This window comes from Bradyrhizobium embrapense, assembly GCF_001189235.2.
GTDB lineage: Bacteria > Pseudomonadota > Alphaproteobacteria > Rhizobiales > Xanthobacteraceae > Bradyrhizobium > Bradyrhizobium embrapense.
In genome coordinates, this window is record NZ_LFIP02000003.1 from 735,736 (window position 1) to 793,173 (window position 57,438).

The following is a 57,438-nucleotide window of genomic DNA, read 5'->3' on the forward strand; positions in this document are numbered from 1 at the left end:
TTCCTCTTTCCGCTCTCAGCCTAGCGCGAAACGACGGTTTGCCGCGAGCCTCGGATCATTGGCATCCGGGCCGGTGCATTTGCTGCACGGCAGCAAGCGCGTCGCAAAACATTCATACGCGGCCTATACTTGGTCGCTCCGTTGATGTTGAAATCGGCATTGCATCCCTCTCCCAGACCGGAGCCTCTCATGAAGACCGTCCGCCTTGTCCTTGCGTTGCTGGCGCTGACGCTGCTCGCGCCGTGGCAATCCGCCAGGGCGGCCGACGTGATCTGCTACAATTGCCCGCCGGAATGGGCCGATTGGGCCTCGATGCTGAAGGCGATCAAGGCGGACCTCAACTACGATATCCCGCATGACAACAAGAATTCCGGCCAGGCGCTGGCCCAGATCCTGGCAGAGAAGAGCAACCCGGTCGGCGATATCGGCTATTTCGGCGTGACCTTCGGCATGAAGGCCAAGGCCCAGGACGCACTCGAGCCCTACAAGCCCGTGCATTGGGATCAGGTCCCGGCCGGTCTCAAGGATCCCGACGGCTACTGGACCACGATCCACTCCGGCACGCTCGGCCTGTTCGTGAACAAGGACGCGCTCGGCGGCAAGCCGGTGCCGGCCTGCTGGAAGGACCTCCTGAAACCCGACTACAAGGGCATGGTCGGTTACCTCGACCCGTCGTCCGCCGCGGTGGGTTATGTCGGCGCAGTCGCCGTCAATCTCGCGCTGGGCGGTTCGCCGACCAATTTCGATCCGGCGATCACCTTCTTCAAGGAGCTGCGCAAGAACGATCCGATCGTGCCCAAGCAGACGTCGTACGCCCGCGTCGTGTCGGGTGAGATGCCGATCCTGTTCGATTACGACTTCAACGCCTATCGCGCGAAATATTCCGAGAAGGGCAACTTCGAGTTCGTCATTCCCTGCGAGGGCTCGGTGGTGTTTCCCTATGTCGTTGGTCTCGTGAAGAACGCGCCGGACAAGGAGAAGGCCAAGAAGGTGATGGACTATCTCTTGTCCGACAAGGGGCAGGCGATCTGGACCAATGCCTATCTGCGCCCCTCGCGCCCGATCGAGCTGCCGGCTGCCGTGAAGGGCAAATTCCTCCCTGACACCGACTATGCCCGCGCCAAGAGCGTCGACTGGGGCGAGATGGAAAACGTGCAAAAAGGCTTCGTCGACCGCTATCTCGCCGAAGTCCGCTGAGGCAATATGGTTCCCTTCGACGGGGCACCATTCTTCCGATGTCGCAAAGATCCTTCGTCTGGTTCTGTCTGCTGCCGCTTGCGGTCGTGACCACGGCGTTCTTCCTGTTGCCGATGGCACGGCTGGTGGTCGCGGGCGCCGAAGGGCCGCACGGGCTCGCCGGCTATCTCGCCATCCTCACCGAAGGGCGCTATCGCGCGACGCTGATCAACACCGTCTTGCTGGCCGCCGCAACGACGGTCGTCACGCTGATCGTGGCGACGATTGCCGGAATGTTCCTGCAACGGCACCGCTTCCCCGGGCGGGCCGTGCTGATCGCGATGCTGACCTTTCCGCTGGCCTTTCCCGGCGTGGTGGTCGGCTTCATGATCATCCTGCTGGCGGGCCGGCAAGGGCTGATCGGCGATCTCTCGAACCGGATCTTCGGCGAGAAGCTCGTGTTCGCCTATTCGATCTACGGGCTTTTCCTCGGTTATCTCTACTTCTCGATCCCGCGCGTGATCCTCACCATCATGGCGGCCGTGCAGAAGCTCGACGTCGGGCTCGAGGAGGCTGCACGTTCGCTCGGCGCAAGCCCATGGGCGGTGCAGCGTGACGTCGTGCTGCCGGCGCTGGCGCCGGCCTTCGTCGCGTCCGGCGCGATCGCGTTTGCGACCGCGATGGGCGCCTTCGGTACTGCCTTCACGCTGGCGACGAACATCGACGTGCTGCCGATGCTGATTTACACCGAGTTCACGCTGGCTGCCAACTTTGCGACCTCGGCCGCGCTGTCGGTGGGGCTTGGCCTGATCACCTGGCTCATCCTTGCGCTGGCCCGCACGTTCAGCGGCAGCGCGGTCGCGGCGGCCGGGTGACGCATGCGCGATCGCCTGATCTTTACCGGCCAGTTCATCTTCACGCTATTCGTCGCGGCATTCCTGGTGGTGCCCGCAGGGCTCTCGATCTCCGCCGGCGTCACCGTGAATTACTTCCGGGGCATCCAGTCCGGCGTGACCCTGCAATGGGTCGCGCAGGTCTGGGAGCTCTATGCCGGCACCATTCTCCTCTCGTTCGTGATCGCCTTTGCGACACTTGCCGTCACGCTGCTTGCCGGCGTTCCCGCGGCCTACGCGCTGCACGCGCGGGGAGGCCGACTCGCCCGTATCGTCGAGGAAATCATCACGCTGCCGCTGGCGATCCCCGGGCTTGCGATCGCGCTTGCGCTGCTGCTCACTTACGGGAGCTTTGGCGACTTTCGCCGCTCCTGGCTGTTCATCCTGGTCGGCCATGTGATTTTCACCATGCCGTTCATGGTGCGATCGGTGATGGCGGTGTTTGCCACCGTGGACATCAAGACGCTCGACGAGGGCGCCGCCTCGCTGGGGGCGTCGCCATGGCGGCGCTTCTGCGATGTCATCGTGCCGAACGCGCTGCCAGGGATCCTTGCCGGCGCGCTGATGGTGGTGACGCTGTCGCTCGGCGAATTCAACCTGACCTGGATGCTGCATACGCCGTTGACGAAGACGCTGCCGATCGGACTTGCCGACAGCTACGCCTCGATGCGGCTCGAGGTGGCCTCGGCGTATACGCTGATCTTCTTCGTGATGATCATCCCGCTGCTGGTTGCGATGCAGCTGCTGGCCGACAGGGACAACAAGCGATGAACACGGCGGGGCACGGTGCGGCGGTGCAGATCGAGGCATGCGGCAAGACCTTTGCCGACGGCACGCGTGCGCTCGATCCTGCGACCCTCGACATCGCACGCGGCGAGACGCTGGTGCTGCTCGGTCCATCCGGCTGCGGGAAGACCACGATGCTGCGCATCATCGCAGGCCTCGAATTGCCGGATGCGGGCGGCAAGGTGCTGTTCGATGGCAAGGATATGACCTCGGTTCCGATCGAGCGGCGCAATGTCGGCATGGTGTTTCAGTCCTACGCCCTGTTCCCCAACATGACGGTCGCGGACAATATCGCCTACGGCCTGAAGATCCGGGGTGTTGCCAAAGACGAGCGGGCCGCGCGCGTTGCCGAGCTGGTTGCCCTCACGAACATCACGGGGTTGGAGAACCGGCGCATCGAGCAGCTTTCTGGCGGCCAGCGCCAGCGTGTGGCACTGGCGCGTGCGGTCGCGATCCGGCCGGGCATCTTGCTGCTCGACGAGCCCTTGACCGCGCTCGACGCCGCCTTGCGGGACCGGCTGCGGAGCGAGCTCAACCGGCTGTTGCGCGCGCTCGGAATCACGACGATCTACGTCACCCACGACCAGGCCGAAGCCATGGAATTGGGTGACCGCATTGTCGTGATGCGGAAGGGGGCGATCGCCCAGATCGGCACGCCGCGCGAGGTCTACTTCGCGCCCAGGGACCGCTTCGTGGCGGAATTCATCGGAGCGGCGAATATAGTGGAAGCTCCTATCGACAACGGCGAATTGATCCTGCCCGGCGGACGATTGCCGATCAGGGACGGCGCCACGGGGGCGAACGCGACCGTCATGATCCGCCCCGAAACCATTCGTGTGACGGACGCCGAGGCGGCGGTGCTCTCGGGAGTAATCGATTCCATCAGCTTCGTCGGCGACCGGCAGCGAATTGTCGTGAGTGGTGCATCGAGCAAGCCGCTCAATGTCGACGCGCCCAACACAATCCTGGCCAAGGTTGGCGATCGAATCGGGCTATCTATCGCACCCGATGCGCTTCGCATGCTGCCGTCCGAACCCTGAGATACATCGATGCCGTCGAAACCCGTCCTGATCGCGCAGATCTCCGACCTCCATATCAAGCCGCCGGGAGCGCTGGCCTATGGCCGGGTCGACACCGCGAAGGCGCTCGAACGTTGCGTGGCGGCGCTCGGCGCATTCGAGCCGGCGCCCGATTTCGTCGTCATCTCCGGCGACCTCGTCGACACGCCGTCGGTCGAGGAATACGACTATCTCAAGCGATTGCTCGCGCCGCTGCGGCTGCCGTTTGCCGGCATTCCCGGCAATCACGACTCGCGCCGGTGGATGCGCGAAGCGTTTCCGGCCGCGCCCTATGTTCACCCGACTGGCCCGCTCGACCAGAAGATCGCGGTGAGTGGCCTCGATCTCCTGCTGCTTGATTCAAGCGTAGCCGGCAAGCCGCACGGCATGCTCGAGCCGTCCACGCTGCAATGGCTGGACGCAGCGCTGGCGACGGCGGCAGGCCGGCCGGCGCTGCTTTTCCTGCATCACCCGCCATTCAAGGGCGGCATCTGGCATATGGACCGGCAAGACCTCTTCAATGCCGACGCATTGGCCGACATCGTCAGGCGTCACCCGCGCGTTCGGTTGATCGCGTGCGGGCACGTCCATCGTGCGATGCTGACCACTTTCGCCGGCATCCCCGTGACCATATGCCCAGCCCCGAACCATGCGGTCGACCTGGACCTCGGACAGCTCCGCGAGCCGTCGTTCAAGGTGGAACCGCCCGCATTTCATTTGCACACATGGTTTCCCGGGCCGGACTTTGGACAGCTGGTCACGCACCAGATCCCCATCGGTCAGTTCGACGGGCCGCATCCGTTCTTCGGGCCGGACGGCAAGCTGCTGTGAGGGAGCCGCGTCGCCCCCCTCACACGAACGGGTTTTGCAGGCGGGATTGCCGCTGGTGGGCGGGGGTTTCCAGATCGAAGGCAACCGCCGGCTACAATTGAGCGTTGCAACTAGGCACATATTTATTCCAAATTGTACCTTGGATGCCTTCCAGCCCGATCTCACCGGCCCGGACCTTTTGTTGCTGTAGGCCCCCGGTGGGGCTATAGTCGTTTCCGCTTTCATTGATCACTGGCTTGTCGGTGCCGCGCTGCTGGCGCGCCGGCTCAACGCAACACAATCAGTCTGGATCACAATGACCGGTGCGCTGCCCATAGAACGAACTGCCGGCGCGCCGTTGTTTTCGAACAACAAGCTGTCGGTGCTGCGCAAGCATCCTTACTTTGTCGATCTCGAGCCCGAAGCATTCGATCAGCTCTGCCGCTATGCCAAGCACGTCACGCTGAAGCGCGGAACGACGATCTTCTCCAAGGGCGATCCGGGCACCAGCCTGATTGCGGTGATCTCGGGCACGGTGAAAATCAGCATCTCGTCGCCGGACGGTCGCAACGCGATCCTGAACCTGATCGAAGCAGGAGAGATATTCGGCGAGATCGCGCTGCTCGACGGTCTGTCGCGGACCGCCGATGCTACCGCCAACACCAATTGCGAGTTGTTCGTCATCGACCGGCGCGAGTTCATTCCGTTCGTGCGCAGCCAGCCGACGCTTGCGATGAAGTTCATCGAGCTGCTGTGCGCGAGGTTGCGCTGGACCAGCGACCAGGTCGAGCAGGTGATCCTGCAGGATCTGCCGGGCCGTCTGGCGAGCGCGCTGCTGCGCCTGAGCGACAAGCACAAGCCGCAGGGGCGCACCATCTCGATTACCCAGCAGGAGATCAGCGAGATGGTCGGGATGACCCGCGAGAGCATCAACAAGCAGCTCCGCGCGTGGGCGACACGCGGTTGGGTCAGGCTTGAGCACGGTGCGATCGTCGTGCTGAAGCCCGAGTCGCTGCAGGCCCTGGTCGAGGCCGGGGCTGATGACGGCGAGTAGCCGCTATCTGGTCGGCGCGGTCGCACCGGCGTTTCACGAAATGGTGAATCGGACAAGGCCTGTGAGATCATTCACATCGGCCGTGCGTGCCCTGCGGTAAGTGACGCTTCGGTGGAGCACACTCGCACTGTGGAGAAATCCATGCAGGGCTCTTTCGACAACCGGGAACAGGACACGCGGCAGCAGGATCCGGAGAGCAACTACGGGAGCTTCGGCATCAAGCTGATCGCTCTCCCGGTGCTCGTGGTCGTTGCATTGATCGGGATGTTGGTCAGCCACCCCGCCGCGGTCAAATGGATATCGGACGCGGCGCAAGCGGAATTCGCCGGAACCGGCGCCGTAGATGCCGATCCGTCGACCAAGATCGCACAGCCGGCGCCCACGGCGCAGCCGCGCAATGAGACGCGGACGGTGAAGACCAACTGATCGTTGGCATCCTCGTCACGCCGCAACCCCGAGCAGCTTGGCCGCGGTCCGGCCGAGAACGTTGGCCTTGTCATCGTCGCTCAGCGATGCGCAGGCGAAGATGTGGTCGGCCGGCGCCAGCTGCCACGGATAGGGATAGTCGCTTCCCAGCACGATCTGGCCGGCGCCAACCTGCGCGGCAAGGTGCCGGATCGCCTCGGGCGTGAAGATCAGCGAGTCGAAATAAATCTGCTTGAGGTATTCGGTCGGCGCCTTCTGCAGCTTGATCTTCGGATCGCATCCCTTCGGTCCGACCAGGCAGGGGTGGTCCGAACGATCGGCGTAAGAGGGAAGATAGCCGCCGCCATGCGCGGCGATGATCTTCAGTCCCGGGAAGCGGTCGAGCGTGCCCTCGAAGATCAAATGGGAGAGCGCGATCGTGGTCTCGAGCGGATTGCCGATGGTGTTGCCGAGCCAGCCATTGCCCGAGAGCCGCTTGCCAAGCTCGGGCACGCCCTGCGGATGGATGAACAGGGGGACGCCGAGCTCCTCCGCCTTGGCCCACACGGGATGAAACCTGGAATCGGAGAATTCGACGCCGTCGACCACGCCGCCGATCGCCGCGCCCTTCAGCCCCTGCTTCTTCACTGCCGTCTCCAGCTCCTGCACGGCAAGGTCGGGTGCCTGCAACGTCAGCGAGGCGAAGGCTGCGAACCGCTCGGGCTTCGAAGCGCACAGCTCGGCGAGCTTTTCATTCTGGACCTTCACGATCTTGCCGGCGAGATCGCGATCGCGCTCGTACCAGAATGGATTGATCGAGAGCACCTCCATATCGACGGCCTGTGCGTCCATTGCTGCGAGGCGCTTGTCGATCTCGATGAACGCTTCCGCGGCGCCGTTGACCGGCGGTAGTTGATATTTTCCGGCGTCTGCGCCAAGCAGCGCGCCCGCCTCGCGGAAGTGGCAATGCGCGTGAATGTCGATCGTCTTGATGCGCTTGCCGTCGACGGTGACCGGCAATTTCTGGCGCGATGCTTGCGCATTCGCGTTGTGGACGAGCCCGCAGCCGCAGAACACGATGCCTGCCGCCGCCGTCGCTCCCGCTTTCAGGAAATCCCGCCTTGTGGTCATGACGATCGCCTCCCTGGTCTTTTGTTATGGACGGCAGCCTAGGGATGCCGGCGAGCGGTCGCAAGACCACACGCCGTGCGTGTAGCGCAGTGTTGATCTGCAAGATGCCGTTTGCCTCAGTGCAGCACCTGAAGTTGGCGCGGCAGCCATAGCGAGATTTCCGGCAGATAGGTCACGCACATCAGGACAAAGAACATCACCGCGTAGAACGGCCAGATCTTGCGCATGACCTGCTCGATCGTGACCTTGCCGACCGCGCATCCGACGAAGAGAATTGCACCGACCGGCGGATGGCACAGGCCGATGCCGAGATTGAGCAGCATGATCATGCCGAAATGGACCGGGTCGACGCCGAAGTTCTTCATGACCGGCAACAGGATCGGCGTGGCGATCAAGATCGACGGCGCCATGTCGACGAGCGTGCCGAGCACCAGCAGCAGGACGTTGATCAGGAGCAGGATGACGTACTTGTTATCCGAGATCGACAGGAAGAAGGCCGTCATCTTGGCCGGCATCTGCGTCAGCGCCATGATGTAGCCGACGCTGGAGGCGCAGGCGATCAGCGTCATCACCATCGCGACAGTGCGCAGCGTGCGATGCAGCAGCACCGGCAGGTCGCGCCAGCGATAGTCGCGATAGATGAACATCGTGACGAAGAAGGCCCAGATGCAGGCGATCGCCCCGGCTTCGATGGCGGTGAAGATGCCGCCGAGGATGCCGCCCAGGATGATGACGAGGGTGATGAGACCCCAGGACGCATCGATGGCGATCCGGATCGCGTCCTTGGCTGGCACGGTCTGGCCGTGCGGGTGCTCGTCGCGATAGGCGACGGCGAGGCACAGGATGATCAGCGAAAAGCCGAGCAACAGCCCGGGGAACACGCCGGCCATGAAGAGGGCGCTGATCGAGATCGTTCCGCCGGTTGCGAGCGAGTAGAGCACCGCATTGTGGCTCGGCGGCACCAGCAGCGCCTGCACCGACGAGGTGATCGTCAGGTTGGTCGCGAACACGCGCGGATAGCCGTTCCTTTCCATCTGCGGGATCATTACCGAACCGATGGCGGACGTATCGGCGACGGCCGATCCGGAGATGCCGCTCAGGAATGTCGTCGCAAGCACGTTGACGATCGAAAGGCCGCCGCGCAGCCGGGTCAGTCCAACCAATACGTCGGCAAACGCGACCAGGCGGCGGGCCATGCCGCCCTCCGCCATGATCGCGCCGGCCAGCACGAAGAACGGGATCGTCAGCATCGCGACCTTGCTGACGCCGTCGGAAATCTTCAGCATCACCGCTTCCAGGGGAATGCCGATCCACAGAGCGCCGACGATCGCCGCCATCGCCAGCGAGTAGGCGATCGGCATGCCGATCACGAAGCAGAGCAGCATTGTCGCGAGCAGAATGAGGATATCCATCGGGGCCTCCCGCGATCAGTCGGCGGATACGTCGCGGTGCGCTGCGATCGGATCAGGCGGGGCACCCAGGAAAATCCGCTCGATGATGAACAGCAGCAGGCAAGCGCCGCCGATCGGAATCGGAAGATAGGTGACGCCGACCGAAAGCGACGGGAAGTCGGCAATCGTGTTGTACCAGGTCACCTCGACGAGCCGGGCGCCCCAGATGATCATGAATAGCGCGATCAGCCCCATCAACAGCTGGACGGCAAGGTCAGTCAGCTTGCGGAGCGGGTCAGGCAGCTTGTTGGCAAAATATGCGACGTTCATGTGCAGATTGAGCCGATAACCGGCGGCCGCACCGATGAACGTCACGACGATGGTGAGCAGCACCGCGAGAGGTTCGGGCCAGGATGCCGCGCTGTTCAGGACATAGCGGGTGAACACCGCCCAGGGGATGACGGCCGAGATCAGGATCAGCGCCGCAGAGCCCGTAATGACGCAGGCAAGATACAGATAGTCCATCGCGCGGCGATATGATCCGGCCATGTCCATTTCCTGTGAGAAGACGATTTCCTGTGTGAGGCAGTGTCAGGCAGACTGGATACGTCCGATCATGTCCTGATACTTCGGGCCATATTTGCCCCATACCGGCTTGACCGCGTTCTGGAATGGCGCCTTGTCGGCGATCTCGATGATCTCGCACCCGGCAGCCTTCGCTTTTTCCATCGCCTGCTGCTCATAGGTGTTCCAAAGCCCGCGCTCTTCCATCTGCGCCTCGCGGGCAAGCTTCTTGATCAGCGTCTGGTCATCGGCTGATAGCGCGGACCATGCGCGCTTCGAGAACACCAGCACCTCGGGAACGATCAGATGCTCGGTCAGCGAAAAGTGCTTCGCGGCGGTGTAGTGATTGCTGAAGACGTAGCTCGGCGGATTGTTCTCGGCGCCGTCGATCACGCCGGTCTGCAGCGCGCTGAACACCTGATCGTAGCCCATCGCGACACCGTTGCCGCCGAGCGCGTTCATCATGTCGATGAAGATCGGATTGCCGATGACGCGGAACTTGAGGCCTTTGATGTCGGCGATCGTCTTGATCGCGTGCTTGGTGTTGTACAGGCTACGCGCTCCGGAATTCATCCAGCACAGCGCGACCAGTCCAGCATTCGTGCTTGCCGTGATCTTGTCCAGCAGCTCCTGGCCGATCGGGCCGTCCATCATCCGCTCGGCATGCGCCATGTTCTTGAACAGGAAGGGCATGTTGACGACGTTGATGTCGTCGACGATCGGGCCGATCGAGCCGGCGCTGACGCGCAGCATCTGGATCGCGCCGATCTGGGTCTGCTCGATGGTTTCCTTCTCGCCGCCGAGTTGCATCGAGGGGAACATCTGCAGGGACAGCCGGCCGTTGGTCGCCGCCGCCAGCTTCTTGCCGAGGTTTTCCGTCGCGACCACGGTTGGATAGCCGGGCGGCTGGACGTCCGACGCCTTGAAGATCGCTTTCGACTGGGCGAGGGCGGTCTGCGCCGAGGTCGCAACCACCGCGCCAAGGCCCGCGCCGATCTTGATGACGTCGCGACGGTTGAGCCCGGCGCCGCGGTGCTGCGATCGATCCGTACGATTCATGCCATGCCTCCCAAAAATGCTTCGCAAATTACCTTGGCCGGAGTCCGGCCGCGGTCATGCCGGCTGACTTTGCGCTTCGAAGAACTCCGGATTGTTGTGCTGGGTCGCAGAGATGTCGGCCAGAAGGCGTTCGAGATGTCTGGCCATTGCGGCTCCGGCCGATGCCGGGTCGCGCGCCTCGATCGCGGCCATCACGGCCTCATGCTCGGCGATGACTTCGGCCATCCGCCCGCGCTGCGGCAGAGTCAGCCATCGGAAGCGATCCACGTGAACCTTAACCTGCAGGATCAGCTTCCAAATGCCGGGATGTCCGGCGATTTCGGCAATAGTGGCGTGAAAGGCCTCGTCGGCCTGATGGAATGCTTCGCGGTCGGCGGCCATCTCGGCCTCGCGCTGGCGTTGGAGGATCGCGTGCAGGCTGAGGATCTGGCTGGCGCTAGCGCGCTCGGTTGCCATGCGGGTCGTGGTTTCCTCCAGCGACCTGCGGACGATAATCGCCTCCGGAAGCGCGGCGAGCGGAATGCGAGATACGAAGATGCCCGATTGCGGGAAGATCTCGACCAGACCTTCGTCCGACAGGCGCAGGATGGCTTCCCGCACCGGGGTCCTGCTGACGCCATATGCGCGCGCGATCTCGGCCTCGACGATCGGATCGCCGGGCCTGCGCTGCAGCGAGACCAGTTCGGCACGCAGCTCGGCGTAGATCCGCGCCGCTGCCGTTGCGGTCCGCGGACGGCCGGTCCGTCGAGGGCCGGCGGGGTTGCGGGGCTCCGGTTTTTTCGGGGCGCGGGCGGGCATTCGTACTCCCAGAACTAATATATTAGTATATGAACTCGTTGCCGAAGGCAAACCAGCGCTCCCGAGTGGCTCTGAAGCCATCCGCCCCTCATTGCGAGGAGCGACAGCGATGAAGCAATCCGCCTCTCCTCGAGCGGGGAAGCGGATTGCATCGCCGCGCTCGCATGACGGGGTGGATCGACTCGCTCTGAGGAGCAGCCAACGTCGGGCGCAAAGATCGTCTACGATTTCTGGATAATCGAATAATGCCGCTGATTTGCCCGACGAGTCAAGCTGCCGCGTCCGTGGTCGCCGCATCCGCGGGCAGCCGGCGGCTACTGTGCATGGGGTTGTTTTCGATATTTTGATGTGCCGCTGGGCGACAGGCTATTGCTCGGATCTCGCTCCAGGTTGTGCCTACGATACTGCTCCGGAGACAAACCCGGCTTCGCTGCGCAGAACCAGTCCCTCCAGCAATGCCGCGACACACATCAAGGCGTACCGAAAGCCCGCCATTGATCGTCTCCCCCAACTTTTGTCTTCTTTCTTGACCAGAAGTCTAGCTGCAACCTGAAGCATCTGTCGGCGACAGACATCGTCTTCGTCCATCGGAATAAGGGCGCAACGACGGTGTGCTCAAACTTCGCCATCGCGCGCGGGGAATCCAATGAGGAAACATCCTGGGCCATCGCGCCGCGATCTGCTGAAGGGCGCCGGTGCTGTGCTGGCAGGGACCGCGTTTTCAACGCGCGTGATGGCCGCCGCGCCACCTGCGGAACCGGTGACGCCAGCGCTGATCGAGGCGGCGAAGAAAGAGGGACAGGTCGTCTATTACACTTCGACCGATCTGCCGGTCGCCGAGAAACTCGCGAAGGCGTTCGAGGCGAAGTACGCGGGGATCACCGTGCGTGTCGAACGCACCGGCGCGGAGCGTGTGTTCCAGCGGGTGGGCCAGGAATATGCCAGCAACATTCACGCGGTCGACGTCGTCAATTCCTCCGATGCCGCGCATTTCATCGTGTGGAAGCGCGACGGCATCCTGGCACCCTATGTCCCGGAGGAGGTCGCGAAATACTATCCGGACGAGCATCGCGATGCGGATGGCCAATTCGCAAGCTTCCGGGTCTGGCTTTCGATCATCGCCTACAACACCAATCTCGTGAAGGCCGAAGAGGCGCCGAAGAGCTTTGCCGATCTGCTCGATCCGAAATGGAAGGGCAAGATCGTGAAGGCGCACCCCGGCTATAGCGGCACCATCATGACCGCGACCTATCAGATGCAGCGCGATCTCGGCTGGAGTTTCTTCGAGCAGCTCGCAAAGCAGAACATCATGCAGGTGCAGTCCTCGACCGATCCGCCGAAGAAGCTCGACCTCGGCGAGCGCGCGGTGATGGCCGACGGCAACGAGTACAACATCTTTCAGCTGAAGGAGATGGGCCGCCCGGTCGAGCCGGTCTACGCCAGTGAAGGATCGCCGATCATTGTCGGCCCCAACGGCATCTTCAAGGACTGTCCGCATCCGAATGCGGCAAGGCTGTTTCAATCGTTCGCGCTCGGGCGCGAGGGCCAGCAGCTCAACGTCGAGATCGGCGGCCTCAGGTCGGTCCACGCGCAGGCCCAGGAGAAGGCCGGGCGCAAGCCGCTCAAGGACATCAAGACGATGAAGGACGACCCGGCGGCGGTGGAGCGGGAAGGGGAATCGATCAAGGCGCGCTAAACCCGCATCTTTCGCGTTTGACGGACGGAGTGGGCCGATGGCGAAGCATCTGGGCGTTTGCCGCATGGCTTATGCGCGGTTTTCGCCCGAACTAGGTCAATAATGCCCCTCGGCGGAGCGGATTTTTGATGTTACCAATTTGACATGAACCAGCATGCCAAGATCGACATCCGCCATTCCACCTGTCCGCACGATTGCCCCTCCGCATGTGCGCTCGACGTCGAGGTGATCGAGGGACGCTCGATCGGCAGGGTGCGTGGCTCGAAACGGCAGACCTATACGGCCGGCGTGGTCTGCGCCAAGGTCGCGCGTTATGCCGAGCGGATTCACCATGCCGAACGGCTGATGTATCCGCTGCGCCGGACCGGCCCGAAGGGCTCCGGCCAGTTCGCGCGGATTTCCTGGGACGAGGCGCTGGACGAGATCGCGGCGCGTTTCGACGCTGCCGAGCGGGAGTTCGGCGCCGAGTCGGTCTGGCCGTATTACTACGCCGGCACCATGGGGCTCGTGATGCGCGACGGCCTCAACCGGCTGTCGCATGTGAAGAAGTATTCACGCTTCTACGGCACGATCTGCTCGACCATCGCGCGCATCGGCTTCGCCGCCGGGACCGGCAAGATCGCCGGCGTCGATCCCCGCGAGATGGGCGTCTCCGACCTCGTCGTGATCTGGGGCACCAATCCGGTGAACACCCAGGTCAACGTGATGACGCATGCATCGCGCGCGCGGAAGGAGCGCGGCGCGAAGATCGCTGCGGTCGACGTCTACAACAACGAGACCATGAAGCAGGCCGATATCAAGATCCTGCTGCGGCCGGGCACCGACGGTGCCTTCGCCTGCGCCGTGATGCACGTGTTGTTCCGCGAGGGGTTTGCCGATCGCGATTATCTCGCCCGCTATACCGACTGCCCCGACGAGCTGGAAGCGCATCTGATGACGCGCACGCCGGAATGGGCGTCGGCGATCTCGGGCGTGCCGGTCGGGGAGATCGAGGCGTTCGCGCGCCTTGTCGGACAGACTCCGCGCTCGTTCTTCCGTCTTGGCTACGGGTTTACTCGCAGCCGTAACGGCGCCGCGCAGATGCATGCCGCGCTGTGCATTCCCGCGGTGACCGGCGCCTGGCAATATGAGGGCGGCGGCGCGTTCTTCAACAATGCCGGCATCTGGCGCTTCGACGAATCGATCATCGAAGGCCACGACGCGATCGATCCCACGACGCGCGTGCTCGACCAGTCGCAGATCGGCCGCATCCTGACCGGCGATGCCGAGGCGCTGAAAGGCGGCGGGCCGGTCAAGGCGATGCTGATCCAGAATACCAATCCGATGACGGTGGCGCCCGAGCAGGCGCTGGTGCGCCAGGGATTCGCCCGTGAGGACCTGTTCGTCGCGGTACACGAGCAGTTCATGACCGAGACGGCGCAGATGGCCGACATCGTGCTGCCGGCGACGATGTTCATGGAGCACGACGACCTCTATTACGGCGGCGGACATCAGCACATCTCGGTCGGCCCGAAGCTGATCGATCCGCCCGGCGAGTGCCGCTCCAATCACGAGGTGCTGCAGGCCCTCGGCCGCCGGCTCAATGCGGTGCATCCCGGCTTCGACATGACGCCGCGGCAGCTGATAGACGCAACTTTGAAGAAGAGCGGGCACGGCGATATCGAGACGTTGGAGGCCGACATCTGGCGCGATCTGCAGCCGGATTTCCGCACCTCGCATTATCTCGACGGCTTCGCCCATGCCGACAAGAAATTCCACTTCAAGGTCGATTGGGGCAAGGTTCCGGTCGGCGCCGGCGGGCTGATGGGCGCGTGGGACAAGATGCCCTCGCTGCCCGACCACTGGACCATCATCGAGGAGGCGGATGCGCAGCATCCGTTCCGGCTCGCGACGTCGCCCTCGCGCAGCTTCCTCAACACCAGCTTCAACGAGACGCCGTCGTCGCAGGCCCGCGAGGGCGCGCCGACCGTGATGATCCACCCCGACGATGCGGCTGCTCTCTCGATCGCCGACGGGGAGGCCGTCACGCTCGGCAACACGCGCGGCGAGACCACGCTGACCGCAAAACTGTTCGACGGCGTTCGCCGCGGCGTGCTGATCGCCGAGTCGATCCATCCGAACAAGTCCCACATCGGCGGGCGCGGCATCAACATGCTGACCGGGGCGGAGGCCGTCGCGCCGCTTGGCGGCGCCGCGTTCCACGACAACAAGGTCTGGATCAGGAAGGCGGCCGCCGCCGCATAATCCTGCTTGCAGTCGGCGCCGATCCAGCCGCAAATGTCGGCTGGCAACGGCGCACCGGCAAAAACAGGCAGGAAACATGACCGACAACAGCGTTCTTCTCGAGAAGCGCGGGCAGGCGTTCTGGATCACGATCAACCGCCCGGACAAGCGCAACGCACTCAACGCCGGCGTGATCGCGGGCATCGCCAGGGGTTATCGCGAGGCGCATGACGACAAGGACGTGCGCGTCATCGTGCTGACGGGCGCGGGCGACAAGGCATTCTGCGCCGGCGCAGATTTGCAGAACAGCGGCGCGGCATTCTCGATGGATTTCTCGCGCCCCAATGTCGACTATGCCGATCTGTTGCGGCTGTCGCAGAACGCGACCAAGCCCGCGATCGCGCGGGTCGGCGGCGTCTGCATGGCCGGCGGCATGGGCCTGCTGTGCATGACCGACATTGCGGTCGCCGCCGATGGCGTGATCTTCGGCCTGCCGGAGGTGAAGGTCGGCGTGTTTCCGATGCAGGTGCTGAGCCTGCTGCAGTCGATCGCCCCCGCACGCCTCATCAACGAATGGGCGCTGACCGGCGAGCCGTTCGATGCCAAGGCGGCACAGGCCGCGGGTCTTCTCAACTACGTCGTGCCGGCCGCCGAGCTCGACGCCAAGGTCGATTGGCTGATCGGCCGTATCGTCGACAAGTCGCCGACGGCGATCCGTCGCGGCAAATACGCGATGCGGGCGATCGCCTCGATGTCGTTCGACGAAAGCATCGCCTACACCGAAAGCCAGATCGCGCTGCTCGCGATGACCGAAGACGCCAAGGAAGGCCTCAAGGCCTTCGGCGAGAAGCGCAAGCCGACCTGGACGGGGCGGTGAGGCATCACGGTGCCGCTTCACCTCGCTGCATTCGGCCGCTCAGGTGACGGAATTGGCTTGCTCAGTGTCATCACCCGCGCATGCGCATGCGGGTGATCCAGTATTCCAGTGACAGTCGTGCTTGAGCCGATAGGACAAAGCTTCACGCCCTCTCGGGCCGGCAGTATCAAAATATCGAAAAACAACCCCATGCAAAGTAGCCGACGGCGGCCGGCGCTCGACATGGCAACTTGACACGTCGGGCAAATCAGCAACATAATTCCATTATTCCGAAGTCGCGCAGGCGCAACTTGCCCCAACCCTCTCCCCCGGAGAACGGGGTGAGGGAGCGCGATGCCCATCGCACGCTAGCCCGCGTTGGCCTTCAGGCCGGCGGCTTCGATGCCGGGCACGGCACACATTCGTCATTGTCTGAGGTGTCTCTGCTGACGCGTACACCGAAAGCCAGATCGCGCTGCTGGCGATGACCGAGGACGCCAAGGAAGGCCTCAAGGCGTTCGGCGAGACGCGCAAGCCGACCTGGACGCGACACTAGGCAGGATCATACTGCTCCTTCGAGGGCGGTTACCCGCTCTGGAAATCCCAAACCAATTTGATAAGGACCCTGTATCGACCCGCTAGAAAGAGGTGGCTTGGCCAATTACCGCATTCCCGCCAGCCGGCGTCGCTTGAAGATTGACGCCGCCGTCAATAAGCTGGATCGACGAGTACGCCGGACCGTTGATCGTCTGCGGTGGCGACACGCACTGCGAAAAGGTAGTGCCGAGATCGATCCCAGAGTTCAAGAAGTACTGAAGCGGACTGCCCGCGGGGGCGCCCACCGGATTTCCGGTGCACACTCGCCCGTCAGTCTGCAGAATGTCAATTGTTTGTTTGCCGACTCCTACGAGCAACTTGCTCAATTGGCTGTTGATTGGCCCGAACGCGCCGCCAATGGTTGAATGGAGATAGAGGCCGCCAGAGGTCCAATAAACGACGAATTCTCCTTGACGCAAGCTCGTCACCCCGACAATTCCGGAATAAGAAACTACGGTCTCGCCGCTTGACGAGATGATCGAGAGCAATCCCGATGAATAGACGACGTACAGTCCCTGGCCGCTCATTCCCGTCGCAATTGCCTTCACCCCGGTGCGCAGCTCTGTCCATCCAGTGGCCGTCGTCTCTACATACAGACGACCGTCGGATGTCAATTCGTAGACGGCCGCACCACCCTGGCTACTCGCAATCTGTACGACCCCACTATTGGACGCCAAAACCCAGCCTGACGGCGCACGCTGCCAAAGCGCACCGGCATTCGTCAGCTGAAACATTGATGATGGTCCTGGCCCCGCTGCGATCGCGGCAACGCCGCTATCCGCCAATGTGATTCCGGTACCATCAACTTGCCACAGCAAGCCGGCCCCTGTCTTGTAGAAGTAGTCACTCGACGGTCCTGGCACGACCGTGTCCACGAAAGTAGGGCTTCCAGCATCGACCACCCATTGATTTTCCGTCGGATCGCTCGCGAATGCGGTCAGCAAGGAATACATCAGGAACTTCCCGCCCTGATAGTGACCGCCATTCGTACTCGTGAGCGAGCCGACTACCGTCGCAGGAAAGCTCGGGATCGACGACGCTATGGGACGAAGGCTGATGCCATTCACGATCTGATTGGAAGAAACAAGAGTCCCGTTCAAGTGGTTCTTAAGTGTTGTACTAGCGATGACATTAGCAGTGGGGTCGAGGAGCATGTTCGGCCCGACACCCGTCACAAAAAACTGGGCGTGATTGCCGACGGGGTTTGGGGTCGTCGGATCGGACCGCCATCCCACGGTGTGAATCTTTATCCCGGGGGGTGGGGTCATTCCTGAGGCTTGATAAATCCAGTAGTAAAGACGTATGGCCAGCGACACGTATTGGCTGCAAGACAGCACATAGTCGCCACTCTGCGACACGTAGCTGTTGTTCAGAAGGTTCGATGCAGAGCCTGCGGCGCGCGAACTGCCGTAGGATGCGGACTCATAAGAGAAGGCGGTCGCCACAATCAGCTTGAGGCCGTCAGGCGTCAGCGAGCCCCAAAGGGAGCTGTTGTTGGCCTTCAGGAATGTACTGAGCGCGTTCACGCATTGGGTATTCGAAGCGCCGGGAGCGCCCACCATCTGCGCGAACACGGCGGGGCTCTGCCGTATCGCACTTACCCAAGCCGGATCGAACGACCGGTTCATGGTTCCGGCCGGATCCCAACTCGTCGGACCCGCTCCGGGAAATCTGCAAGGATCGGAACTAAGAGCGTGTGCTGGGCTCACAACGATGAAAGCAAACAGCAGAGTATACAACACGAAGCCAATGTGGAATCGCGCTCTGGCAACAGGCGCCATCTTGCGCAAGACACAGCGGGAATCTTTCCGGTTCATTTTCACTGTCCTGTAAGTCTCCGCTTGTCGTACGTGCGTGCCAAGCCGCTCGTTGCTGCTACCCAAATCGGAATTTGGTCGGGACAAAAGAACCGAGTTTTAGAGAGAGGGATTTCAATCACAAATACGCGTGCCAAAACCATCATACACAACGTTAGGTTAGCCTACGCAAATGTCAGTTCCACGACACCTCGACAAGGAGAGTCCGAGGTCACGTGTCGTCGGCCACGATCAGCGTGCCCCGATGCTGCGAACTGCGGGGAGCAGCAACAACTCGGCCATCTCGATGGAGGCCCAATAAGTGGCTTGAACGCACCGAAGCATTCTTAGTGGCAATGGTCATCTGAGATGTCATCACCGCGTCACAACATTGGAGTGATGATATCAGTTGTATCAATTATAGATAGAAGTGCAATTCGGCTGGAATGAGGAGGTCTGAAGCCTCCCAGAATCGTTGGGTCGATACGGTAGCGAACAGCGTTGCTTGTTCCTTGAGACAGGAGCGTTGACACCGCTGCCGAACAGGTTGGGCAATATGACAAGAGCAGTGATCACGATCTTCGAACGAGACGGTTTGCGGGCTACCGCGGTGACTTCCGGCTTGGTTGGCATCGTCATCGTGGAAGATGGAATCCATCTATGCGCAAACTGATCTTGATACTTGCCGCGTGGCTGGCTCTCGCACCTGCCTTTGCAGCCCAGACCAACTGGAGCAACACCTGCACGACGTGGCATTTCAATCCAAACAATGTCCGCGATCCAACCATCGTGTTCAATAATACGAGCTTGCCGAATTGGGGCGTGTGCCCCGGTTATGACGGCACTCCCTACGAATTTCATCCATGCAACTTCAAGCCGAACACAACACCGGCGATTTGTTCGGATGGAACAGGTCCTAAGGATGCCTGCGCGAACACATGGACACAAATCCCGCTCTGGCCTCAGTTCAATATTCCCGCCACAGCGAAGGAGGTCATCCTGACCGGTAACTCCTACATCACTGGTCCGAACCAGTGGACCGCGACGGTCTACGCCTGGTTTCGCGCTCCGGGTTCGACATGGGCGCTCTCACCGATCTTCGATGGCGGCTACATGTCGACATTGGTCGTCCATGCGCCGGTCGGTCTGGTGAACGGTGTTCCGAACATTGAGATGGCGTGGAGAGCCGAGGGCGCGACGCTCGCACCGGCACCAAATCCAGATACGGTCGCGCTCGTGATGATTTTGTCCGGGTGGTGCGAATAGGAAAGCAGCAACGAGACAATTTTCGTTCGGCCCTCCTGGAACACCACGATGATGCCAGCTGTCGGCATCATCGACAGCATCAGCTCCCCAAGGCCCGCTGACTCCAAAGACCGCAGGAGCGAAGTGGAGCGGATTAGCCCGCGTTGGCCTTCAGGCCGGCGGCTTCGATGCCGGCTACGGCGCAGATCTCGTCATTGTCCGAGGTGTCGCCGCTGACGCCGACGGCGCCGAGCAGGGTCGCGCCGTCCATGATCAGCACGCCGCCGGGCACCGGCACCAGCCGGCCCTGCGCCAGCGTATTCACGCTGTCGATGAAATAGGCCTGCTCCTGCGCGCGCTGGAACAGCGCCCGCGATCCCATGCCGAGCGCCAGCGCGCCATAGGCCTTGCCGTGGGCGATCTCGGCGCGCATCAGGCTGGTGCCGTCCTGCGCGGCCGTCACCTTTACCGCGCCACGCGCGTCGAGGATGGTGACCACCAGCGGCTTCAGCTTCTTCTCGACGCCCTTGGCGAGCGCGGCGTCCAGAATCTTGCGGGCAGTATCGAGCGTGAGCTCAGCCATGGGCCTGTTCCTTTTTCGGTAACGATTGGTCAGAATGCGATGTCGCACGTTTCAGGCTCATCGCCAATACGCTGGCGACATGCAGCGGCGTGCGGCCGCTGCCGTCCTTGATCTGGTGCCGGCATGAGGTGCCGTCGGCCACGATCAGCGTGTCCTGATCGGCGCTGCGCACTGCAGGGAGCAGCGACAGCTCGGCCATCTCGATCGAGGCCTGATAGGTCTCCGCCCCATAGCCGAACGCGCCGGCCATGCCGCAGCAGCTCGAATCGATGGTCTTGACGTCGAGGCCCGGCACCAGCCGAAGCACCTTCTCCACCGGCTTGAACGCGCCGAAGGACTTTTGGTGGCAATGACCGTGCACGACGGCTTTGCCAGCAACAGCGCCGAGCGGCAGCGCGAGGCGGCCCGCCTCTGCCTCGCGCACCAGGAATTCCTCGAACAGCAGGGCGTGGGCGCTGACGCTCTTCGCGGTGTCATCCGAGCGCAGCGACAGCAGCTCGTCGCGCAGGGTCAGCAGGCAGCTCGGCTCGAGGCCGATGATCGGCACGCCGCGCGCCGCGAACGGCGCGCAGGTCGAAACCAGCCGGTCGAGCTCGGCGCGCGCCTGCACGACCAGCCCGGCCGACAGGAACGTGCGTCCGCAGCATGGCGGACGGCCGCCGTCCGGTGACTTCGGGAGATGCACGCGATAGCCGCCGGCGATCAGGACCTCGACCGCGGCGTCGAGATTTTCCCGCTCATAGCCGCGGTTGAACGTATCGGCGAACAGCACCACTTCGCGCCCCTCAGGCGGCCCCAGTACCTCGGAGTCCGGCTGGAAAATGTCGCGGCGAAACGCTGGCAGCGCGCGCTGCGCACTGATGCCGGCGAATTTCTCGAACAGCGTGCGCAGCAGCGGGCTCTTGTTGCGCCAGTTCGCGAGCGGCGCAAAGCGCGAGGCGAGATCGACATAGCGCGGCAAATAACCGACCAGCCGGTCGCGCAGCGACAGGCCGTGCGTCGCGGCGCGGGCCGCCAGCACCTCGATCTTCATCTTGGCCATGTCGACGCCGGTCGGGCATTCGTGACGGCACGCCTTGCAGGACACGCAGAGTTTCAGCGTGTCCATCATCTCGTCGGAGGACAGTGCATCCGGTCCGAGCTGGCCGGAGATCGCCAGCCGCAACGTGTTGGCGCGGCCGCGAGTGACGTCCTTCTCGTTGCGCGTCGCACGATAAGATGGGCACATCACGCCGCCTTCGAGCTTGCGGCAGGCGCCGTTGTTGTTGCACATCTCGACCGCGCCCTGGAAACCGCCGCCGGCGCCGGGATAGGCCGACCAGTCCAGCACGGTCTTCATTTCGCCGACGCGATAGTCCGGCGAGAAACGAAACAGCGAACGATCGTCCATCCTGGGCGGATCGACGATCTTGCCAGGGTTGAGCGTATTGGACGGGTCGAAGCGCTGCTTGACCTCGCGGAAGTCGGCGACGATGCGCGCGCCGAACATGGTCTCGTGGAATTCCGAGCGCACCAGGCCGTCGCCATGCTCGCCGGAATGCGAGCCCTTGTATTCGCGCACCATTGCGAAGGCTTCCTCGGCAATGGCGCGCATTGCCTTGACGTCCTTCTCGAGCTTCAGATTGAGCACCGGGCGCACATGCAGGCAGCCTTCGGACGCGTGCGCGTACATGGTGCCGCGCGTGCCGTGTCTGGCGAACACGGTGTTGAGCCGTTCGGTGTAGTCGGCGAGGTGCGGCAGCGGCACCGCGCAATCCTCGACGAAGGAGACCGGCTTGCCCTCCTGCTTCATCGACATCATGACGTTGAGCCCGGCGGCGCGGAAATCGGCAATGCCGGTCTGCAGCGCCGGCTCGACGATCTCGACCACGCCGCCCCATTTGCGCTGCGGCTTGTCCCAGCCGAAGCCGAGGTCGCCCATCAGCTGTCCGAGTTGCTTCAGGCGGGCGAGGTTGTCGGCCTGGTCTTCCTCGGCGAACTCGACCACCAGGATCGCGTCCGGATCGCCACGCACCGCCGCGGAAATGATCGGCTGGAACATCGCGATCTCGCGGCCGAGCGCGATCATGGTGCGATCGACCAGCTCCACAGCAATGGGCCGCAGCTTCACCAGATGCTGGGCTGCATCCATCGCCTCGTAGAAGCTGCCGAAATGGCAGACGCCGAGCGCCTTGTTGCGGATCACAGGCCACAGCTTCAGCTCGACCTGCGTGGTGAAGGCGAGCGTGCCTTCCGAGCCGATCAGAAGATGCGCCATGTTGTTCGGCGCGTTGCGTGGCACCAGCGCGTCGAGGTTATAGCCGCCGACGCGGCGCTGCACCTTGGGGAATTTGTCCGCGATCTCGGCCGCCTCGCGTTCGCCGAGGTCGAGCATGTCGCGGAACAGCTGCGATCCGCGATCGGAGGCATTGATCCGCGTCAGGTCGCGCGGCACCTCGCCGAAATGCAGCAGCGTGCCGTCGGCGAGTGCCGCATCCATCGACAGCGTGTTGTCGCGCATGGTGCCATAGCGCAGCGAACGGCCGCCGCAGGAATTGTTGCCGGCCATGCCGCCGATCGTGGCGCGCGATGCGGTCGAGACGTCGACCGGAAACCACAGCCCATGCTTCCTGAGCTGGCGGTTGAGATCGTCGAGCACGATACCGGGCTCGACCACGCAGGTGCGGTTCTCGACGTCGAGCGAGAGGATGCGGTTCAAGTGCTTGGACAGGTCGACCACGATGCCGTCATTGACGGTCTGGCCGCATTGCGACGTGCCGCCGCCCCTCGGGGTGACGATCCGCCCGGCGTCGCGGGCGATCGCCAGCGTCCGCAGCGCCTCGTCGACGGTGCGCGGCACCACCACGCCGGCGGGCATGATCTGGTAGAACGAGGCGTCCGTCGCGTAGCGGCCGCGGTTGAAGGCATCGAAAAACACGTCGCCGGTCAATTCGGACCGCAGGCGCTGTTCGAGCGAGGTGGCGTTCTTCATCCCTGATCCGATGTGATCCGCGGCGCAACCAGAATTGCCCCGGGATTATGCATTCGATTGCGCCGAGAATTACATTATGAATTCAAAATGAGCAACTAGCTGCGTTGTGGCGCCGTCTCCCGGGCGCTGTCCGGTCCTTCGGCGAGGTGCTCGATGGCGGCGCTCCGCTTGTTACGCAGATGGGCGAACAGGATGTCGCTGAGCTCGCTGCCGGCGCGGCGGCGCAGCGCATCGAGGATCGCCTCGTGCTCGCGCATTGCCTCGGCCCAACGCTGTCGCTTGCGGGCGAAATTGGCGGAATAGCGTACACGGCGGATCCGGCCAGCGAAGTTGGCGTAGGTCGTCTTCAGCGTCGCGTTGCGCGCAGCCGCGACGATGCTCTCGTGAATTTGCTGATTGGTCTGGAAATAGCCGTGCATGTCGCGGTGCAGATAGTGGCCGTACATCTCGTAGTGCAGCCGCTCGATCGCGGCGATTTCCTCATCCGTGATGCTCTCGCAGGCCAGCCGTCCGGCGAGGCTCTCCAGTCCGGCCATGACGTCGAACAGTTCCTCGAGGTCGCGCGGGCTGAGCTGGCGCACCCGGGCGCCGCGGTTGGGCAACAGCTCGATCAAGCCTTCGGCCGCCAGCACCTTGAGCGCCTCGCGCAGCGGCGTCCTGGAGATTCGCAGCATTTCGCAGAGCTGGCGTTCCGGAACGCGACCGCCCTCGGGAATGTTGCCTTCCACCACATAGTCGCGGAGCCGCAGCAGGATCTCGCCGTGCAGCGATGCCTCCTGGCGGTCGTTGCCGGCGGCGGGCTGAGTGATCGGAACCCCGGTTTCGGGAATCGCAGATTTCATATTCTGAACAATAATTTGCCGACGCGGCGGCGTCGATCTCCGCAATCGAATACCAAAATTGGATTGAAAATACAAAAAATGAATGCAAAATGATTGACGAAGAGGCCGAAATCCGGCGATTGGGAGGTTCTCATGCATCAAGGACGCCATTTCCTGCAGATTCCGGGACCGAGCCCGGTTCCGGATCGCATTCTGCGCGCGATGGACATGCCGGTCATCGACCACCGCAGCGCGGAGTTTGCCGAGCTCGGTCGCACGGTGCTCGAGGGCAGCGCCAAGATCTTCCAGACCGCAGGCCCGGTGGTGATCTTCCCGTCGTCGGGCACCGGCGCCTGGGAAGCTGCGATCGTCAACACGCTGTCGCCCGGGGACAAGGTCCTGATGGTCGAGACCGGTCACTTCGCCACGTTGTGGCGGCAGCTCGCCGGCCGCTTCGGTATCGAGGTCGAATTCATTGCCGGCGACTGGCGTCGCGGCGCCGACCCGGCGTTGATCGAGGCAAGGCTTGCCGCGGACACCGCGCACAGCATCAAGGCGGTGATGGTCGTCCACAACGAGACCTCGACCGGCGCGACCAGCCGGATCGCCGACATCCGTGCCGCGATCGACCGCACCAACCATCCGGCGCTCCTGATGGTCGACACCATTTCATCGCTGGGCTCGGTCGACTACCGGCACGACGAGTGGAAGGTCGATGTCAGCGTCAGCTGCTCGCAGAAGGGTTTCATGCTGCCGCCCGGCCTCGGCTTCAACGCGATCTCGGAAAAGGCCCGCGCCGCGTCCCGCAGCAACAAGATGCCGCGCTCCTATTTCGATTGGGAGGAGATGCTGAAGCCGAACGCCAAGGGCTTCTTCCCCTATACGCCGGCGACGAACCTGCTCTACGGGCTGCGCGAGGCGATCGCGATGCTGCTGGAAGAGGGGCTCGACAACGTGTTTGCCCGCCATCGGCGCCTCGCCGCTGCGACGCGCGCGGCTGTCAATCAATGGGGCCTCGAGAATCTCTGCCAGGAGCCGTCGGAGTTCTCGCCGGTGCTGACCGCGGTGTTGATGCCGCCCGGCCATGATGCCGACCAATTCCGCAAGGTCGTACTCGACAATTTCAACATGTCGCTCGGTTCAGGCCTGTCGAAGGTCGCCGGCAAGGTGTTCCGCATCGGTCATCTCGGCGAATGCAACGAGCTGACCTTGCTTGGCGCGCTCACCGGCGTCGAGATGGGGCTGTCGGTTGCCGGCGTGCCGCATCGTGCGGGCGGCGTCGAGGCGGCGATGCGGCTGCTCGAGCAGCGCGATCAGCGCAACGCGTCGCATCTGAAAGTGGTCGGCACCTAGCGACCAACAACCAAGAAAATCGCGGATCAGGGAAGGGGAGGGATATGAGGCTTCGGTTCAAGGCCACCCATGTCGTGTTGGCCATGCTCTGCGTGATGTATTTCATCACCTATGTGGACCGCGTCAACATCGGCACCGCGGCCAGCGAGATCCAGAAGGAACTCGGTCTGTCGAACACCGAGCTCGGCCTGGTGTTCTCCGCCTTCGCCTATCCGTATCTGCTGTTCCAGGTGATCGGCGGCTGGGTCGGCGATCGCTTCGGGCCACGTCAGACCTTGTTCTGGTGCGGCATGATATGGGCCGCGGCGACCATCATGACCGGCTTTGTCCACGGACTCGCCGCGCTGTTCATCGCACGCTTCGCGCTCGGCTTCGGCGAAGGCGCGACGTTCCCGACCGCGACGCGCGCCATGCAGTACTGGACGCCGGCGAACCGCCGCGGCTTCGCGCAAGGCCTGACCCACGCGTTCGCACGTCTCGGCAACGCGGTGACCCCGCCGGTGGTCGCGCTCCTGATCCTCTGGCTGACCTGGCGCGGCGCCTTCGTCGCGCTTGGCATCGTCAGTCTCATCTGGGGCGTCGCATGGGTCTGGTACTTCCGCAACGAGCCGGCCGACCACGGCTCCATCACTACGGCCGAGCTTGCGACCTTGCCGCCGCGGCCGAAAGGCGAGCGGCCGAAGGTGCCGTGGGGCCCGCTGTTGCAGCGGATGTGGCCGGTGACGCTGACCTACTTCTGCTACGGCTGGTGCCTGTGGCTCTACCTCAATTGGCTGCCGCTGTTCTTCAAGAACAACTACAGCCTCGATCTGAAGAACTCGGCGCTGTTCGCATCCGGCGTGTTCTTTGCCGGCGTCGTCGGCGACAGCATCGGCGGCGTGATCTCCGACCGCATCCTCGAACGGTCAGGCAATGTGCGGCTGGCGCGGCTCAGCGTCACGATCGTGGGATTTGCGGGCGCGCTGCTGTCGCTGATGCCGATCCTGTTCGTTCACGACATCACCGTGGTCGCGCTCTGCCTGTCGGCTGGCTTCTTCTGTGCCGAACTGGTGATCGGCCCGATGTGGTCGATTCCGATGGACATCGCGCCGAAATATTCCGGCACCGCGGCCGGGCTCATGAACACCGGCTCGGCGTTTGCGGCGATCGTCTCGCCGCTGGTTGCCGGCTTCGTCATCGACGCCACCGGCAACTGGTACCTGCCGTTCCTGATGTCGATGGCCCTCTTGCTGGTCGGTGGTTTCTCGGCGTTCCTGATGCACCCCGAGCGGCCGTTCGAGGAGGGTAGCGAACCGTTGGTATCGGGCAAGGTGTTGGCCGCCGAATGAGCGGCCGCCGGCCCCGGCGGAGCGCCGTCAGATATGCATGACGGCCCCCCGCCGGCCCTGGGACAAACCCGGCGAATAGTGATATGCGAGCGCCTTACCAAGACCAAGGCAAGACCGGGAAAGACGCTCATGACCGTGCATACTGGAAGGCATTTTCTGCAGATTCCGGGACCGACCAACGTGCCGGACAGGGTCTTGCGGGCCATGGATATGCCGACCATGGACCATCGCGGTGCCGAATTCGCCGAGATCGGCTTTGCCGTGATGTCGGCGATGCAGCGGGTGTTCCGCACCAAGCAGCCCGTGATCATCTATCCCTCGTCGGGGACCGGCGCCTGGGAGGCTGCGATCGTCAACACGCTGCAGCCGGGCGACAAGGTCCTGATGTGCGAGACCGGGCAATTCGCGGTGCTGTGGCACGGCATCGCCGACAAGTTCAAGCTCGACGTCGATTTCATCCCGGGCGACTGGCGCCATGGCGCCGACCTCGAGCAGATCGAGGCGCGGCTCGCCGCCGACAAGGCGCACAAGATCAAGGCCGTCTGCGTGGTCCATAACGAGACCTCGACCGCCTGCGTCACCTATCCGCTCAACGTCCGCAAGATCCTCGACACGCTGAAGCATCCGGCGCTCTTGATGGTCGACACCATCTCCGGCCTCGGCTCGCTCGAATATGAGCACGATGCCTGGGGCATCGACGTCTCGATCGCCGGCTCCCAGAAGGGCCTGATGCTGCCGCCCGGCCTCGGCTTCAACGCGGTGTCGGAGAAGGCGCTTGCGGTGGCCAAGGCCAATCCCGGGATGCGCTCCTATTGGGACTGGCAGGAGGTCATCAACATCAACAAGGCCGGCACCTGGCCGTATACCCCCGCCACCAACCTGCTGTTCGGCCTGCGCGAGGCCGTGAAGATGCTGGAGGAGGAGGGGCTGGACAACGTCTTCGCCCGCCACAAGCGCCACAGCGAAGCGACGCGCGCCGCGATCAAGGTCTGGGGTCTGGAGACGCAGTGTCAGGAGCAGGGCGCGCATTCGCCGGCGCTGACCGCGGTGCGGGTGCCCGACGGCCACGACGCCGACCACTTCCGCAAGGTCGTGCTGGAAAATTTCGACATGTCGCTCGGCACCGGCCTCAACAAGGTCAAGGGCAAGGTGTTCCGGATCGGACACATCGGCCACTTCAACGATTTGATGCTGATGGGCACGCTGTCTGGCGTCGAGATGGGTCTCGATCTGGCCAAGGTTCCGCATCGCAGCGGCGGTGTGCTGGCGGCGATGGAAGTTCTGAAGGGACGTGACGCCGCGCAGGCGTCGAAAGCCGTTGCTTGAATGGGCTGCCCAAAACCTGATCGCAAACAACAGAAGGAGCGAGACATGAACGCGCCCGTCGCACCGACCGAAGACCTGATCTACTCCGTCGCGGACGGGATCGCGCGCATCACGTTCAACCGGCCGCAGGCCCGCAACGCGCTGACCTTTGCGATGTACGAGCAGATGGCCGCGATCTGCGAGAACATCAATCAGGATCATTCCATCAAGGCGCTGATCCTGACCGGGGCCGGTGACAAGGCGTTCGCCTCCGGCACCGACATCTCGCAATTCCGCGCGTTCAAGACCGCGCAGGATGCGCTGGACTACGAGGCGCGGATCGACCGCGTGCTGGGGACGCTCGAACAGTGCCGCGTGCCCGTCATTGCGGCGATCGCAGGTGCGTGCACCGGCGGCGGCGCCGGCATTGCCGCATGCTGCGATATCCGCATCGGCACCGAGGCGACGCGGATCGGCTTCCCGATCGCACGCACGCTCGGCAACTGTCTGTCGATGTCCAACATCTCGCGGCTGGTCTCGCTGATCGGTCCGGCGCGGACCAAGGACCTGATCTTCAAGGCGCGCCTGGTCGAGGCGCCGGAAGCGCTGGCGCTCGGCCTCTTGAACGAGGTCGTCCCCGACGTGGAGACGCTGCAGCGCCGCGCCACCGAGACCGCGCAACTCGTCGCCGGCCATGCGCCGATCACGCTCGAAGTCACCAAGGAGGCAGTGCGCCGCATCCGCCGCACGCTGTCGCGCGACGAGGGCGAAGACCTGATCCTGCGCGCCTATATGAGCGAAGACTTCCGCGAGGGCATGGACGCTTTCCTCAACAAGCGCGCGCCGAACTTCAAGGGCAAGTAACGGCTCGGCTGCGGGTCGGCTACGCGGGCTCTTTCTGTCGTCATTCCGGGGCGCGCTATGCCCCAACCACCGCTGTCATCGCCGGGCTTGACCGGGCGTATCCGCCTAGATCGCCCGGTCAAGCCGGGCGATGACAGCGTTTGTCAATGCGAGCAGAGCGAAGCACCCACCTCATTCCAAAGTCATAGGTCATGCGGCAGTTCGGCGGCTTGAACTCACCTGCATTCTCGGCACAATGATACGAACCCGCCACCTCGACGGTTTTGCCAAGCCGAACAAATAGATAGGGAAGAAGAACGTGGGACAGATTGTGAAAGCCACGGCTACCATCGCGGCCTTGCTGATGAGCGCGCCGGCGTTTGCCGGCTGGGAGCCGAGCAAGCCGGTCGAGATCGTGGTTGCGGCCGGCGCCGGTGGTGCTTCCGACCAGATGGCGCGCATGATGCAGGCGGCGATCCAGAAGAACAATCTGATGAAGCAGCCGATGGTGGTGTCGCTGAAGGGCGGCGCGTCGGGTGCGGAAGCGCTGATGTACATGAAGTCCAGCGAGGGCGATCCCAACAAGGTGCTGATCGCCTATTCGCTGATCTATATGCTGCCGCTGTCGGCCAAGATTCCGTTCAACTGGCGCGACCTCACACCGGTGTCGGTGATCGCGCTCGACCAGTTCGTGCTGTGGGACAATGCCAACGGCCCGAAGACCGTGAAGGAGTTCATCGATGCTGCGAAGGCGGCGAGCGCGCCGTTCAAGATGGGCGGCACCGGCTCCAAGCGCGAGGATCACGTGCTGACCGTGTTCATGGAGCAGAAGACCGGCGCGAAATTCTCCTATCTGCCCTACAAGTCGGGCGGCGAGGCCGCGACCCAGCTGGTCGGCGGCCACACCGAGTCCAACGTCAACAATCCGAGCGAGAACCTCGAGGTCTGGCGCGCCGGCCAGGTCCGCGCGCTCTGCGTGTTCGACAAGGAGCGGATTTCCTACAAGACCAACGTCACCGACACGCAATCCTGGAACGATATCCCGACCTGCAGGGAAGAGGGGCTGGACGTGCAGTATCTGATGCTGCGCGCGATGTTCCTGCCGGGCAAGGTCACGCAGGAGCAGCAGGCGTTCTATGTCGACCTGTTCCAGAAGGTGACGCAGACTGCTGAATACAAGGACTACATGGAGAAGCAGGCCTTGAAGCCGATCTTCCTCACCGGCAAGGATATGGTTGAGTTCCTCGAGGATGACGACAAGCAGAATGCCTCGCTGATGAACGCGGCGGGCTTCGTCGCGAAATAGCGGTCGCGGTTTGCTTACCCTCTCGCCTGAATCGGCTTGCAAGCGGCAGCGGCGCAGTGATTATTGCGCCGCAGTATGGCCGAACGTCCGGCGAGCCCGATCGGGCTGGGTCACCCCTCCGTCGCCGTTACGGGACCGCAAGGAGCGATCATGACCAAAGCCGTTCTCGGGATCATCGGCGGATCCGGCATCTACGATCTGCCGGGACTGGAAAATGTCCGCGAGGAGGCGATCGCGAGTCCCTGGGGCGAACCGTCCGCGCCGCTGCGCCGTGGCGAGATGGCGGGATTGCCGATCGTGTTCCTGCCGCGACACGGCCAGGGGCATGCGCTGTCGCCGTCCGACATCAATTATCGCGCCAATATCGATGTCCTCAAGCGATCGGGGGTCACCGACCTGGTGGCGCTGTCGGCGTGCGGTTCGTTCAAGGAGGAGCTGCCGCCGGGCACGTTTGTGCTGGTCGATCAGTTCGTCGATCGCACCTACAGGCGCGAGAGCTCGTTCTTCGGCAAAGGCTGCGTCGCGCATGTGTCGATGGCGCATCCGGTCTCGCCGCTGCTGGTCAAGCATCTCGCCGCCGCGGCCGAAGCCGAAGCCATCGCGTTCGCGCGCGGCGGCACTTATCTCTGCATGGAAGGGCCGCAATTCTCCTCGCTCGCCGAAAGCCTGACCTACAAGGCGCAGGGCTATTCGGTGATCGGCATGACCAACATGCCCGAAGCCAAGCTCGCCCGCGAGGCCGAGATCTGCTACGCCAGCGTAGCGATGGTCACCGATTTCGATTGCTGGCATCCGGCGCATGATGCCGTGACGGTGCAGGATATCATCCGCGTGTTGAATTCGAACGCCGAGAAGGCCAAGGCGCTCGTCGCGCGTCTGGGGCGGGATTTCCCGCGCGAGCATGAGCCTTGTCCGATCGGTTCGGATCGCGCGCTGGATACGGCCCTGATCACGGCGCCCGCGGCCCGCGATCCGCAGCTGCTTGCCAGGCTCGATGCCGTCGCCGGAAGGGTGTTACGCGCATGAAAGTCGATGGACGCCATTTCCGCAGCATCTGGCTCGAGCCCGACGGCTGGTCGGTCGGCGCGATCGATCAGCGCCGGCTGCCGCATGAGTTTATCATTGCAAAGATCACGACGGCGGACGAGGCCGGCGAGGCGATCAGCTCGATGCTGGTGCGCGGCGCGCCGTTGATTGGCGCGACTGCCGCCTACGGCATGGCGCTGGCGATGCGGGCCGATGCCTCCGATGCGGCGCTCGAGCGTACCGGCAAGATGCTGGCCGCGACCCGGCCGACCGCGATCAATCTGAAGTGGGCTGTTGATGAGATGCAGCGCGCGCTCGCGCCGCTCGCAGCATCAGTCCGCACGGAAGCGGCCTATGCCCGCGCCCGCGAGATCGCCGACGAAGACGTCGAGATCAACCGCGAGATCGGCCGGCACGGCCTCGGCCTGATCGAAAAAATCGCCGCGACCAAGCAGCCGGGCGAGCCGGTGAACGTCCTGACGCATTGCAATGCCGGCTGGCTTGCAACCGTCGATTGGGGAACGGCGACCTCACCAATCTACCAGGCGCATGATCGCGGCATTGCGGTCCATGTCTGGGTCGACGAGACGCGGCCGCGCAATCAGGGCGCTTCGCTCACCGCCTGGGAACTCGGTCACCACGGCGTGCCGCACACCGTGATCCCCGACAACACCGGCGGCCATCTGATGCAGCATCGCATGGTGGACCTTGCGATCGTCGGCACCGACCGCGTCGCCGCCAATGGCGACGTCTGCAACAAGATCGGGACCTATCTGAAGGCGCTCGCGGCACACGACAACGGCGTGCCGTTCTATGTCGCGCTGCCGTCGCCGACCATCGACTTTCGTATCGATGATGGCATCAAACAGATTCCGATCGAGCAACGCGCGGCCAGCGAGGTAACGCACCTCACCGGGAAGACGGCGGATGGACGGATCGAGACCGTCCGCGTGGTTCCGGACGGCTCAACCGTTGCCAATTTCGGCTTCGATGTCACGCCGGCGCGTCTGGTGACGGGGTTGATCACCGAGCGCGGCGTGCTCGCCGCTAATCGCGCTGCACTTGCGAGCGCCTTTCCCGAACGTTGCGGGCGTTAGCTGAAGGCCGCATTGACGGTGAAAGGTTCAGCACGCTATCCCAATCGTTGCCCTCGCAACCCAGACCGTCCAGTCCATGTCCAATACCGAACTTGAGATCGTCGTCGACGATCCGACCGCGCCTGAAGAGAACTCGCCCGCCGTCGTCTCTACCGGCGCCGTCGACGTTATCGTTTCGCTGCTGCTGCTCGCGCTCTCCCTGGTGCTCGGCTGGGATAATTGGCGCACCGGTGCGTCATGGGATTCGACCGGGCCGCAGCCGGGCTATTTTCCGTTCTACCTCTCGGTGATTCTCGGCGCCGCCAGCCTCTATGGCCTCGGCGCCGCCTTCGTCTCACGCCGGGAAGCTGCCGAAACCTTCGTCACCCGCGCCCAGTTTCGCCGGGTGATGGCGGTGTTCGTGCCGACCTTCCTGTTTTGCCTCGCCACCCAGTATCTAGGCCTCTACGTCGCGAGCTTTCTGTTGATCGCCGGGTTCATGCGCCTCGTCGGCAAGATCGCGCTGTGGAAGTCACTCCTCACCGCCTTCATCTTCACCGCCGCGATGTTCGTGACCTTCGACGTCGCCTTCGACGTCATCATGCCGAAGGGCCCGCTCGAAGCGGCCTTCGGCTACTGAGCTAACCGAGGGATTTCGAGACATGGAAGCCTTCGGTCTCCTGCTGCACGGCTTTACCGTCCTCCTGACCTGGAAGACGCTGCTGTTGATGATGGTCGGCCTCGTGCTCGGCATCTTCGTCGGCGTGCTGCCCGGGCTCGGCGGTCCCAACGGGGTCGCGATCCTGTTGCCGCTCACCTTCACGATGGATCCGACATCCGCCATCGTGATGCTGTCGTGCATCTATTGGGGCGCGCTGTTCGGCGGCGCCATCACCTCGATCCTGTTCAACATCCCCGGTGAAGCCTGGTCGGTCGCGACCACCTTCGACGGCTATCCGATGGCGCAGCAGGGCAGGGCTGCCGAAGCGCTCACCGCGGCATTCACCTCGTCCTTCATCGGTTCGCTGGTCGCGGTGCTGCTGATTACCTTCCTGGCGCCGATGATCTCTTCGTTCGCGCTGAAATTCGGCCCGCCGGAATTCTTTGCCGTTTATCTCCTGACGTTCTGTTCGTTCGTCGGCCTCGGCCGCGAGGCCAAGCACAAGACCGTGATCTCGATGTCGCTCGGACTGCTGCTTGCGGGCGTCGGCATGGATACGGTGTCCGGGCAGCTGCGCATGACGTTCGGCTCGGCGGAGCTCTTGCGCGGCATCAACTTCCTCGTCGCTGTCATCGGCCTGTTCGGCATCAGCGAGATCCTGCTGACGATGGAGGAGCGCCTGGCGCTGCGCGGACACGCCGCCGGTATCAGCCTGCGCGTCGTGCTGTCGGTGTGGAAGGAGCTGCCGAAGTACTGGGTGACGCTACTGCGCTCGTCGGTGATCGGCTGCTGGCTCGGGATCACGCCGGGTGGCGCGATCGCGGCTTCCTTCATGGGCTACAACCTCGCCAAGCGCTTTTCCAAGGATCAGGAGAGTTTTGGCAAGGGCCGCATCGAGGGCGTGTTCGCGCCGGAGACCGCCGCCCACGCCTCGGGCACCTCGGCGCTGCTGCCGATGCTCGCGCTCGGCATTCCCGGTTCAGGCACCGCGGCGATCCTGCTCGGCGGCCTGATGGTGTGGGGCCTCAACCCGGGCCCGCTGCTGTTCGTCGAGCACAAGGATTTCGTCTGGGGCCTGATCGCCTCGATGTATCTCGGCAACGTCGTCGGCCTCGTGCTGGTGTTGACCACGGTGCCGATCTTCGCCTCGATCCTGCGCGTGCCGTTCGCAGCTGTCGCGCCGATGATCGTGGTGTCCTGCGCGATCGGCGCCTACGCGATCCAGAATGCGCTGTTCGACATCTGGCTGATGCTGGGCTTCGGTGTGGTCGGCTACGTCTTCAAGAAGATCGCCATCCCGCTCGCGCCGTTCACGCTCGCCTTGGTGCTCGGCAGCCGTGCCGAGGACGCGTTCCGCCTTTCGATGATCGGCTCCGGCGGCGACATGAAGGTGTTCTGGTCGAACGGCCTCGTCGGCAGCATCACGACCCTGGCGATCGTGCTGCTGTTCTGGCCGGTGATTGATCGGGCCTTTGCCGGCGTCGCGCGTCTGGTGCGACCAGCAAAGGCGTGAGGCCTTACAGCGTTTTCGGGCGAAGTGGATACCGGTTCGCGCGAAGAAAACGCGTCAGGACCAGAATCTCTAGACCACCTTGCGCTGACGCAGTTCGGCGATCTCGTCCTGGCCGAAGCCGAATTCGGCCAGCACTTCCTCGGTCTGCTCGCCGAATTCCGGTGGGCGCGCCGCCATCTTGCTCGGCGTCCGCGACAGCGTCACGGGCTGGCTGACCAGCTGGATGTGCCGGTTCTCGTCATTGGGAACGTGCTGGGCCATGCCGAGATGCTTGACCTGGGCATCCTGGAACATCTGGTCGATCGAGTAGATCGGCCCGCACGGCACGCCGGCTTCATTGAGCTCGCGGACCCAGGTCTCGGTCGACTTCTTTTCGGTCAGCGCGTTGATTCGTGCGTTCAGCGCGTCGCGGTTCTTCGAGCGCGCCGGTGCGGTCGCGTAGTCGGGATTGGTGATCAGGTCGGGTGCGCCGATCGCCTGGGCGCAGCGCTCCCAGATCCGCCCGCCCGTGGTGGCGATATTGATGTAGCCGTCGGAGGTCTTGAACACGCCGGTCGGGATCGAGGTCGGATGGTTGTTGCCGGCCTGCGTGGCGACTTCCTTTTCCATCAGCCAGCGCGCGGCCTGGAAATCCAGCATGAAGATCTGGGCCTGCAGCAGCGAGGTCTGCACCCATTGGCCTTCGTCGGACACGTCGCGCTCGAGCAGCGCGGTGAGGATGCCGAGCGCGCAGAACAGGCCCGCGGTCAGGTCGGCGACGGGAATGCCGACCCGCATCGGGCCGCCGCCGGGCGCGCCGGTCACCGACATCAGGCCGCCCATGCCCTGGGCGATCTGATCGAAGCCCGGGCGCTTGTGATAGGGACCGTCCTGGCCGAAGCCGGAGATGCTGCCATAGACAATCTTCGGATTGATCTTGCGGATACTCTCATAATCGATGCCGAGCTTGGCCTTCACGTCCGGCCGAAAGTTCTCGACGATGACGTCGGCCTGCTCGGCCAGCCGCTTGAAGACCTCGAGCCCCTTGGGGTCCTTCAGGTTCAGCGTCATCGCGCGCTTGTTGCGATGCAGGTTCTGGAAGTCGGAGCCGCCGCGCGGCCCGCCCGGCTGCTCACCGCCGCCGTCCTCCAGCAGCGCATCGATCTTGATCACATTGGCACCCCAGTCGGCGAGCTGGCGCACGCAGGTCGGCCCGGACCGGACCCGGGTCAAATCCAGCACGGTGAAGCGGGACAGGGCTTGGGATGCACGTGGAAAGGGCATTGAGACACCTCTTGTTTGGCGGGCCGCTCTGGGGCTACTGCCTATCTGCCTTAGACAATTTGGCTGACCTTTCCAACTGTTACCCGGACGACAAACCGGGATGGAAACAAACAGGCATGGTTCCGCGGCGACCGTCACCTGCCTCGGCTGCCGTTCAGGCTTGCCCACACCAGCTTGCAGGCCCCGCCATCCGCCAACCCTCGACAATCAGTTCGCCGGCTGCTAGCCCGTCGCCATCCGAAATGAGTTTTTGCCCTTATGGAAGAGGCACTTGAGGCGCATCAAGGCGACGGACCGAAAGCGGGCGTGGCGGTGAAGAAGGGTCCATCCCATCTGCTCGGGAATTCGGCATGGAACGCGACGGCGTTCGCGGTCGCGGTGCTGCTCAATCTTGCGATTCTGCCATTCGTGATCTCCCGGCTCGGCCTCGCCGCGTTCGGGGTTGCGGGTCTGGTCACTGCCTGCGTCGCCCCTGCGCTGATGTTCAGCAATGCGCTTGGCCTCTCGACGACGCGCGAGCTCGCGCAACGGTTGGGACAGTCCGATCGCAGCGAGGCACGGCGTTTCTTCGCGACCGCGCTTGCGCTCGCCATCGCCGTGGGCGGCCTGATCTCGGCATTGCTCATCCTTGCTGGACCGCCGCTCGCGCGATTGGGATTTCACCTCGGTGGTCCGGCGTCCGACGACCTGGGGCTCGCCTTTGCGTTGGCCGGTGTCGGCTGGCTGTTCCAGTGTCTGTTCGCGGTCTTTCTCTCGCTGTTCACGGCGCGCCAGGATTATCGGCGGATCGCGTCGATCAGCATCACCGGCACGGTAGTGACGACGATGTCGATGTTGCTGCTGATCCCTCATGCGCCGCGTGCCTCGACCTTCCTCGGCTGCCAGGCCCTGGGTTTCGCGATGAATTTTCTGATGGCCTCTGCCTGGTCGCGGCATGTAATGAGCGACTGGCTGGCACGGCCCGCGCTTGATCGCAGCGCGCTGCGCGCGCTCGTGAAACTCGGCGGCTGGCAGATCGCGGCACAAAGCGGCGCGCTGTTCGCCGGGCAGGCGGACCGCTATCTGCTCGGCGCGCTGCTGCAGCCGCAATTCGTCGGCTTCTACAGCGTCGCGCAGCGGCTGGAGGAGGCGGTCTATATCGGCGTCTTGAAGATCGGCGAGATCCTGTTCCCGTTCTTCAGCACGCTGCAGAAGGAGGATGACGATCGCAAGGTCGACTTGCTGCTCCGCTCCTCCTGGATTCTCAACGTGCTGGCCGCGAGCGCGCTCGGCGGCCTGATTCCGGTCGCCGGCGCGCTGCTGTATCGATGGACCGGCGCCGAGGTCGCCGCAGAGGCGCAGCTGGTGCTCGTGGTGCTTGCGATCAGCGGAATATTGGGGTCGAGCGCCAACGTGTTCGCGTTCTATCTGCTCTCGCAGGGACGCTCCAGTTTCAACGCGTTGATCTCGCTCGTCACCGGCATCTTCACGCTGGCGACCAGCGCCATTGCGTTGCCGTATTTCGGCTGGCAGGCGGCCGGCTGGAGCTCCTGCGTCGGGATGGTCGCCCAGATGGTCGTCACGGTGCTGCTGCTGCGGCGAACCTTCAGGCTCTCGGCCATGTGGTCACGGATGCTGCATTTCGTCTTGATCCCGCTCGGCACCGGCATCGCCGTTGCGCTGGTGCTGCGCGCGCAGCTCGGCCATGCGCCGTTCGACCAGGCGCCGTCATGGTGGTATGTGGTGTCGCTCTACGGCGCGTCGGCGGCCGCGATCTTTGTGGCCGCCGTCGCCGTGTCGCAGCTTGGTCCCTACCGCGCCGTCTGCTGGCGGGATCTTCGCGTCATCATCGCTCGCTTCTTGCCCTTCAAGGCCGCCTAGACATGTGTGGTATCGCAGGCATCGTCAATCTGCGCGGCGGCCCCGTGGACCCGGCCGACATCTCGCGCCTCACCAGCCTGATTGCGCATCGCGGTCCGTTCGGCGAGGGCACCTGGTTCAACGCCAAGCGGAACGTCGCCTTCGGCCATCGCCGGCTCGCCATCATCGATCCCGGCGAGGGCGGCTATCAGCCGATGGTGTCGGGCGATGGCCGCCACGTGATCGTCTACAACGGCGAGATCTACAACTTCCTCGAATTGCGCCGCGAACTCGAGGCGAAGGGCGCGGTCTTCCGCAGCCAGTCCGACACCGAAGTGATCCTCGCCGCCTGGCAGGCGTGGGGCGAGGACATGCTGCTGCGCTTCAACGGCATGTGGGCGCTGGCGATCTACGACACGGCCACGGATGAACTGTTCCTGGCGCGCGATCGGTTCGGCATCAAGCCGCTGCTGTACGCGCTGTCTCCCGAGCGGTTCGTGTTCGCCTCCGAGCAGCGGGCGCTGGCGCGGAGCGGGCTGGTTGAGACGTCGCTCGATATCGAGGTGGCGCGGCGGCTGTTGCTTGACCCGTTCGGCATCGAGGGCAGCGAACGGACTGTGTTCGCGCAACTGCGTCGCCTGCAGGGCGGCCACTGCATGTGGTTGCGCGGGGGGCGTGTGCAGGTCCGCCGCTGGTGGCGGACCGTGGATCATCTGCCCGAGATCCCTGATGCTGAATCCGAACGTGTCGCGCGCTTTCGCGACCTGTTTCAGGATTCCGTGGCCCTGCGCATGCGCAGCGACGTTCCGATCGGGACCTGCCTGTCCGGCGGCTTCGATTCGTCCGCCGTGATCTGCGCGATGGCGAGCCACGAGAAGGCCGGCATGGGACCGCGCGACTCGACCGCCTGGCGGCACGCCTTTGTCGCGACCTTTCCCGGAGCCAGCAATGACGAGCGGCCGATGGCGGAGCAAGCGGCCGCGTGGGCGGATGTGGCGCCGAGCTTTCTCGAGATCGGGCGCGCCGATGCGCTCACCGATCTGGACCGGATCCTCGACGACAACGACGACGTCTACATCGGGCTGCCGAGCGCGCCGTGGCTGATCTATCGCGAACTCCGGCGCCAGAACGTTACCGTCTCGCTCGACGGTCACGGGGCGGACGAATTGATGGGCGCTTACTTTCAAGAAGGGCAGTCGGCCGCCTTCCGGATTCGGAACGCCGCCGCCGCGCTCGCGTCTCGATCGCGGCTTGCGCAACGCGGCATCGACTTCCTGCGGGCGCAGATGATCAGGCGGCAGGGGCACTATTTCCTGCGCGGAGGCCTGGCGGCGATGCCGGCGCCGCTGCCGCTGGTCGCCGAGGATGACGCGTTGCCGAGCGCCTGGGGCGCGCTGAACCGGCGTCTCTATCGCATGTTCCACTCGACCACGCTGCCGACCATCCTGCGCAATTTCGACCGGCTCTCGATGGCGCACGGGATCGAGGTGCGCATGCCGTTCATGGACTGGCGGCTGGTGACCTACACGATGGCGCTGCCTGAAACGAGCAAATCGGCCGACGGCATCACCAAGGTGATCGCGCGGCAGGCGATGGCGAACCTGATGCCCGAAAGCATCCGCACCGCCCGCCGCAAGGTCGGCTTCAACTCGCCGATGCCGGAATGGCTGAACGGGCCATTGACGGGCTGGACCAATGATCTGCTCCATCGCAATGTCCCGGCGTTTGCCGAGTTCGTCGACGAAGCACCGCTTCGAAAGGCGGTCGGCGACTTGACGGCATCGCGGAGCTGGGATTGGGAATCCGTCGGCCGGATCTGGCCATACCTGAACATGAAATGGATGTTGGCAAGGTCCGTATAACGATGCGTCTGTTCCAGAATAGCGGTCTCTATCCGTCCTATCTGCCGCGGCTGAACCAGCTTGCGGCAAAAGCATCGACCTTCGCGGCGCGTCGCGACGTGTTCCTGCATGACCGCTTCGGCGCGGCGCATTTCCTCAAGCCGGTGCTCGACGGCGCGCCTGAAGCCTTCTTCACCAATGCCGACGACGAAGTCCTGCAGCGCCAATGGGCGCGCGAGCAGGGCATCAAGGGGACGCCGACGCTCGAAGCCATTCTGCTCGCGCAGATCGAGCATCACAGGACCGAGGTGTTCTACAATCTCGATCCGGTACGCTATCCGAGTGCGTTCGTCGCCAAGCTTCCGGGCTGTGTGAAGAAGACCTTGTGCTGGCGCGCGGCGCCTTCCGGCAATGCCGACCTGACCGCCTACGGCGCGGTGCTTGGAAACTTCCCCTCGATCCTCGATGCCTGGCGCAACAAGGGCTGCCGGGCGGAGCTTTTCTTTCCGGCGATCGATCCTGTCATGGAGCAGTACGGTCACGGCGAACGTCCGATCGATGTGGCGTTCGTCGGTGGATATTCACGGCACCACAGCGCGCGCGGCAGGACGCTCGAACAGGTCGCGGCCCTGGCGGCGGACCGCAACATCGTGTTCTGCCTCGATGCGTCGCGGCTGACGCGGCTTGCCGAAAGCGCGGTCGGTCGGTTGCTGCCGCTGGGGAAGCATCGCAGGCCCGACGTCATCGCGCGAATAGCGCGGCTGCCGCTGTTCGGCAGGGACCTCTACGAGCTGTTCGGCTCCGCCAAGATCGTGCTCAACGGCGCCATCGACATGGCCGGCAACGATCGCGGCAACATGCGCTGCTTCGAGGCGATGGGCTGCGGGTCGCTGCTGGTGTCGGATTCCGGCAATTATCCGGAGGCGATGCAGGACGGCGTCACGATGCGCACCTACGACGCGCCTGAAAGGGCAGCCGAGGCGATTTCAAGCAGCCTGCAGGATTGGCCGCAATGGGCTGGGATCGCCGCGTCCGGCCGAAGCCGCGTGCGACAGACCTACAGCAAGGCCTCGCAATGGGCCCAGTTTACCGATCTCGTCGCGCGGATTGAGCCGTGCTAGAGCGTTTTTCGAGCGAAATGGATGCCGGTTCGCGCAAGGAAATCGCGTCGAAACAACCATCTGGAGCCCCGTTCCGATTCCATCGGAACGGAAAAGGCTCTAGACGGTGCACAGTGCCGGCCGGTGGGCGGGCGATCGGGCCGAGATGATGTCTGCAAGTGACTTGATCCATCGACTGAAATGGGTGGCCGACGGGCTTGCCGTGCCGCTGTTCAGGTTGCGGCCGCGGCCGTTCGGCCCGGGCTATCAGACGGTCAAGCGCGACACGATCACAGCCGCCATCGATGCAGGCCTGCTTCGGGCAGGAAAGGAGCTTCCGCCCGGTTACGGCGTCGCCATGGACGAGCGCGTGGTGGAATATCCCTGGGTCTATGGCCGGTTGAGCAATGTCGGCAAGATGCTGGATGCTGGATCGACCTTCAACCACGACTTCCTGCTGCAGCGTCCGCCATTGCGCGGCGCGGACCTCACCATCATGACGTTGGCGCCCGAGCGGCGCTGCTATTGGCATGACGGCTACTCCTATGTGTTCGGCGATCTGCGGAAGACGATGTTCGGCGATCAGGTGTTCGATACCGTCGCCAGCATTTCGACGATCGAGCATATCGGCCTCGACAATCAGATGCTGTACACGGGCGATCCGCGCGACGCCGAGACCGATCGGGACGGCTTCGTTCCGGCGGTGCAGGAGTTCAAGCGTATTCTCAAGCCCGGCGGGACCTGCCTGATCTCCGTGCCGTTCGGCAAGCGCGAGAATCTCGGTTGGTATCAGGTGTTCGATCTCGCGATGATCGAGCGGATAATCGAGGCATTCGGTGCGGCGTCTCACCAGGTCGACTATTTCGGCTATTCGCGACAAGGCTGGTCGCGCCAGAGTGCCGAGGCGCTCGCTGACGCCACGGTTTTCGACATCCACACCGGCAAGGGGCAGGGCAACGACCTTGCGGCGTCGTCGCGCGCCGTCGCGTGCCTGCAGTTGACGGCATGAATCTCGATTATCTGATCCAGCGTCTGCTCGGTCGCGCGACATGCCGGTTGCAGGCAGACGCAGCGCTCGGCCGCTATGCCAGGATTAGGAATATCCGCGGCGATGCCGACAAGATCGTCGTCGGCCGCGCCAGCCGCATCCTGGGCGAGCTCCTGACCTTCGCGCATGGCGGCGAGATCAAGATCGGCGAGTGGTGCTATGTCGGCGAAGGAACCCGGATCTGGTCGGCCGCCTCGATCGAGCTCGGCAACCGCGTCCTGATCTCGCATTCGGCGAATGTGTTCGACAACCTCACGCATCCGCTGCGGGCGGCGGAGCGGCACCGGCAGGTCCAGCAGATTTTCACGCAAGGACATCCGAACGATATCTCGCTTGACGAGAGCCCGGTGCGGATCTGCGACGACGCCTGGGTCGGCGCGGGCGCGATGGTCTTGCGCGGTGTGACGGTCGGGCAGGGTGCCATCGTCGCGGCCGGCGCGGTCGTGACAAAGGATGTCGCGCCGTTTTCGATCGTGGCCGGCAATCCGGCCGTGCTGGTGAGGGAGCTTGGCCCCGATGAACGGTGAGCGCAAGTTTACCACGTGGGAGGATGCGGTGGTCTGGCTGCGCAATCAGCCGGAGCAGCACCAGCTTGTGCTCGACGCGTTCTACGACGATCCGCTGGTTGGCGCTGCCGAACGCTATTTCCAGAGTTCCGAGTGGCAAGCGGTCGCCACGCTGCTCGCCGGCCGGTCAGGTACCGCGCTTGATGTTGGCGCCGGTCGCGGCATCGCGAGCTACGCGCTCGCCCGAACCGGCTTTGCCGTCACGGCGCTCGAACCGGATCCCAGCGCGATCGTGGGAGGGGCGGCGATCCGCGGCCTGGCGCAGCAGACGCAATTGCCGATCCAAGTGGTCGAAGAGTTTTCCGAGCGGCTGCCGTTCGCCGATGCGACGTTCGATCTCGTGTTCGCTCGCGCCGTGCTGCACCATACGCGCGATCTCGAGGGGGCGTGCCGGGAGATGTTTCGCGTGCTGCGGCCCGGTGGCATGCTGATCGCGGCGCGCGAGCATGTCATCAGCAAGGAGGCCGATCTTCCGCAGTTCCTCGCGCAACATCCGCTGCATCACCTTTACGGCGGCGAACATGCCTTCCTGCTCGATCGCTACACCGGTGCGTTGACCAAGGCAGGGTTCTCCGCGGTGGACACGCTGCCGCCGCTGCAAAGTCCGATCAACCTGTTTCCCTATACGTCGGAGACCCTGAAAGCCGCGATCGTGACCAAGCTCACGCAAAAGGTTCCGGTTGCTCCGCTATGGCGAACTGCGCTTGCCTCACCCCGGCTGTTCGGCTCGCTGCTGTCGATCGCCGAGCGTTTCGACAATCGACCGGGCCGGCTCTATTCCTTTATCTGTCACAAGGCTTGAGCGATGATCGTCTGGGTTACAGGCGCGAATGGGTTCATCGGCCGCCATCTCGTGCATGCGTTGGCGGGGGCAGGCCATGCGGTGCATGGCGTCGGACACGGCGCGCTTGACGCAACGGAAGCCCGGCGGCTCGGCTTGCAGAGCTGGATCAACGGTGAGATCGATGCGGCCAATCTCAATGCGCTTGCGGCGGCGCACGGGCAGCCGAGGCGCGTCTTTCATCTGGCTGGTGGATCGTCCGTCGGCGTCTCGATCGAACGGCCGTTCGAGGATTTTTCGCGGACGGTCGCAAGCACCGCTCGGCTGCTCGAATGGCTGCGCGGATCCGCGCCGGACTGCGCGGTGATCGCGGCGTCGAGTGCGGCTGTCTATGGCGCCGATCATTTCGGCCCGATCTCTGAAAGCGCGATCGTAGCTCCGATGTCGCCCTACGGGCAGCATAAGCTGATGATGGAGCAACTGTGCGCAAGTTACGCGCGGTCGTTCGGCTTGCATTGCACGGTCGTGCGGCTGTTCTCGGTCTATGGGCCCAACCTGCGCAAGCAATTGCTCTGGGATATCTGCTCGCGGCTCAACGCCAAGGAGCAGGTGCTCACGCTCGGTGGGACCGGCAACGAGACGCGCGACTGGACCGACGTTCGCGATGTCGCGAGGCTGCTTGCAAGCGTCGCGGAAGCGTCGCCGTCACCGGAAGCCTTCCGGGTCATCAATGGCGGTTCGGGCCGGGGGACCAGCGTTGCCGACATCGCCGCCGGTCTCATCGGACGGTGGGGCAGCGAGACGGTTGTGCGGCATTCGGGTGTGAGCCGCCCCGGTGATCCCATGAGCCTGTTGGCCGATGATGCGATGCTGCGCCAGACCGGCTTCGATTGGCGCATTCCGCTCGATCAGGGCCTCGCCGATTACGTGGCCTGGTTCAAGGGGCAGGCTTCGTGACGTCCCGCCCATTGCGGTTCGCGTTCAATCACATCTCGCGACGGATTTGGGCCGGCGGGTTCAACTATCAGCGCAATCTGTTCGCGGCGCTCGATCGGTTCTTGCCCGGCGAGTTCGCTCCGGTCGTCTTTGCCGGGACGCGGGCCGACGAGAACGAACTCGCCGAGCTTGTCGCGATACCAGGCGTCGAGATCGTCCGATCGGAGGTGTTCGACGGGCAGCCGGGTCTTGCTGCGGCACTCGCTCTCGGTCTGGACCGCGGAGCCGCGGCGGCGTTTCGCTCCGCGCATGTGGATGTTGTCGTTGAGTCCGCGCGCTTCTTCGGTTGGCGGCTGGCGATCCCTGCCGTGGCGTGGATTCCGGATCTGCAGCACCATTCTCTGCCTCAGCTGTTTCCGCGGACGGCACGTTGGCGCCGCGAGATTGGCTTTCGCGTTCAGCTCGCGTCAGGTCGGACCATCATGCTGAGCAGCGAGAGCGCCTTCCGCGATTTCAAGGCTTACTACCCACGCGCCAGCAACCGCGTCAGCGTCGTTCGCTTCGCGACCCAGCCGCCGGACGCGTTCCTGAACATCGACCCATCCGAAGTCATCGCGGCGTACAATCTGCCGACGAACTACTTCTATCTGCCCAATCAGTTCTATCGCCACAAGAACCATCAGCTCGTCGTCGACGCGTTGGCGATCCTGAAGCGTCGTGGGGTCGAGGTCGTCGTCTGTGCATCTGGCAGCACGGAAGATCGGCGTGAGCCGGGATACTATGATCTGGTCAACGCCGAGATCCGGAAGCGCGGCCTCGATACGCACTTCCGTCACCTCGGCGTGATCCCGTTGCCGCATGTCTATGCGCTGCTGCGGGCTTCCACCGCCCTGCTCAATCCCTCGCGCTTCGAGGGCTGGAGCACGACGGTGGAGGAGGCGAAGTCGTTCGGCGTTCCGATGATCCTGTCGGACATCGAGGTGCACCGGGAGCAGGCCGCCGGCGCTGCGCGCTATTTCGGCGTCGACGATGCAGCCGCGCTGGCGGATCACCTGATGCAGGCCTCACAGGAGGCTCACGGGCTGACCATTCGAAACGTTGTCTCGCACCAGGACGACAATGTCAGCGCATTCGCGGCGAGTTTCGCGGCCACGGTGCGACAGGCCGCCGGTCACGAATCCTTCCGGTGAAGCGCTTCTCTCGTCATGCACGTGTTAACCTCGGCCAAAGCCCGTCGTAGTCTTTCTCAAATTCGCGCAGTTTTTTACAATGCAAATTGCCTGCCTCACGAGCGCCAGGGCCGCAGCAATATCTCCAGCATCGATTGAGTGGGCTTCGACGCCAAAGCATGTCCGGTTGCGCTAGGCAAGTTAGCGAAAAGCTGGGTACGGAACTTCGCAATCTATGGCGAGTTCCACGGGCTGATTGGGCCTGCCGGATCCAGACGTTCCGAGCAGAGAATCACGAGGCGTGGCGCTGGAACCGCTGCGAAGCCGCTAAACTTTCACCCCTGCGCATTGTATTCGCCTTAGTGCCGAGACAAGCTGGGAAGCGCCACCTTTTTAAGAGCTGATTAATGACGACCGCGCATCCTTTGCTGGAGCTTTCGGTGCTGAAGAAGCGAGAAATCAAGATCCGCTTCGATGGGACGACCCAAGGCTGGAACGATCAATGATATCCAAGGCTAGGCTCCAAAGCGATCAGCATCAGGACGGTGGCGAGGTGCCTGCGCCTTACAGCCCACCGCCGACGCCTGTCGTCCTCCCTGATGAATCGATTCAAGCGCACGCTGCGGTGAGCGGCTCGGGCTCGGGCGGCGTAGGTTCTGTTGTCGCGGAGACCTCTGGTGGGCTCACGATCAACCTGATCTTCGACGCTGCCGCAATGGCAGCGCCTTCGAGTTTCCGATCGGAAATCGAACAGGCCGCCGCGCTTTTGAGTGCAGCGATCACCGACAAGATTACACTCAATTTCAACGTTGACTATAGCGGAACCGGTGGCGGCGCTGCGGGAGGGCCCGATAATGGACAGTGGCTCGGCTATTCGACAGTCAGGGCCGATCTCCTGAACAATGCGTCTGTGGGGGATACGACTTTCAATGCGTTACCGGCAGGCACTTCAATTCAGGGCCAGTCCTCGGTCGCGGTGTGGAACGCGCAACTCAAGCTCTGGGGATTGATCGGTGCGAACGACACGACGACCGATGACGGTAGCCTTACCTTTGCCACCGACATCGATCCCAGCCTCCTAGTCGGCGTCGCCCTTCACGAGCTCACTCATGCCATGGGCCGTGTTCCCTACGGATCACAACCGGATATTTTCGATTTCTACCGTTTCACCAGCTCCGGTGTCCGGTTATTCTCGAACAATATTCCGGCATCAGCGGCCTATTTCTCCCTGAACGGAGGCGGCACGAAGCTGGCTGACTACGGCCAGAACTCTGATCCGAGCGACTTCCTCAACAGCGGCGTGCAGGGTGCAAACGATCCGTTCAACGAATATTACACCGGCAGCACGTTGCAGCATCTCACTTCGATCGATCTGCAACAGCTCGATTCCCTCGGGTTTCACATAGCGGCATCATCCGCATCTACGGCCGCCAAAACCACCGGTGTTACTGCGCAACTGACGGATGGTCAGATCGACATCTTGCAATTTAGCTCCGGTAATCTGACTGGCTCGTCGCTGACTCCTCAAAGTTTTTGGAAAGTTGTTGGCGATGTGGATTTCAACTCGACAGGTAGCAGCCAGTTCGTCACGCAATCCAATGGCCAGATAGATCTACTTTGGTTTTCGGGAGGGAAACTCTCTGCATCGCTGTTGCTTGCCGGCAGCTACCTGGACGTCAAGGGCGCAGGCCATTTCAGCGGAGAGACGAACCCCGGGTTCGTGACTCAGTGGAATGGCCAAATCGACTTTTTATGGTTTGATTCCTCCGGCCATCTGACCGCAAGCGCTCTAACCAGCCAGACGTTTTGGAACGTCGTGGGAGTTGCAGATGTCAATGGGGATGGTCATTCCGACGTCATAACTCAATCTGCTAGTGGCCAAATAGACATTCTGTATTTCGATCAAGGGAAGCTGATCGGAAGCAATCTGTTGCCGGGAAGCTACGATCCTGTGCACGACGCCAAGAACATGACGGCCGGAACTGCCGAACTCATAACCCAAGGCAGTGCGGGCCATGTCACCGAACTCGCGTTCGACGGCAGCAACGTCACCCAAGTCGCGCCGGTTGGATCTTCCGGGATTTCCCTGGTTCAGGCGGGCGCGGCATCCGATCAGTTCTTCGCGTCTGCGCCGCAGGTTCAGGTTGTCCCTTCAGATCCTGCTCCGAATGCCGCTGGACCGACAACCATCGACGGCACGACGTTGAATCTTCAACAGCCATCCACGTTCAGCGGCCAGATCATTGCGTTCAGCGGCGACGGCGGACAGGGGTCCGATCAGATCGACTTGCACGGCATCAACTTCCACACTGTCCATTCCAGCTTCGACAATACCTCCGGGGTGCTCTCAGTGAGCGATGGCTCTCACACGGTCTCGCTCCATCTCCTCGGGGTGTATGCGCAGGACAACTTCCAGTTCGCCGACGATGGGAATGGAGGAACATTGGTCGTCGCGGCGGCATCACCAGGCCAAAGTGGCAACCAAGTTTTCAATTCGGCGGCGCAGGACACATTCGCGTTCGCGGAAAACTTCGGCCATCTGACCCTCGCGAACTTCGCGCCCGCGACCGATACGCTGCAATTCAGCAAGAGGGTCTTTGCGGATCTGACCTCCCTGGTCGCAGCGATCCACGACGATGCGTCCGGCAACGCGGTCATTACCGATGCCGCCCACGACACGATCACGCTGCAGCATGTCACAACGGCGCAGCTGCTCGAACACCAGGGCGGCTTCCACATCGTTTAGATGAGACTTGGCTCTTCCTGCCCGTCGGATAGAGGTGCCGGCGGCCCGTGAATTGCCTGCGAGGGTATTCACGCCAAGGCCGAACCCGAGGTCAGGTCGAAGATGCTGCTGGGATCTTCGTAAGCGCTGAGCATGGCTTTGGCGATGAACCTCGGATTGTGCCATCGTTCGACATAACGTCGCGATGCCTGGCCCCGTGTGGGCCACTCAGACCTTCGATCAAGAATGGCGGCAATGCTTTCGACAAGGTCTCCCGGGCTCAGTCTGTAAACGGGCAGCTCACGCCTTATGGCATCCGGAACGAACATCATGTCTTCGTCCCTGATGTAGCATGCGGCCGGCTTTCCCATCGCCATCATTTCAACGGCAAAACCTCCGTACCAGCCTGCCAGCACCTGGTCGATCGCAAGGTCCGCCGACCGATAGATCTCCAGCGCCTGCTCGTGGCTGGTCTTCTCGACCAGGATGAGGTCGAAGTCGTATCGCGATCGCAACTGCTCCAGCGCGTTCAGGATCATCGGCGTACCCTTGATCCGTCCGGCAGTCGGGGCATGAACGATCTTTGGCCGTCCCTGCACGGAAGGCGGCACAATTTCGAACCTCTCGATCTCGACGTTTGAGTATGGGAGAAACTGGCCGTTCGGTACGACGTGCCCGAGCTCCGGATTTAGATAGAAGACTCGATCGAACAGCGGCAGGACCTTTTCGATCAGAAAGTGGCGTCGATGATCAAGAGCGTCTGTGCATCGTTGATACAGCTCGCAGTGCTGTGGAGCGCACATCGTCCATTCGTTTCGCCTGTTTCCTTCACTGGCCAGCCGGACGTCGCAACCTTGCAGGGTCATGAACAGCTTTTTGTCGAACAGACGTGCGGCGTGCAGGTCTGCGGTCGCCAGCCTGTTGATGATGTCCGTTATCAGCGATGCCCGGGAGAGCACTGATCCCGGTGCCGAGAGGGGGAAACCCGGCGACAGAAAGGTCTGTCCAAAATAGTAATGAAGAACATCGTAGTGCCACTGGTTCTTCAGACCGAACGCTGCGCTGCGAATGGCCGTATCGACAAATCCGGCGTCCTTTTCCGAAAGCATCCGGTCTGCGGAGTATCCGAGCCATGTGTCGTTTCGAACGACCACGTCGCTGGATGCGCCGAGCTGCCGTTCGGCGCGGGACAGCACCCAGGGCTGGTTTCCGACATTGACTGGTCCGTGCAGGATTCTCATGTGCGTGTGTTCAGGTCCGCACAGGGCTACGAGGCATGATCGTCTCCCGCGAGCTCGCTGACCTGCCTCGTCAGGCTTGCCCGCAGATCCTCGGGAAGGGCCGCAGTTTCGCAATAGAGCCTTCCGAGCCTCGCTGCGACCGCTTGCAAGCTGTAATGTGCTTCGACATAGCGGCGCCCCGCCTTGCCGATCTCGTTCAGGTCGAGCTCACGCCTCAAGCATCGCTTCAGAACATCATAGATCTCGTCAGGACGCGTGTTGATGATCGGACAGGTGGCCGGATCGATCATCATCCGGTCGTTGCGCAGGAAGCACAGCACGGGTTTGGCCATGGCCATCGCCTCCAGGGCCGTATAGCCGTGAAAGCCTGCGACGAATTGATCCGCGACAACGTGCGAGGCGCCAAAGAGCTCGATGACCTTCCTATTGGGAACGCCCTGCACCGAAACCAGCTCGATCTTCTCTCCCTCCTTGACCAGCCGATCAATCGCCTCGATCAGAAGCCTGGTTCCCTTGAAGTGCCCGTGGTTTGGCGCATGTGCCACTTTTAGCACGTCGCCGGCCTTGTAGACGGGCGGTTTCGCGGCGAGTTTGCTGGCGTCAATCGGCCAGTAGTGCATGTCCCGGCAGTCGGGTACATACGTCGCCATATCCCCCATCGCGATCTGCGCGGTCGCGCGGCCCTTGAGGCGGTTGATCGACGAGGCGTGCATCTCGGTCGTGCAGACACAGAACTTGCCCGGGGCCGGGCATTCCTCGCACAGGTTCGGGTGACCGAGTGCAAGCGTCGAGTCCCGTGCCCGGACATCGGCGCCGTAGGCGTAAGTGTACAAACGCTTCCCCGACTGGAACAAGAGGTCGAGTTCCTCAGGGTTGATGCCATAGCGTCCATCGCTCAGCATCAGGCCGCGGTCATAGAAGTAATTGAAGATATCGTAGCGCAGCAGGGCCCACGCCAGAACCAGGCGACGAAACAGGCCAAGACCGCTTCGGCTGCGCAGCAGTCGAAGGAATCCCTCGAACAGGATGAGATTGATGTCGAATGATCTCGTCACATAGTAGGTGTTGAACACCAGCGACGAGGAGCGAAACCCCAACATTCGATCGCAGCGCGCGAGAAGCGGCAAGGTGAGGATCGGGGTGGCGGCCCAGAGGGTGCGCACCTTTCCCTTCGCCAGGCGCTTCTCGGTGGCGCGCCGCGCCGCACGAACAAGCACGCGCATGACGAGACCTGCGACGGCGGAGCGGGCCGGCCGGGGAGATGCAACGTCGGCGGCAGGAAGCGGCGCTTCCGTAAAGGACGTCGGTCTGATGGGTTCGATCTTGTTCACTCAGGATCCGATGGATGCCAACTCAACATCAGCCAGGAACTTCTAGCACAGGTTTGGTCCGCAGCGGCCATGTGATGGAGTCCCCGAGAGGCGACGCAGAGTTGGCCCCGGTCCTCGCTATCTCAGGTTTCAGCAGTCCATGGAAACAGCTTCGATCGGCCCGGGAACGTTGACGCTCAATACATGAACAGGCTAAGACACCAGCGGTTTGTTCCAAATGCGCACATATTCTGACGCGGCGGTTATACCGAGCTCCGCCATCGAATCAATCTGGATAGGCATTTCGTGTGCGGCATATTTGGCCTCGTAGATAAGACCGGGCCCGTCGATGCCCGCCAAGTGGACCAGATGACCGATCTCGTCGCCCACCGCGGTCCGGATGGGCGTGGGGTCAGGGTCAACGGGAACGTCGGGATGGGACACCGGCGACTGGCCATCATCGATCTGACCGACGACGGCGCACAGCCGATGCGCGACAGACGGCTTCCCATCTGGATCACCTACAACGGCGAGATCTACAATTACGTTGAGCTCCGCACCGAACTCGAGGCTCTCGGATATACTTTCCATACGGCCTCGGATACCGAGGTCTTGCTCACAGCCTATGTTTGCTGGGGTGCAGGGTGCCTCGAACGCTTCAACGGCATGTGGGCGTTTGCGATCCACGACGAGCGCGACAACACGCTGTTCTGCGCTCGCGATAGGTTCGGCGTGAAGCCGTTCTACTACGTCAATACGGCGACGCAGTTCGCGTTCGGCTCGGAGATCCGCCAGCTTCTTCCGCTGATCGGGCGCCCGATCGCGGACGACGATCTGATCAACGATTTCCTCGTTTGCGGCATGACCGACCACACCAGCCGGACCTTCTTCAAGGGCGTCGAGAAGCTGCCTCCCGGGCATCGCATGCGCGTCGATGTGTCGACGGGGCAGGTCGAAATCGAGCGCTACTATTCGCTTGCGCCCGGACCGGCCGTGTCCGACGAAAGCGGCGCAGCAAAATTGCTGCGCGAGCTGCTTGATGATGCGACGCGTCTGCGGTTGCGTTCGGATGTCCGTGTCGGAACCTGCCTGTCGGGTGGGCTGGACAGTTCGAGCGTCGCGACGCTGGCTGCGCGGCGCTATGCGCCAGGCTCGAGCGAGCGCTTCTTTGCCATCACCGCCGTGAGCGAGCAGGCGTCCAACAATGAGGAGGCGTACGCGGCGGAAGTTGCGGGAAAGGCGGAGCTGAACTGGTTGCGCACCAAGCCGTCCTATCAGGACTTCGCATCCACGACCGAGACATTGCTCGACGTCCAGGAGGAGCCGTTCGCTGGCCCTTCGATCATGATGCAGTATGCGGTGATGAAGGCCGCGCGATCGAACGGCGTCATCGTGCTGCTCGACGGTCAGGGCGGTGACGAAACATTGCTGGGGTACCATCGCTACTATGCGGCCTGGTTGCGCGACCATCTTCGCAGCGGTGGCGTCGGTGGATTTCTGTCCGCCTTCGGCGCCGCCACGCAAGCGGGTATTTCGCGCGGGCGGTTGCTGATGTATCTGTTCGGTGCCAGCTCGGCAGGGCTGCGCGCTGCCTATTACCGGCTGCGTTATGCGTTCCTCAGAAATCCCGACTTGCCCGAACCGCTTCGCCGCTTTGCGTCGAAGACGAGGGATGCGCAGGCCATGCAGGTGCTGGAGATTACCGAGACCAATCTGCCGATGCTGCTGCGTTTCGAAGACAAGAACTCGATGCGGTTCGGCATCGAAACGCGGCTTCCGTTCCTTGACTATCGCTTCGTCGAGTTTGCCTTGGCGCTGCCAACGCGCATCAAGCTGAACAAGGGATGGCCAAAATGGCCGCTCCGTGCCGCCATGAGCGATCTCTTGCCGGCCAGCATCAGCTGGCGGAGGGACAAGATCGGTTTTGCCGCCCCCGACCAAATCTGGCTCACGCGGCACTCGGCCGTGATGCATGACAAGGTGATCGCAAGCGCGCTCCTGGCCCGCTATGTCGACATGCCGAAGCTCAAGCGGAAATTTCACCGGCTCGATCTCGGCATGCGCTGGAGGCTTTATTGCGTTGCGCTCTGGGGTGAGCGCTTTCGGGTAGAAGCGCCATGAGGCCCGATGATTCCTGGATATCATCGTTGCCGTCGGCAAATGCCGGCTTGTCGGCCACTGCTTTCCGGGCTGCCCGATGAACATCTGGCTATTGCACCCGTTCGCAGGAGGGCCGGGCCTCGGTCGTCACTGGCGTCCGTTTTGGTTGGCAGATGCCTGGAGCAAGATGGGGCATCGGGTCGTCGTGGTCAGTGCCGGCTTCCATCACCTGCACAGGGAGCCGCGCGCGCCGGGGCCGCAGCGGATCAACGGTGTCGACTTCTGGTTCCTCGATACCCCACGCTATGATGGCGGCAATCTCGGGCGGCTTCGCAACAATTTGAGCTTTGCGCCGGCGTTTCGTTCGGCGACGTCCGCGATCGCCGCGCAATTCGGCGAGCCGGACCTGATGATCGCGTCTAGCCCGCATCTGTTCTTCATTTCGGCGGCGCGTCAGATCGCACGGCGCTTCGGTGCCCGGTTCTGGCTCGAGGTTCGTGACCTCTGGCCGGAGAGCATCGTGGCGCTTGGAATGACCCCGACCTGGCACCCCCTCGTGCGGCTGCTCGGCTGGAAGGAGCGGTCCGCCTATCGCGCCGCCGATCGCGTGATTTGTCTTTTGGCCGGTGCAGAAGCCCATATGCGGGCGCGCGGCTTGAGCGCCGGCAAGTTCATCTGGATCCCCAACGGGGTGTCCGACGGCGAGATCCAGAGCGCGCTGACGATCGAAGCGCTTCGTCATCCGTTGATAGACCGCATCGATCAGCTGAAGCAGGAGGGCAGGCGGGTTGTCCTCTATGCCGGCGGCATGGGGCCGCCAAACGCGGTGGAGGTCATTCTCGAGGCCGCGGCTGCTCTCGGCAGCGCAGCCCCCGGGATCAGCTTCGTTCTGATCGGTTCAGGCACCTCGCTCGCCGCACTGAGGCAGCGGGCGGTGGGGCTTGCCAACGTGGAGTTTCACGACGAAGTCGATCGGTCGATTGTGCATGGCATGCTGAACGCCTCCGATTGCGCGGTCGTCGCCTTCCACAAGAACGCGCTCTACCACCACGGCATCAGCCCCAACAAGCTGTTCGACTATTGCCTCTTCGCACCGCGCAGCGTCATTGCCTGCGAAGAGCGGGCGCTCGCCGGGCTCGAGGATTTGGTGACCGCCCGATGCGCGCCGGACGACCCCGGCGCACTCGCCGCGTCCCTGCGCGCGGCGCTGGATGGTCCAGCGCGTTTGCGGGCCGAACGCGTCGCCATCGCGCAGCGCTACAGCTATTCGACGCTCGCCGGGCGGTACCTGGCCGATCCGGGTGATCCTGCCTAGGTGTGGCTGCCGTGACACATTGCCGTTATAAAATATGTTTATTATCAATGCATTATCATGTTCATAGCGTGAACGAATTCCCTTGACGTTCATCCGATGAACGCGCTATCAGGCTCCTCCAGTGGGGATAGGCGTGATGGCGGGCATTCTACCGACAGATGAGAATGACAGCGACCGGCTGGTGCTCGGTCTGCTCACCTCGCTTGAAGCCGATGGTGCGCAGTCGCAGCGGCGGATTGCAGCCGATCTCGGCGTCGCGCTCGGCCTGGTCAACGCCTACCTGAAGCGGGCGATCAAGAAGGGCTTCGTCAAAGTCGGGCAGGCGCCGGCCCGGCGTTATGCCTATTACCTCACGCCGCAGGGCTTCTCCGAGAAATCGCGACTGACCGTCCAATTCCTGTCCGACTCCTTTTCGCTCTTCCGCAAGGCGAAGGAGGAGTATGGCAGGCTGTTTGAGCGTGCTCAGGCGCTCGGCTTTAGGCGGGTGGTGCTCGCCGGACAATCCGACCTCTGCGAAATTGCGATCCTGTGCGCGGTCGACGGGCCAATCTCGATCCTTGCGATCGTTGATCCCGATGCAATCGCGACCCGGTTCATCGGCGTCAAGGTCGTCTCCTCCTATGCGTTGGTGGACGAGCCGTTCGATGCGGTCGTTGTGACGCATCTGACGGCGGCGCGCAGCGTATTCGAGCAGGCGGTCGGCAATTTCGGCGCCGAGAAAGTCCTTGCGCCGGATCTGCTGGGCCTGCGGCCAAAGCAGTCGCTGGGAGCGTGATCGCCATGGAGCACGGTTCACGCTGGTACGTCGTCCAGACCCAGGTCAACGCCGAAGCAAAGGCGGCCGCCAACCTCGAGCGGCAGGGTTTCTCGATCTATTTCCCTCGTTACCTCAAGCGCCGCAGCCACGCCAGGAAGGTGGAGATTGTGCCGCGTCCGTTGTTCCCGCGTTATCTCTTCGTCGGGATCGATCTCGCATCGCAGCGATGGCGTGCCATTCAATCGACGCTCGGCGTGTCGCATCTCGTGTGTGTGGGAGACCGGCCGGCGGTGGTGGAAGACCGCGTCATCGATGCCTTGAAGGGGCGCGAAGACGACGCCGGCTTCATCACGCTTGCGCGCCGGCCGGCATTCTCGCCGGGGGATAAAGTGCGAATTGTCGAAGGTGCGTTCGTCGACAGTCTTGCGCTCGTCGAAGACGCCAGCGATCAGCATCGCGTTGCGGTTCTCTTGAACCTGTTGGGCCGCAAGGTCCGTGTTCTTGTCGGAACGGACCTGATCGCGGCGGCGTAAGTGCGCCTGCCCTCGGGCAGGCGTGATGGACATGTTTGGCTTGGGTGTGATGCTCGATTCACCCCGAGTGCGGTAGCTTGCCTGAAGCAGGCGGAAAACGTTTGAGGGACCCATGACGACTTACGCACTGATCGGCGCTGCCGGCTACATCGCGCCGCGGCACATGCGGGCGATGGCCGAGACCGGCGGCAATCTGGCTGTGGCGTACGATCCCAACGATTCCGTGGGCATCATGGACAGCCATTTTCCGGATGCCGAGTTCTTCACCCAGTTCGAGCTGTTCGATCGTCACGTCGACCAGTTGCGCAGAGGCGGCAGGAAGATCGACTACGTGTCGATCTGCTCGCCGAACTACCTGCACGATGCGCATTGCCGGTTTGCGCTGCGCTCGGGCGTGGATGCCATCTGCGAAAAGCCACTGGTCCTCAATCCCGGCGACATCGACGAACTGGCCGCCATCGAGCAGGACACCGGCCGCCGCATTTCGACCATTCTGCAATTGCGGCTGCATCCGGCGATCATCGCCCTGCGCGATCGCTTCGCGAACTCGAACAAGCGCCACAAGGTCGAGCTGACCTACATCACGTCACGCGGGCGCTGGTATCACACCTCCTGGAAGGGAGCGGACACCAAGTCCGGTGGTGTCGCGACCAATATCGGGGTGCATTTCTTCGACATGCTGAGCTTCGTGTTCGGCCCCGCCAGCCGCAACGAGGCGCACCTGCGTGAAGAGGAGAGGGCGGCTGGTTCCCTGGAGTGCGAGCGCGCGGACGTGAGCTGGTTCCTGTCGCTGGACCGCAACGATCTGCCCGACAGCGTGAAGGGCAAGAAGACGACCTATCGCTCGATCACCGTCGACGGCGAAGAGGTCGAATTCTCGGAAGGGTTCACCGATCTCCATACGCGGAGCTATGAGGAAATCGTTGCCGGCCGCGGCTTCAGACTGGACGAGGTCCGCCCCTCGATCGATATCGTCTCGACGTTTCGCCACGCGCCGATCGTCAGAAGCAACGGCGTTCACGCCTTTGCCCAGAAGGCGATGCACAGATGAGCCAGATGCGCGAGGATCCGCGCTTCCCGGGCGTCCTGATCCATCAATCGAGCTACGTTGACGATGGGGCGGTGCTCGGGCGCGGCACCAAGATCTGGCACTTCTGCCATATTCTGCCGCGCACGGTGATCGGCGAGGATTGCTCGATCGGCCAGAACGTGATGATCGGTCCGAACGTGACGATCGGAAACGGCTGCAAGATCCAGAACAACGTCTCGATCTATGACGGTGTCGAGCTCGGCGATGACGTGTTCTGCGGTCCGAGCTGCGTCTTCACGAACGTGAACAATCCGCGCGCCGGGGTGTCGCGGAAGGACGAGTTCCGAAAGACGCCGATCGGGCGCGGCGCCAGCATTGGCGCCAATGCGACCATCGTCTGCGGACATTCGCTGGGCGAGTACTGCTTCATCGGAGCAGGTTCCGTCGTCACGAAGGATGTCGCTGCATTTTCGTTGATGGCGGGCAATCCGGCCCGCCGAATTGGTTGGATGAGCAGAGCGGGCGAGCGGCTGGGCAGCGATCTGGTCTGCCCGCGCACTCATCGTCGTTATGAGCTTCACAATGAAGCGCTGGTGGAAATCGAGGGTTGAAGAAAATGGACATTCGCGGAAAGAAGGTTGTCGTTATCGGGGGCGCCGGGCTGATCGGGTCGCATGCGGTCGATCAACTGACGCAGACTGACGTCGGCGAGATCGTCATTTACGACAATTTCGTGCGCGGCACGCATGAGAACCTTGCCGGCGCGTTGCGCGACCCCCGCGTCAAGATCTTCGAGGCCGGCGGCGACATCACGCAGACCGACATCCTCGATGCGGCGCTGAAGGGAGCCGACGGGGTGTTCCAGTTCGCTGCGCTCTGGCTGTTGCAGTGTCACGAATTCCCGCGGACGGCTTTTGACGTCAACGTCAACGGGATGTTCAACGTCCTGGACGGATGCGTGCGCAACGGCGTCAAGCGGCTGGTCTGGTCGTCGTCGGCTTCCGTCTATGGCGATGCCGTCGAGGAGCCGATGACGGAAGACCATCCGTTCAACAACAAGAACTTCTATGGTGCCACCAAGATCTGCGGCGAGGCGATGGCCCGCGCCTATCACTTCCGCTACGGCCTCGACTATGTCGGCCTGCGATACATGAACGTGTACGGACCGCGGCAGGACTACCGCGGCGCCTACATCGCCGTGATCATGAAGATGCTCGACGCGATCGACAAGGGAGAAGGGCCGACCATCCTGGGAGATGGCTCGGAGGCGTTCGATTTCGTTGCGGTGGAGGATTGCGCGCGCGCCAATCTGTGCGCCATGGGCGCGAGCGCGACGGATCGCTTCTACAATGTCGGCACCGGGCACCGGACCTCGCTGAAGCAGATCGCCGAAAAGCTGCTGAACCTCACCGGTTCGAATCAACCCATCAACTATGCGCCGCGCAGCCAGGCCACGCTCGTGCGCAACCGGATCGGATCGCCGAAGCGGGCACAGGAGGAGATCGGCTTCACTGCCGCGATTGATTTGGACGAAGGGCTGCGGCGGCTGATCGACTGGCG

50 protein-coding genes and 1 pseudogene (1 of these 51 only partly in view) are annotated in these 57,438 nt (G+C 63.1%); 37 read left to right on the top strand and 14 right to left on the bottom strand.

Annotated features, from left to right (window positions below; translation table 11 throughout):
- Positions 1-189 precede the first annotated feature (189 nt).
- The 7 genes from AKN83_RS17530 (at position 190) to AKN83_RS17560 (ending at position 6,203) form a co-directional block, all read left to right on the top strand.
- Positions 190-1,197 (top strand): ABC transporter substrate-binding protein, encoded by a 1,008-nt coding sequence (locus tag AKN83_RS17530; RefSeq protein WP_050405314.1) that lies wholly within the window; start codon positions 190-192, stop codon positions 1,195-1,197.
- A 38-nt stretch (positions 1,198-1,235) separates the two neighbouring features.
- Complete coding sequence (locus AKN83_RS17535) at positions 1,236-2,051, top strand: ABC transporter permease (RefSeq protein ID WP_063695385.1); 816 nt, start codon at positions 1,236-1,238, stop codon at positions 2,049-2,051.
- Between the two features lie 3 nt (positions 2,052-2,054).
- Positions 2,055-2,840 carry an ABC transporter permease gene (locus tag AKN83_RS17540; RefSeq protein WP_050403652.1) on the top strand — a complete coding sequence of 262 codons (786 nt, stop codon included), beginning with the start codon at positions 2,055-2,057 and terminating at the stop codon, positions 2,838-2,840.
- Positions 2,837-3,895 carry an ABC transporter ATP-binding protein gene (locus AKN83_RS17545; protein ID WP_050403651.1) on the top strand — a complete coding sequence of 353 codons (1,059 nt, stop codon included), beginning with the start codon at positions 2,837-2,839 and terminating at the stop codon, positions 3,893-3,895. The genes AKN83_RS17540 and AKN83_RS17545 overlap by 4 nt, the downstream gene beginning before the upstream one ends.
- A 9-nt stretch (positions 3,896-3,904) precedes the next feature.
- Positions 3,905-4,744, top strand: a complete 840-nt coding sequence (locus tag AKN83_RS17550) for a phosphodiesterase (protein ID WP_050403650.1) — start codon at positions 3,905-3,907, stop codon at positions 4,742-4,744.
- Between the two features lie 295 nt (positions 4,745-5,039).
- Positions 5,040-5,777, top strand: a complete 738-nt coding sequence (locus tag AKN83_RS17555; RefSeq protein ID WP_083992099.1) for a Crp/Fnr family transcriptional regulator — start codon at positions 5,040-5,042, stop codon at positions 5,775-5,777.
- A 141-nt stretch (positions 5,778-5,918) separates the two neighbouring features.
- Complete coding sequence (locus AKN83_RS17560; protein WP_050403649.1) at positions 5,919-6,203, top strand: hypothetical protein; 285 nt, start codon at positions 5,919-5,921, stop codon at positions 6,201-6,203.
- A gap of 15 nt (positions 6,204-6,218) precedes the next feature.
- On the opposite strand, the gene AKN83_RS17565 is transcribed toward AKN83_RS17560, so the two are convergent.
- The 5 genes from AKN83_RS17565 to AKN83_RS17585 all read right to left on the bottom strand — a co-directional run bounded on the left by AKN83_RS17565 (position 6,219) and on the right by AKN83_RS17585 (position 11,125).
- Complete coding sequence (locus tag AKN83_RS17565) at positions 6,219-7,313, bottom strand: amidohydrolase family protein (protein ID WP_050403648.1); 1,095 nt, start codon at positions 7,311-7,313, stop codon at positions 6,219-6,221.
- A 116-nt stretch (positions 7,314-7,429) separates the two neighbouring features.
- On the bottom strand, positions 7,430-8,725 hold the full coding sequence (locus tag AKN83_RS17570; protein ID WP_050403647.1) for a TRAP transporter large permease: 1,296 nt from the start codon (positions 8,723-8,725) through the stop codon (positions 7,430-7,432).
- Positions 8,726-8,740: 15 nt separating this feature from the next.
- Positions 8,741-9,253 (bottom strand): TRAP transporter small permease, encoded by a 513-nt coding sequence (locus tag AKN83_RS17575; RefSeq protein WP_050403672.1) that lies wholly within the window; start codon positions 9,251-9,253, stop codon positions 8,741-8,743.
- A gap of 42 nt (positions 9,254-9,295) precedes the next feature.
- On the bottom strand, positions 9,296-10,327 hold the full coding sequence (locus AKN83_RS17580; protein ID WP_083992100.1) for a TRAP transporter substrate-binding protein: 1,032 nt from the start codon (positions 10,325-10,327) through the stop codon (positions 9,296-9,298).
- Between the two features lie 54 nt (positions 10,328-10,381).
- Entirely contained in the window at positions 10,382-11,125 is a 744-nt protein-coding gene (locus tag AKN83_RS17585; RefSeq protein WP_050403646.1) for an FCD domain-containing protein, read from the bottom strand.
- Positions 11,126-11,771: 646 nt separating this feature from the next.
- Between AKN83_RS17585 and AKN83_RS17590 the strand changes: the two genes are divergently transcribed.
- The 4 genes and pseudogenes from AKN83_RS17590 to AKN83_RS39730 form a co-directional block, all read left to right on the top strand.
- On the top strand, positions 11,772-12,821 hold the full coding sequence (locus AKN83_RS17590; protein ID WP_050403645.1) for an ABC transporter substrate-binding protein: 1,050 nt from the start codon (positions 11,772-11,774) through the stop codon (positions 12,819-12,821).
- Between the two features lie 144 nt (positions 12,822-12,965).
- Positions 12,966-15,065, top strand: a complete 2,100-nt coding sequence (locus AKN83_RS17595) for a molybdopterin oxidoreductase family protein (protein ID WP_050403644.1) — start codon at positions 12,966-12,968, stop codon at positions 15,063-15,065.
- 76 nt (positions 15,066-15,141) lie between these two features.
- Positions 15,142-15,921 carry an enoyl-CoA hydratase/isomerase family protein gene (locus AKN83_RS17600; protein ID WP_050403643.1) on the top strand — a complete coding sequence of 260 codons (780 nt, stop codon included), beginning with the start codon at positions 15,142-15,144 and terminating at the stop codon, positions 15,919-15,921.
- Positions 15,922-16,351: 430 nt separating this feature from the next.
- A pseudogene (locus AKN83_RS39730) lies at positions 16,352-16,456 on the top strand (enoyl-CoA hydratase/isomerase family protein); the annotation flags it as partial.
- Between the two features lie 82 nt (positions 16,457-16,538).
- Here the strand turns inward: AKN83_RS39730 and AKN83_RS17605 are convergent.
- Positions 16,539-18,314, bottom strand: coding sequence for a hypothetical protein (locus tag AKN83_RS17605; RefSeq protein WP_157113431.1), 1,776 nt, complete (start codon positions 18,312-18,314; stop codon positions 16,539-16,541).
- A gap of 639 nt (positions 18,315-18,953) precedes the next feature.
- Between AKN83_RS17605 and AKN83_RS39735 the strand changes: the two genes are divergently transcribed.
- Positions 18,954-19,559 (top strand): hypothetical protein, encoded by a 606-nt coding sequence (locus AKN83_RS39735; RefSeq protein ID WP_157113432.1) that lies wholly within the window; start codon positions 18,954-18,956, stop codon positions 19,557-19,559.
- Between the two features lie 133 nt (positions 19,560-19,692).
- Here AKN83_RS39735 and AKN83_RS17615 read toward each other — a convergent pair whose 3' ends face one another.
- The 3 genes from AKN83_RS17615 to AKN83_RS17625 all read right to left on the bottom strand — a co-directional run bounded on the left by AKN83_RS17615 (position 19,693) and on the right by AKN83_RS17625 (position 23,934).
- The gene (locus AKN83_RS17615) at positions 19,693-20,121 is read right to left on the bottom strand and encodes a GlcG/HbpS family heme-binding protein (RefSeq protein WP_050403640.1); all 429 of its coding nucleotides are present in this window, start codon (positions 20,119-20,121) and stop codon (positions 19,693-19,695) included.
- Complete coding sequence (locus AKN83_RS17620; RefSeq protein ID WP_050403639.1) at positions 20,114-23,092, bottom strand: FAD-binding and (Fe-S)-binding domain-containing protein; 2,979 nt, start codon at positions 23,090-23,092, stop codon at positions 20,114-20,116. The genes AKN83_RS17615 and AKN83_RS17620 overlap by 8 nt, the downstream gene beginning before the upstream one ends.
- A gap of 95 nt (positions 23,093-23,187) precedes the next feature.
- Complete coding sequence (locus AKN83_RS17625; protein WP_050403638.1) at positions 23,188-23,934, bottom strand: GntR family transcriptional regulator; 747 nt, start codon at positions 23,932-23,934, stop codon at positions 23,188-23,190.
- Positions 23,935-24,066: 132 nt separating this feature from the next.
- On the opposite strand from AKN83_RS17625, the gene AKN83_RS17630 reads away from it, so the two are divergent.
- From AKN83_RS17630 to AKN83_RS17670, 9 genes are all read left to right on the top strand, one after another.
- Complete coding sequence (locus tag AKN83_RS17630) at positions 24,067-25,266, top strand: pyridoxal-phosphate-dependent aminotransferase family protein (RefSeq protein ID WP_050403637.1); 1,200 nt, start codon at positions 24,067-24,069, stop codon at positions 25,264-25,266.
- A 44-nt stretch (positions 25,267-25,310) separates the two neighbouring features.
- A complete protein-coding gene (locus AKN83_RS17635; RefSeq protein WP_050403636.1) occupies positions 25,311-26,594 on the top strand; it encodes an MFS transporter in 1,284 nt (427 codons plus the stop codon).
- Between the two features lie 129 nt (positions 26,595-26,723).
- Complete coding sequence (locus AKN83_RS17640) at positions 26,724-27,920, top strand: pyridoxal-phosphate-dependent aminotransferase family protein (protein WP_050403635.1); 1,197 nt, start codon at positions 26,724-26,726, stop codon at positions 27,918-27,920.
- Between the two features lie 45 nt (positions 27,921-27,965).
- Positions 27,966-28,763, top strand: coding sequence for an enoyl-CoA hydratase/isomerase family protein (locus AKN83_RS17645; RefSeq protein WP_050403634.1), 798 nt, complete (start codon positions 27,966-27,968; stop codon positions 28,761-28,763).
- Between the two features lie 343 nt (positions 28,764-29,106).
- Positions 29,107-30,048, top strand: a complete 942-nt coding sequence (locus AKN83_RS17650; protein ID WP_050403670.1) for a Bug family tripartite tricarboxylate transporter substrate binding protein — start codon at positions 29,107-29,109, stop codon at positions 30,046-30,048.
- Between the two features lie 150 nt (positions 30,049-30,198).
- Entirely contained in the window at positions 30,199-31,074 is an 876-nt protein-coding gene (locus tag AKN83_RS17655; RefSeq protein ID WP_050403633.1) for an S-methyl-5'-thioadenosine phosphorylase, read from the top strand.
- Positions 31,071-32,171: an S-methyl-5-thioribose-1-phosphate isomerase gene (mtnA, locus tag AKN83_RS17660; RefSeq protein WP_050403632.1), complete on the top strand. Its 1,101-nt coding sequence runs from the start codon at positions 31,071-31,073 to the stop codon at positions 32,169-32,171. The genes AKN83_RS17655 and mtnA overlap by 4 nt, the downstream gene beginning before the upstream one ends.
- A gap of 76 nt (positions 32,172-32,247) precedes the next feature.
- Positions 32,248-32,790 (top strand): tripartite tricarboxylate transporter TctB family protein, encoded by a 543-nt coding sequence (locus AKN83_RS17665; RefSeq protein WP_050403631.1) that lies wholly within the window; start codon positions 32,248-32,250, stop codon positions 32,788-32,790.
- Positions 32,791-32,812: 22 nt separating this feature from the next.
- Positions 32,813-34,324, top strand: a complete 1,512-nt coding sequence (locus AKN83_RS17670; protein ID WP_050403630.1) for a tripartite tricarboxylate transporter permease — start codon at positions 32,813-32,815, stop codon at positions 34,322-34,324.
- A 69-nt stretch (positions 34,325-34,393) separates the two neighbouring features.
- On the opposite strand, the gene AKN83_RS17675 is transcribed toward AKN83_RS17670, so the two are convergent.
- Positions 34,394-35,587, bottom strand: coding sequence for a CaiB/BaiF CoA transferase family protein (locus AKN83_RS17675; protein ID WP_050403629.1), 1,194 nt, complete (start codon positions 35,585-35,587; stop codon positions 34,394-34,396).
- Between the two features lie 258 nt (positions 35,588-35,845).
- Here AKN83_RS17675 and AKN83_RS17680 point away from each other — a divergent pair, with 258 nt between their 5' ends.
- From AKN83_RS17680 to AKN83_RS17710, 7 genes are all read left to right on the top strand, one after another.
- Positions 35,846-37,447: a lipopolysaccharide biosynthesis protein gene (locus tag AKN83_RS17680; RefSeq protein ID WP_050403628.1), complete on the top strand. Its 1,602-nt coding sequence runs from the start codon at positions 35,846-35,848 to the stop codon at positions 37,445-37,447.
- 2 nt (positions 37,448-37,449) lie between these two features.
- Positions 37,450-39,288 carry an asparagine synthase (glutamine-hydrolyzing) gene (gene asnB / locus AKN83_RS17685; protein ID WP_050403627.1) on the top strand — a complete coding sequence of 613 codons (1,839 nt, stop codon included), beginning with the start codon at positions 37,450-37,452 and terminating at the stop codon, positions 39,286-39,288.
- Positions 39,289-39,290: 2 nt separating this feature from the next.
- A complete protein-coding gene (locus tag AKN83_RS17690; protein ID WP_050403626.1) occupies positions 39,291-40,388 on the top strand; it encodes a glycosyltransferase family protein in 1,098 nt (365 codons plus the stop codon).
- A gap of 148 nt (positions 40,389-40,536) precedes the next feature.
- Positions 40,537-41,376 carry a methyltransferase domain-containing protein gene (locus AKN83_RS17695; RefSeq protein ID WP_172803565.1) on the top strand — a complete coding sequence of 280 codons (840 nt, stop codon included), beginning with the start codon at positions 40,537-40,539 and terminating at the stop codon, positions 41,374-41,376.
- On the top strand, positions 41,373-41,942 hold the full coding sequence (locus AKN83_RS17700) for an acyltransferase (RefSeq protein ID WP_050403624.1): 570 nt from the start codon (positions 41,373-41,375) through the stop codon (positions 41,940-41,942). The genes AKN83_RS17695 and AKN83_RS17700 overlap by 4 nt, the downstream gene beginning before the upstream one ends.
- Positions 41,932-42,783, top strand: a complete 852-nt coding sequence (locus tag AKN83_RS17705) for a class I SAM-dependent methyltransferase (protein ID WP_050403623.1) — start codon at positions 41,932-41,934, stop codon at positions 42,781-42,783. The genes AKN83_RS17700 and AKN83_RS17705 overlap by 11 nt, the downstream gene beginning before the upstream one ends.
- A gap of 3 nt (positions 42,784-42,786) precedes the next feature.
- On the top strand, positions 42,787-43,719 hold the full coding sequence (locus tag AKN83_RS17710) for an NAD-dependent epimerase/dehydratase family protein (protein ID WP_050403622.1): 933 nt from the start codon (positions 42,787-42,789) through the stop codon (positions 43,717-43,719).
- Here AKN83_RS17710 and AKN83_RS41235 read toward each other — a convergent pair.
- Positions 43,686-44,096, bottom strand: coding sequence for a hypothetical protein (locus AKN83_RS41235; RefSeq protein ID WP_244522009.1), 411 nt, complete (start codon positions 44,094-44,096; stop codon positions 43,686-43,688). The two genes, AKN83_RS17710 and AKN83_RS41235, sit on opposite strands and share 34 nt — an antisense overlap.
- Before the next feature lie 84 nt (positions 44,097-44,180).
- On the opposite strand from AKN83_RS41235, the gene AKN83_RS41240 reads away from it, so the two are divergent.
- Together AKN83_RS41240 and AKN83_RS41245 are read left to right on the top strand one after the other, a co-directional pair.
- On the top strand, positions 44,181-44,888 hold the full coding sequence (locus AKN83_RS41240; RefSeq protein ID WP_244522010.1) for a glycosyltransferase: 708 nt from the start codon (positions 44,181-44,183) through the stop codon (positions 44,886-44,888).
- A 481-nt stretch (positions 44,889-45,369) separates the two neighbouring features.
- Positions 45,370-47,613: an NF038122 family metalloprotease gene (locus AKN83_RS41245; protein ID WP_050403620.1), complete on the top strand. Its 2,244-nt coding sequence runs from the start codon at positions 45,370-45,372 to the stop codon at positions 47,611-47,613.
- A 68-nt stretch (positions 47,614-47,681) separates the two neighbouring features.
- Here the strand turns inward: AKN83_RS41245 and AKN83_RS17725 are convergent, their stop codons facing one another.
- From AKN83_RS17725 to AKN83_RS40580, 3 genes are all read right to left on the bottom strand, one after another.
- A complete protein-coding gene (locus AKN83_RS17725; RefSeq protein WP_157113435.1) occupies positions 47,682-48,833 on the bottom strand; it encodes a glycosyltransferase in 1,152 nt (383 codons plus the stop codon).
- Between the two features lie 26 nt (positions 48,834-48,859).
- Positions 48,860-50,164, bottom strand: coding sequence for a glycosyltransferase family protein (locus AKN83_RS17730; protein WP_050403618.1), 1,305 nt, complete (start codon positions 50,162-50,164; stop codon positions 48,860-48,862).
- A 192-nt stretch (positions 50,165-50,356) separates the two neighbouring features.
- The gene (locus AKN83_RS40580) at positions 50,357-50,533 is read right to left on the bottom strand and encodes a hypothetical protein (RefSeq protein WP_172803550.1); all 177 of its coding nucleotides are present in this window, start codon (positions 50,531-50,533) and stop codon (positions 50,357-50,359) included.
- Here AKN83_RS40580 and asnB (AKN83_RS17740) point away from each other — a divergent pair.
- From asnB (AKN83_RS17740) to AKN83_RS17770, 7 genes are all read left to right on the top strand, one after another.
- The gene (asnB, locus tag AKN83_RS17740; protein ID WP_488226119.1) at positions 50,504-52,264 is read left to right on the top strand and encodes an asparagine synthase (glutamine-hydrolyzing); all 1,761 of its coding nucleotides are present in this window, start codon (positions 50,504-50,506) and stop codon (positions 52,262-52,264) included. The genes AKN83_RS40580 and asnB (AKN83_RS17740) overlap by 30 nt on opposite strands.
- Before the next feature lie 76 nt (positions 52,265-52,340).
- Entirely contained in the window at positions 52,341-53,558 is a 1,218-nt protein-coding gene (locus AKN83_RS17745) for a glycosyltransferase family 4 protein (RefSeq protein WP_083992103.1), read from the top strand.
- A gap of 136 nt (positions 53,559-53,694) precedes the next feature.
- Entirely contained in the window at positions 53,695-54,333 is a 639-nt protein-coding gene (locus AKN83_RS17750; RefSeq protein ID WP_050403615.1) for a winged helix-turn-helix transcriptional regulator, read from the top strand.
- A 5-nt stretch (positions 54,334-54,338) separates the two neighbouring features.
- Positions 54,339-54,848, top strand: a complete 510-nt coding sequence (gene nusG / locus AKN83_RS17755; protein ID WP_050403669.1) for a transcription termination/antitermination protein NusG — start codon at positions 54,339-54,341, stop codon at positions 54,846-54,848.
- Positions 54,849-54,960: 112 nt separating this feature from the next.
- Positions 54,961-55,899, top strand: coding sequence for a Gfo/Idh/MocA family oxidoreductase (locus AKN83_RS17760; RefSeq protein ID WP_050403614.1), 939 nt, complete (start codon positions 54,961-54,963; stop codon positions 55,897-55,899).
- Complete coding sequence (locus AKN83_RS17765; protein ID WP_050403613.1) at positions 55,896-56,489, top strand: acyltransferase; 594 nt, start codon at positions 55,896-55,898, stop codon at positions 56,487-56,489. Before AKN83_RS17760 ends, AKN83_RS17765 begins: the two co-directional genes overlap by 4 nt.
- 5 nt (positions 56,490-56,494) lie before the next feature.
- Positions 56,495-57,438, top strand: the 5' portion of a protein-coding gene (locus tag AKN83_RS17770; protein WP_050403612.1) for an NAD-dependent epimerase/dehydratase family protein. Its footprint extends 52 nt past the window's final position; the window shows 944 of its 996 coding nt (coding positions 1-944); its start codon is at positions 56,495-56,497; its stop codon lies beyond the right edge, outside the window.

Coding starts and splice junctions, on each gene's coding strand:
- AKN83_RS17530 (WP_050405314.1), top strand. CDS start 190: ATGAAGACCGTCCGCCTTGTCCTTGCGTTGCTGGCGCTGACGCTGCTC.
- AKN83_RS17535 (WP_063695385.1), top strand. CDS start 1,236: ATGTCGCAAAGATCCTTCGTCTGGTTCTGTCTGCTGCCGCTTGCGGTC.
- AKN83_RS17540 (WP_050403652.1), top strand. CDS start 2,055: ATGCGCGATCGCCTGATCTTTACCGGCCAGTTCATCTTCACGCTATTC.
- AKN83_RS17545 (WP_050403651.1), top strand. CDS start 2,837: ATGAACACGGCGGGGCACGGTGCGGCGGTGCAGATCGAGGCATGCGGC.
- AKN83_RS17550 (WP_050403650.1), top strand. CDS start 3,905: ATGCCGTCGAAACCCGTCCTGATCGCGCAGATCTCCGACCTCCATATC.
- AKN83_RS17555 (WP_083992099.1), top strand. CDS start 5,040: ATGACCGGTGCGCTGCCCATAGAACGAACTGCCGGCGCGCCGTTGTTT.
- AKN83_RS17560 (WP_050403649.1), top strand. CDS start 5,919: ATGCAGGGCTCTTTCGACAACCGGGAACAGGACACGCGGCAGCAGGAT.
- AKN83_RS17565 (WP_050403648.1), bottom strand. CDS start 7,313: ATGACCACAAGGCGGGATTTCCTGAAAGCGGGAGCGACGGCGGCGGCA.
- AKN83_RS17570 (WP_050403647.1), bottom strand. CDS start 8,725: ATGGATATCCTCATTCTGCTCGCGACAATGCTGCTCTGCTTCGTGATC.
- AKN83_RS17575 (WP_050403672.1), bottom strand. CDS start 9,253: ATGGCCGGATCATATCGCCGCGCGATGGACTATCTGTATCTTGCCTGC.
- AKN83_RS17580 (WP_083992100.1), bottom strand. CDS start 10,327: ATGAATCGTACGGATCGATCGCAGCACCGCGGCGCCGGGCTCAACCGT.
- AKN83_RS17585 (WP_050403646.1), bottom strand. CDS start 11,125: ATGCCCGCCCGCGCCCCGAAAAAACCGGAGCCCCGCAACCCCGCCGGC.
- AKN83_RS17590 (WP_050403645.1), top strand. CDS start 11,772: ATGAGGAAACATCCTGGGCCATCGCGCCGCGATCTGCTGAAGGGCGCC.
- AKN83_RS17595 (WP_050403644.1), top strand. CDS start 12,966: ATGAACCAGCATGCCAAGATCGACATCCGCCATTCCACCTGTCCGCAC.
- AKN83_RS17600 (WP_050403643.1), top strand. CDS start 15,142: ATGACCGACAACAGCGTTCTTCTCGAGAAGCGCGGGCAGGCGTTCTGG.
- AKN83_RS17605 (WP_157113431.1), bottom strand. CDS start 18,314: ATGAACCGGAAAGATTCCCGCTGTGTCTTGCGCAAGATGGCGCCTGTT.
- AKN83_RS39735 (WP_157113432.1), top strand. CDS start 18,954: ATGCGCAAACTGATCTTGATACTTGCCGCGTGGCTGGCTCTCGCACCT.
- AKN83_RS17615 (WP_050403640.1), bottom strand. CDS start 20,121: ATGGCTGAGCTCACGCTCGATACTGCCCGCAAGATTCTGGACGCCGCG.
- AKN83_RS17620 (WP_050403639.1), bottom strand. CDS start 23,092: ATGAAGAACGCCACCTCGCTCGAACAGCGCCTGCGGTCCGAATTGACC.
- AKN83_RS17625 (WP_050403638.1), bottom strand. CDS start 23,934: ATGAAATCTGCGATTCCCGAAACCGGGGTTCCGATCACTCAGCCCGCC.
- AKN83_RS17630 (WP_050403637.1), top strand. CDS start 24,067: ATGCATCAAGGACGCCATTTCCTGCAGATTCCGGGACCGAGCCCGGTT.
- AKN83_RS17635 (WP_050403636.1), top strand. CDS start 25,311: ATGAGGCTTCGGTTCAAGGCCACCCATGTCGTGTTGGCCATGCTCTGC.
- AKN83_RS17640 (WP_050403635.1), top strand. CDS start 26,724: ATGACCGTGCATACTGGAAGGCATTTTCTGCAGATTCCGGGACCGACC.
- AKN83_RS17645 (WP_050403634.1), top strand. CDS start 27,966: ATGAACGCGCCCGTCGCACCGACCGAAGACCTGATCTACTCCGTCGCG.
- AKN83_RS17650 (WP_050403670.1), top strand. CDS start 29,107: ATGAGCGCGCCGGCGTTTGCCGGCTGGGAGCCGAGCAAGCCGGTCGAG.
- AKN83_RS17655 (WP_050403633.1), top strand. CDS start 30,199: ATGACCAAAGCCGTTCTCGGGATCATCGGCGGATCCGGCATCTACGAT.
- mtnA (WP_050403632.1), top strand. CDS start 31,071: ATGAAAGTCGATGGACGCCATTTCCGCAGCATCTGGCTCGAGCCCGAC.
- AKN83_RS17665 (WP_050403631.1), top strand. CDS start 32,248: ATGTCCAATACCGAACTTGAGATCGTCGTCGACGATCCGACCGCGCCT.
- AKN83_RS17670 (WP_050403630.1), top strand. CDS start 32,813: ATGGAAGCCTTCGGTCTCCTGCTGCACGGCTTTACCGTCCTCCTGACC.
- AKN83_RS17675 (WP_050403629.1), bottom strand. CDS start 35,587: ATGCCCTTTCCACGTGCATCCCAAGCCCTGTCCCGCTTCACCGTGCTG.
- AKN83_RS17680 (WP_050403628.1), top strand. CDS start 35,846: ATGGAAGAGGCACTTGAGGCGCATCAAGGCGACGGACCGAAAGCGGGC.
- asnB (WP_050403627.1), top strand. CDS start 37,450: ATGTGTGGTATCGCAGGCATCGTCAATCTGCGCGGCGGCCCCGTGGAC.
- AKN83_RS17690 (WP_050403626.1), top strand. CDS start 39,291: ATGCGTCTGTTCCAGAATAGCGGTCTCTATCCGTCCTATCTGCCGCGG.
- AKN83_RS17695 (WP_172803565.1), top strand. CDS start 40,537: ATGTCTGCAAGTGACTTGATCCATCGACTGAAATGGGTGGCCGACGGG.
- AKN83_RS17700 (WP_050403624.1), top strand. CDS start 41,373: ATGAATCTCGATTATCTGATCCAGCGTCTGCTCGGTCGCGCGACATGC.
- AKN83_RS17705 (WP_050403623.1), top strand. CDS start 41,932: ATGAACGGTGAGCGCAAGTTTACCACGTGGGAGGATGCGGTGGTCTGG.
- AKN83_RS17710 (WP_050403622.1), top strand. CDS start 42,787: ATGATCGTCTGGGTTACAGGCGCGAATGGGTTCATCGGCCGCCATCTC.
- AKN83_RS41235 (WP_244522009.1), bottom strand. CDS start 44,096: ATGGTGCTGCAGATCCGGAATCCACGCCACGGCAGGGATCGCCAGCCG.
- AKN83_RS41240 (WP_244522010.1), top strand. CDS start 44,181: ATGCTGAGCAGCGAGAGCGCCTTCCGCGATTTCAAGGCTTACTACCCA.
- AKN83_RS41245 (WP_050403620.1), top strand. CDS start 45,370: ATGATATCCAAGGCTAGGCTCCAAAGCGATCAGCATCAGGACGGTGGC.
- AKN83_RS17725 (WP_157113435.1), bottom strand. CDS start 48,833: ATGAGAATCCTGCACGGACCAGTCAATGTCGGAAACCAGCCCTGGGTG.
- AKN83_RS17745 (WP_083992103.1), top strand. CDS start 52,341: ATGAACATCTGGCTATTGCACCCGTTCGCAGGAGGGCCGGGCCTCGGT.
- AKN83_RS17750 (WP_050403615.1), top strand. CDS start 53,695: ATGGCGGGCATTCTACCGACAGATGAGAATGACAGCGACCGGCTGGTG.
- nusG (WP_050403669.1), top strand. CDS start 54,339: ATGGAGCACGGTTCACGCTGGTACGTCGTCCAGACCCAGGTCAACGCC.
- AKN83_RS17760 (WP_050403614.1), top strand. CDS start 54,961: ATGACGACTTACGCACTGATCGGCGCTGCCGGCTACATCGCGCCGCGG.
- AKN83_RS17765 (WP_050403613.1), top strand. CDS start 55,896: ATGAGCCAGATGCGCGAGGATCCGCGCTTCCCGGGCGTCCTGATCCAT.